The 56,337-nt window shown below is 51.0% G+C and carries 57 protein-coding genes and 1 tRNA gene (2 of these 58 running past the window's edge); 37 read left to right on the top strand and 21 right to left on the bottom strand.

The genetic code is table 11. The features are described from left to right. The 3 genes from AC07OI_RS12275 to AC07OI_RS12265 all read left to right on the top strand — a co-directional run. Window positions 1-347: the final stretch of a LysR family transcriptional regulator gene (locus tag AC07OI_RS12275; protein WP_492701838.1), read on the top strand. 547 nt of this gene lie to the left of the window's left edge; the window shows 347 of its 894 coding nt (coding positions 548-894); its start codon lies off the left edge, out of view; its stop codon occupies window positions 345-347. A gap of 114 nt (window positions 348-461) precedes the next feature. After that, window positions 462-869, top strand: a complete 408-nt coding sequence (locus AC07OI_RS12270; RefSeq protein WP_495257417.1) for a RidA family protein — start codon at window positions 462-464, stop codon at window positions 867-869. 73 nt (window positions 870-942) lie between these two features. Beyond that, window positions 943-1,016, top strand: a tRNA-Gly gene (locus tag AC07OI_RS12265). Between the two features lie 281 nt (window positions 1,017-1,297). On the opposite strand, the gene AC07OI_RS12260 is transcribed toward AC07OI_RS12265, so the two are convergent. Further along, window positions 1,298-1,744, bottom strand: coding sequence for a hypothetical protein (locus AC07OI_RS12260; RefSeq protein WP_492701841.1), 447 nt, complete (start codon window positions 1,742-1,744; stop codon window positions 1,298-1,300). 351 nt (window positions 1,745-2,095) lie between these two features. On the opposite strand from AC07OI_RS12260, the gene AC07OI_RS12255 reads away from it, so the two are divergent. Beyond that, on the top strand, window positions 2,096-3,112 hold the full coding sequence (locus AC07OI_RS12255) for a ribonuclease T2 family protein (protein ID WP_495257416.1): 1,017 nt from the start codon (window positions 2,096-2,098) through the stop codon (window positions 3,110-3,112). 142 nt (window positions 3,113-3,254) lie between these two features. Further along, a complete protein-coding gene (locus tag AC07OI_RS12250) occupies window positions 3,255-3,545 on the top strand; it encodes a YciI family protein (RefSeq protein WP_492701845.1) in 291 nt (96 codons plus the stop codon). 60 nt (window positions 3,546-3,605) lie between these two features. On the opposite strand, the gene AC07OI_RS12245 is transcribed toward AC07OI_RS12250, so the two are convergent. Then, the gene (locus AC07OI_RS12245; protein WP_492701847.1) at window positions 3,606-5,387 is read right to left on the bottom strand and encodes a S41 family peptidase; all 1,782 of its coding nucleotides are present in this window, start codon (window positions 5,385-5,387) and stop codon (window positions 3,606-3,608) included. 275 nt (window positions 5,388-5,662) lie between these two features. Here AC07OI_RS12245 and AC07OI_RS12240 point away from each other — a divergent pair, with 275 nt between their 5' ends. From AC07OI_RS12240 to AC07OI_RS12205, 8 genes are all read left to right on the top strand, one after another. Beyond that, a complete protein-coding gene (locus AC07OI_RS12240; protein WP_495257415.1) occupies window positions 5,663-8,077 on the top strand; it encodes a PAS domain-containing sensor histidine kinase in 2,415 nt (804 codons plus the stop codon). Continuing rightward, window positions 8,074-8,682 carry a response regulator transcription factor gene (locus AC07OI_RS12235; RefSeq protein ID WP_495257414.1) on the top strand — a complete coding sequence of 203 codons (609 nt, stop codon included), beginning with the start codon at window positions 8,074-8,076 and terminating at the stop codon, window positions 8,680-8,682. The genes AC07OI_RS12240 and AC07OI_RS12235 overlap by 4 nt, the downstream gene beginning before the upstream one ends. Window positions 8,683-8,801: 119 nt before the next feature. Next, entirely contained in the window at window positions 8,802-9,221 is a 420-nt protein-coding gene (locus tag AC07OI_RS12230; protein WP_492701850.1) for a response regulator transcription factor, read from the top strand. Between the two features lie 13 nt (window positions 9,222-9,234). Then, window positions 9,235-10,935: a methyl-accepting chemotaxis protein gene (locus AC07OI_RS12225; protein WP_495257413.1), complete on the top strand. Its 1,701-nt coding sequence runs from the start codon at window positions 9,235-9,237 to the stop codon at window positions 10,933-10,935. 211 nt (window positions 10,936-11,146) lie between these two features. Next, the gene (locus tag AC07OI_RS12220) at window positions 11,147-11,554 is read left to right on the top strand and encodes a response regulator transcription factor (protein WP_492701854.1); all 408 of its coding nucleotides are present in this window, start codon (window positions 11,147-11,149) and stop codon (window positions 11,552-11,554) included. Window positions 11,555-11,605: 51 nt separating this feature from the next. Continuing rightward, window positions 11,606-13,288, top strand: a complete 1,683-nt coding sequence (locus tag AC07OI_RS12215; RefSeq protein WP_495257412.1) for a methyl-accepting chemotaxis protein — start codon at window positions 11,606-11,608, stop codon at window positions 13,286-13,288. A gap of 146 nt (window positions 13,289-13,434) precedes the next feature. Beyond that, window positions 13,435-14,652: a DUF1444 domain-containing protein gene (locus AC07OI_RS12210; RefSeq protein WP_495257411.1), complete on the top strand. Its 1,218-nt coding sequence runs from the start codon at window positions 13,435-13,437 to the stop codon at window positions 14,650-14,652. Window positions 14,653-14,799: 147 nt separating this feature from the next. Beyond that, on the top strand, window positions 14,800-15,141 hold the full coding sequence (locus AC07OI_RS12205; protein WP_495257410.1) for an aminoacyl-tRNA hydrolase: 342 nt from the start codon (window positions 14,800-14,802) through the stop codon (window positions 15,139-15,141). Window positions 15,142-15,166: 25 nt separating this feature from the next. Here AC07OI_RS12205 and AC07OI_RS12200 read toward each other — a convergent pair whose 3' ends face one another. Further along, window positions 15,167-16,048: a substrate-binding periplasmic protein gene (locus AC07OI_RS12200; protein WP_495257409.1), complete on the bottom strand. Its 882-nt coding sequence runs from the start codon at window positions 16,046-16,048 to the stop codon at window positions 15,167-15,169. A gap of 360 nt (window positions 16,049-16,408) precedes the next feature. On the opposite strand from AC07OI_RS12200, the gene AC07OI_RS12195 reads away from it, so the two are divergent. Beyond that, the gene (locus AC07OI_RS12195; RefSeq protein ID WP_495257408.1) at window positions 16,409-17,302 is read left to right on the top strand and encodes a CPBP family intramembrane glutamic endopeptidase; all 894 of its coding nucleotides are present in this window, start codon (window positions 16,409-16,411) and stop codon (window positions 17,300-17,302) included. Window positions 17,303-17,375: 73 nt separating this feature from the next. On the opposite strand, the gene AC07OI_RS12190 is transcribed toward AC07OI_RS12195, so the two are convergent. Further along, on the bottom strand, window positions 17,376-18,296 hold the full coding sequence (locus AC07OI_RS12190; protein ID WP_495257407.1) for a LysR substrate-binding domain-containing protein: 921 nt from the start codon (window positions 18,294-18,296) through the stop codon (window positions 17,376-17,378). Window positions 18,297-18,395: 99 nt separating this feature from the next. Here AC07OI_RS12190 and AC07OI_RS12185 point away from each other — a divergent pair, with 99 nt between their 5' ends. From AC07OI_RS12185 to AC07OI_RS12165, 5 genes are all read left to right on the top strand, one after another. Beyond that, the gene (locus tag AC07OI_RS12185; RefSeq protein ID WP_495257406.1) at window positions 18,396-19,343 is read left to right on the top strand and encodes an NAD-dependent epimerase/dehydratase family protein; all 948 of its coding nucleotides are present in this window, start codon (window positions 18,396-18,398) and stop codon (window positions 19,341-19,343) included. Then, entirely contained in the window at window positions 19,336-19,980 is a 645-nt protein-coding gene (locus AC07OI_RS12180) for a LysE family translocator (protein WP_495257405.1), read from the top strand. Before AC07OI_RS12185 ends, AC07OI_RS12180 begins: the two co-directional genes overlap by 8 nt. Window positions 19,981-20,051: 71 nt before the next feature. After that, window positions 20,052-21,263 carry a basic secretory protein-like protein gene (locus tag AC07OI_RS12175; RefSeq protein ID WP_495257404.1) on the top strand — a complete coding sequence of 404 codons (1,212 nt, stop codon included), beginning with the start codon at window positions 20,052-20,054 and terminating at the stop codon, window positions 21,261-21,263. A gap of 52 nt (window positions 21,264-21,315) precedes the next feature. Next, a complete protein-coding gene (locus tag AC07OI_RS12170) occupies window positions 21,316-21,882 on the top strand; it encodes a DUF922 domain-containing Zn-dependent protease (RefSeq protein ID WP_495257403.1) in 567 nt (188 codons plus the stop codon). A 101-nt stretch (window positions 21,883-21,983) separates the two neighbouring features. Then, window positions 21,984-22,790, top strand: coding sequence for a hypothetical protein (locus AC07OI_RS12165; RefSeq protein WP_495257402.1), 807 nt, complete (start codon window positions 21,984-21,986; stop codon window positions 22,788-22,790). Window positions 22,791-22,808: 18 nt separating this feature from the next. On the opposite strand, the gene AC07OI_RS12160 is transcribed toward AC07OI_RS12165, so the two are convergent. Further along, complete coding sequence (locus AC07OI_RS12160) at window positions 22,809-23,363, bottom strand: carboxymuconolactone decarboxylase family protein (protein ID WP_492701876.1); 555 nt, start codon at window positions 23,361-23,363, stop codon at window positions 22,809-22,811. Window positions 23,364-23,499: 136 nt separating this feature from the next. Here AC07OI_RS12160 and AC07OI_RS12155 point away from each other — a divergent pair, with 136 nt between their 5' ends. The 3 genes from AC07OI_RS12155 to AC07OI_RS12145 are packed head-to-tail and all read left to right on the top strand — an operon-like array spanning window position 23,500 to window position 26,154. After that, window positions 23,500-23,850 carry a winged helix-turn-helix transcriptional regulator gene (locus tag AC07OI_RS12155; RefSeq protein ID WP_492701878.1) on the top strand — a complete coding sequence of 117 codons (351 nt, stop codon included), beginning with the start codon at window positions 23,500-23,502 and terminating at the stop codon, window positions 23,848-23,850. Between the two features lie 20 nt (window positions 23,851-23,870). Further along, window positions 23,871-24,950, top strand: coding sequence for a tetratricopeptide repeat protein (locus tag AC07OI_RS12150; RefSeq protein ID WP_492701880.1), 1,080 nt, complete (start codon window positions 23,871-23,873; stop codon window positions 24,948-24,950). 22 nt (window positions 24,951-24,972) lie between these two features. After that, window positions 24,973-26,154, top strand: coding sequence for a metallophosphoesterase (locus AC07OI_RS12145; protein ID WP_495257401.1), 1,182 nt, complete (start codon window positions 24,973-24,975; stop codon window positions 26,152-26,154). 151 nt (window positions 26,155-26,305) lie between these two features. On the opposite strand, the gene AC07OI_RS12140 is transcribed toward AC07OI_RS12145, so the two are convergent. From AC07OI_RS12140 to AC07OI_RS12130, 3 genes are all read right to left on the bottom strand, one after another. Further along, entirely contained in the window at window positions 26,306-27,430 is a 1,125-nt protein-coding gene (locus tag AC07OI_RS12140; RefSeq protein WP_495257400.1) for a DegT/DnrJ/EryC1/StrS family aminotransferase, read from the bottom strand. A 78-nt stretch (window positions 27,431-27,508) separates the two neighbouring features. Continuing rightward, window positions 27,509-28,687: an MFS transporter gene (locus tag AC07OI_RS12135; protein ID WP_495257399.1), complete on the bottom strand. Its 1,179-nt coding sequence runs from the start codon at window positions 28,685-28,687 to the stop codon at window positions 27,509-27,511. A gap of 114 nt (window positions 28,688-28,801) precedes the next feature. Continuing rightward, the gene (locus AC07OI_RS12130; protein ID WP_495257398.1) at window positions 28,802-29,590 is read right to left on the bottom strand and encodes a substrate-binding periplasmic protein; all 789 of its coding nucleotides are present in this window, start codon (window positions 29,588-29,590) and stop codon (window positions 28,802-28,804) included. Window positions 29,591-29,777: 187 nt separating this feature from the next. Between AC07OI_RS12130 and AC07OI_RS12125 the strand changes: the two genes are divergently transcribed. After that, entirely contained in the window at window positions 29,778-32,483 is a 2,706-nt protein-coding gene (locus tag AC07OI_RS12125; RefSeq protein WP_495257397.1) for a TonB-dependent receptor domain-containing protein, read from the top strand. Window positions 32,484-32,568: 85 nt separating this feature from the next. Here the strand turns inward: AC07OI_RS12125 and AC07OI_RS12120 are convergent, their stop codons facing one another. The 4 genes from AC07OI_RS12120 to AC07OI_RS12105 all read right to left on the bottom strand — a co-directional run bounded on the left by AC07OI_RS12120 (window position 32,569) and on the right by AC07OI_RS12105 (window position 34,555). Continuing rightward, a complete protein-coding gene (locus tag AC07OI_RS12120) occupies window positions 32,569-33,012 on the bottom strand; it encodes a thioesterase family protein (protein WP_492701892.1) in 444 nt (147 codons plus the stop codon). A gap of 98 nt (window positions 33,013-33,110) precedes the next feature. Then, a complete protein-coding gene (locus AC07OI_RS12115) occupies window positions 33,111-33,482 on the bottom strand; it encodes a nuclear transport factor 2 family protein (protein WP_492701894.1) in 372 nt (123 codons plus the stop codon). An 18-nt stretch (window positions 33,483-33,500) separates the two neighbouring features. Next, window positions 33,501-34,109: a transglutaminase-like domain-containing protein gene (locus AC07OI_RS12110; protein ID WP_495257396.1), complete on the bottom strand. Its 609-nt coding sequence runs from the start codon at window positions 34,107-34,109 to the stop codon at window positions 33,501-33,503. A gap of 32 nt (window positions 34,110-34,141) precedes the next feature. Further along, window positions 34,142-34,555, bottom strand: coding sequence for a GNAT family N-acetyltransferase (locus tag AC07OI_RS12105; RefSeq protein ID WP_492701898.1), 414 nt, complete (start codon window positions 34,553-34,555; stop codon window positions 34,142-34,144). A gap of 285 nt (window positions 34,556-34,840) precedes the next feature. Between AC07OI_RS12105 and AC07OI_RS12100 the strand changes: the two genes are divergently transcribed. From AC07OI_RS12100 to AC07OI_RS12085, 4 genes are all read left to right on the top strand, one after another. Beyond that, on the top strand, window positions 34,841-36,298 hold the full coding sequence (locus AC07OI_RS12100) for a serine hydrolase (protein WP_495257395.1): 1,458 nt from the start codon (window positions 34,841-34,843) through the stop codon (window positions 36,296-36,298). 235 nt (window positions 36,299-36,533) lie between these two features. After that, window positions 36,534-37,502, top strand: a complete 969-nt coding sequence (gene corA, locus AC07OI_RS12095; RefSeq protein WP_162043097.1) for a magnesium/cobalt transporter CorA — start codon at window positions 36,534-36,536, stop codon at window positions 37,500-37,502. 131 nt (window positions 37,503-37,633) lie between these two features. Further along, window positions 37,634-38,029 carry a VOC family protein gene (locus AC07OI_RS12090; protein ID WP_495257394.1) on the top strand — a complete coding sequence of 132 codons (396 nt, stop codon included), beginning with the start codon at window positions 37,634-37,636 and terminating at the stop codon, window positions 38,027-38,029. A gap of 104 nt (window positions 38,030-38,133) precedes the next feature. Next, window positions 38,134-38,544 carry a VOC family protein gene (locus AC07OI_RS12085; RefSeq protein ID WP_492701905.1) on the top strand — a complete coding sequence of 137 codons (411 nt, stop codon included), beginning with the start codon at window positions 38,134-38,136 and terminating at the stop codon, window positions 38,542-38,544. Between the two features lie 3 nt (window positions 38,545-38,547). Here the strand turns inward: AC07OI_RS12085 and AC07OI_RS12080 are convergent, their stop codons facing one another. Together AC07OI_RS12080 and AC07OI_RS12075 are read right to left on the bottom strand one after the other, a co-directional pair. Further along, on the bottom strand, window positions 38,548-39,711 hold the full coding sequence (locus AC07OI_RS12080; RefSeq protein ID WP_495257393.1) for a DUF4272 domain-containing protein: 1,164 nt from the start codon (window positions 39,709-39,711) through the stop codon (window positions 38,548-38,550). 253 nt (window positions 39,712-39,964) lie between these two features. Further along, on the bottom strand, window positions 39,965-41,110 hold the full coding sequence (locus AC07OI_RS12075; RefSeq protein WP_495257392.1) for a M23 family metallopeptidase: 1,146 nt from the start codon (window positions 41,108-41,110) through the stop codon (window positions 39,965-39,967). A 171-nt stretch (window positions 41,111-41,281) separates the two neighbouring features. On the opposite strand from AC07OI_RS12075, the gene AC07OI_RS12070 reads away from it, so the two are divergent. Beyond that, a complete protein-coding gene (locus tag AC07OI_RS12070; protein ID WP_495257391.1) occupies window positions 41,282-42,484 on the top strand; it encodes a metallopeptidase domain-containing protein in 1,203 nt (400 codons plus the stop codon). Window positions 42,485-42,558: 74 nt separating this feature from the next. On the opposite strand, the gene AC07OI_RS12065 is transcribed toward AC07OI_RS12070, so the two are convergent. Next, the gene (locus tag AC07OI_RS12065; protein ID WP_495257390.1) at window positions 42,559-43,068 is read right to left on the bottom strand and encodes a hypothetical protein; all 510 of its coding nucleotides are present in this window, start codon (window positions 43,066-43,068) and stop codon (window positions 42,559-42,561) included. 265 nt (window positions 43,069-43,333) lie between these two features. Between AC07OI_RS12065 and AC07OI_RS12060 the strand changes: the two genes are divergently transcribed. Together AC07OI_RS12060 and AC07OI_RS12055 are read left to right on the top strand one after the other, a co-directional pair. Continuing rightward, window positions 43,334-44,350 (top strand): SPFH domain-containing protein, encoded by a 1,017-nt coding sequence (locus AC07OI_RS12060; RefSeq protein ID WP_492701915.1) that lies wholly within the window; start codon window positions 43,334-43,336, stop codon window positions 44,348-44,350. A gap of 13 nt (window positions 44,351-44,363) precedes the next feature. Next, window positions 44,364-45,341 carry a diacylglycerol kinase catalytic domain-containing protein gene (locus AC07OI_RS12055; protein WP_495257389.1) on the top strand — a complete coding sequence of 326 codons (978 nt, stop codon included), beginning with the start codon at window positions 44,364-44,366 and terminating at the stop codon, window positions 45,339-45,341. Between the two features lie 25 nt (window positions 45,342-45,366). Here AC07OI_RS12055 and AC07OI_RS12050 read toward each other — a convergent pair whose 3' ends face one another. After that, complete coding sequence (locus AC07OI_RS12050; protein WP_492701919.1) at window positions 45,367-46,071, bottom strand: hypothetical protein; 705 nt, start codon at window positions 46,069-46,071, stop codon at window positions 45,367-45,369. A 193-nt stretch (window positions 46,072-46,264) separates the two neighbouring features. Here AC07OI_RS12050 and AC07OI_RS12045 point away from each other — a divergent pair, with 193 nt between their 5' ends. The 3 genes from AC07OI_RS12045 (at window position 46,265) to AC07OI_RS12035 (ending at window position 48,613) form a co-directional block, all read left to right on the top strand. Next, window positions 46,265-47,203, top strand: coding sequence for an ADP-ribosylglycohydrolase family protein (locus AC07OI_RS12045; protein ID WP_495257388.1), 939 nt, complete (start codon window positions 46,265-46,267; stop codon window positions 47,201-47,203). Next, window positions 47,200-47,658, top strand: a complete 459-nt coding sequence (locus AC07OI_RS12040; RefSeq protein WP_492701923.1) for a macro domain-containing protein — start codon at window positions 47,200-47,202, stop codon at window positions 47,656-47,658. The genes AC07OI_RS12045 and AC07OI_RS12040 overlap by 4 nt, the downstream gene beginning before the upstream one ends. 67 nt (window positions 47,659-47,725) lie before the next feature. Continuing rightward, window positions 47,726-48,613, top strand: coding sequence for an ADP-ribosylglycohydrolase family protein (locus AC07OI_RS12035; protein WP_495257387.1), 888 nt, complete (start codon window positions 47,726-47,728; stop codon window positions 48,611-48,613). A gap of 233 nt (window positions 48,614-48,846) precedes the next feature. Here AC07OI_RS12035 and AC07OI_RS12030 read toward each other — a convergent pair whose 3' ends face one another. The 3 genes from AC07OI_RS12030 to polA all read right to left on the bottom strand — a co-directional run bounded on the left by AC07OI_RS12030 (window position 48,847) and on the right by polA (window position 52,609). Then, window positions 48,847-49,254, bottom strand: coding sequence for a hypothetical protein (locus tag AC07OI_RS12030; protein ID WP_492701927.1), 408 nt, complete (start codon window positions 49,252-49,254; stop codon window positions 48,847-48,849). Window positions 49,255-49,426: 172 nt separating this feature from the next. Then, entirely contained in the window at window positions 49,427-49,702 is a 276-nt protein-coding gene (locus AC07OI_RS12025; protein WP_492701929.1) for a hypothetical protein, read from the bottom strand. 120 nt (window positions 49,703-49,822) lie between these two features. Continuing rightward, entirely contained in the window at window positions 49,823-52,609 is a 2,787-nt protein-coding gene (gene polA, locus AC07OI_RS12020; RefSeq protein WP_495257386.1) for a DNA polymerase I, read from the bottom strand. Here polA and AC07OI_RS12015 point away from each other — a divergent pair, their 5' ends adjacent. Further along, window positions 52,610-53,347, top strand: a complete 738-nt coding sequence (locus AC07OI_RS12015) for an LOG family protein (RefSeq protein ID WP_492701933.1) — start codon at window positions 52,610-52,612, stop codon at window positions 53,345-53,347. A 173-nt stretch (window positions 53,348-53,520) separates the two neighbouring features. Here AC07OI_RS12015 and AC07OI_RS12010 read toward each other — a convergent pair whose 3' ends face one another. After that, window positions 53,521-54,285 (bottom strand): hypothetical protein, encoded by a 765-nt coding sequence (locus AC07OI_RS12010; RefSeq protein ID WP_495257385.1) that lies wholly within the window; start codon window positions 54,283-54,285, stop codon window positions 53,521-53,523. A 246-nt stretch (window positions 54,286-54,531) separates the two neighbouring features. Here AC07OI_RS12010 and AC07OI_RS12005 point away from each other — a divergent pair, with 246 nt between their 5' ends. Both AC07OI_RS12005 and AC07OI_RS12000 read left to right on the top strand, forming a co-directional pair. After that, on the top strand, window positions 54,532-55,065 hold the full coding sequence (locus AC07OI_RS12005; RefSeq protein ID WP_492701937.1) for a GNAT family N-acetyltransferase: 534 nt from the start codon (window positions 54,532-54,534) through the stop codon (window positions 55,063-55,065). A gap of 8 nt (window positions 55,066-55,073) precedes the next feature. After that, window positions 55,074-55,832, top strand: coding sequence for a hypothetical protein (locus AC07OI_RS12000; protein ID WP_495257384.1), 759 nt, complete (start codon window positions 55,074-55,076; stop codon window positions 55,830-55,832). A gap of 7 nt (window positions 55,833-55,839) precedes the next feature. Here AC07OI_RS12000 and AC07OI_RS11995 read toward each other — a convergent pair whose 3' ends face one another. Next, window positions 55,840-56,172 carry a carboxymuconolactone decarboxylase family protein gene (locus AC07OI_RS11995; RefSeq protein ID WP_495257383.1) on the bottom strand — a complete coding sequence of 111 codons (333 nt, stop codon included), beginning with the start codon at window positions 56,170-56,172 and terminating at the stop codon, window positions 55,840-55,842. 141 nt (window positions 56,173-56,313) lie between these two features. Here AC07OI_RS11995 and AC07OI_RS11990 point away from each other — a divergent pair, with 141 nt between their 5' ends. Beyond that, window positions 56,314-56,337: the 5' portion of a hypothetical protein gene (locus tag AC07OI_RS11990; protein WP_495257382.1), read on the top strand. The gene runs 399 nt beyond the window's last position; only the first 24 of its 423 coding nucleotides appear in the window; its start codon is at window positions 56,314-56,316; its stop codon lies beyond the right edge, outside the window.

The raw sequence follows: 56,337 nt of genomic DNA, 5'->3' as shown, positions 1-56,337 counted from the left end.
ATTTACCATTGGAACGTCTTGTCGAATATGACTTCGTCGTGACATCACCCGGCATTGCCAGCTTTAAAGGATCAGCAGATAGCTGGTTTGAACAACAGGGTTTGCGGCGCAAGGTACATGTCTCGGTACCTTCGTTTTTTATGGCGCAGGAATATCTAAAACAATCCGATATGGTCGGCTTTCTCCCATCGCGGCTGATGCCATGTGCAGGCTTGTTTGAAATACCGCTTAAAAAGTATCCACCGGGATATGAAGTCGTTGCTGCGTATCACTCCAGCGCCAGGGACGATGCATTCATGATGTGGCTGCTCGACAAAATACAGCAAAAGTTTTCAACCACGGCATGACATCATAACCCCGCTTGTATCGGCTACAAGCCTAGCTTGATGGCTAAGCGCAGCATCCATCACTAAACTTTCTCTGTGCTTACACAATATTTCAGATTACACAGAAAGGTTTTCATGAGTATCAACAAGATCAATCCCGCTACGCTGTATGACGGCACACCATTTGGCTTGTCGCAGGCAGCGATAGATACAGAAAGCGGCCTGATTTTCATATCAGGTCAGGTAGACTGGGACAGCAGTTACCAGGTAAAAAACCAGGACATGGCAGCACAGACTGAGGGCGCAATCAAAAACCTGCTGACGGTACTGGAAGCAGCAAATTCATCTGTAGCAAACCTGCTGCAATTACGCGTCTATATCAGAGGCGAACTCGCTGACCATATGGAAAAGATCGTGCCCATATTACGTAACTACCTGGGCACATCCCGCCCGGCCCTGACAGGTATCGGTGTCGCTTCCCTGGCGACACCGGACACCTTGATAGAAATTGAAGCAGTGGCAAAGCTGAATCCTGTGCCGTAATCAGCAGACAGTCTGGAACTGCCGTATATTTGCATTTTCATCACCTGAAAAATGCGCGTAGAATATATGCCATGCGGGTGTAGTTTAATGGTAGAACGGCAGCTTCCCAAGCTTCATACGAGGGTTCGATTCCCTTCACCCGCTCCAGAGAAAACAGCTATCTTGCTTTAGCGCATTCAGCTAATGCACAGTTAATACGACATGATTTTAAATGCATTCTCATCGATCGAAGTAAGACGTTCATCGATTTAGTTGTGAATTGATCCGTCGTTCAAGTGACAAAGTCGAAAATTATTATTTTCTTTTGATTTTCAAGTTCCGAATTATAAAAGTAACGCGAAATCGATAAGTAATTAGCCCACTCATTCTGCGTATCACCGAAAATACATTTATAAAATATTTCGTCACCAAAGCGTCACAATTGTTATCTATGCATTTTCCATTTTCTTGGGTTCGGTAATAGAATGCGCCGCAAGATTTGCTCCAATAGCAGCAATACCAAAGGAAATGCAATCTTTCACATAAATGAGAGATTGCTTAAATATTAGAAAAAATGTCGAATATGACTCGGGGAAAAGAGCTTGCTTCTCGCTAACATTTTTCGCGAAATACTCGAAGCTGTTAAACATAAGCGAAGCTGCTACTACAAGTAATAAACCAAACGTGAACCTTACATGTCTTTCCGTCCCACCATGGGACACGTAGAGGTACCATAGTATTGCACAGCACTCTAGTAATAAAACTAAGGCTGACCAAAAAACGCCATTAAGAACCAAATCAAGCTTGGATGGCCACAAAATCGGAAGCACTGCAGTACCAATTACCACGATGTAACAAAATAATCCTTTTAGTGCATCAGTAAAAGTTTTGTTCATAAAATTCCAATTTTTTGAACATCATTTTTTTCAAAAAAATGATTTCTGTCTTCATGCAAAAATTACGAAGCGGGATAAAACAATCCTAAACATACTGGCTATCTATTCTATATTCTGGAATACAGATACCTCTGGAATGAAAAACTCCTCTTCTCCCATGTATATACGATGCAATTTTTATACATTACGCACAATATTGTAAGCAATGCTCAATAGTCTTATAGTTGCACAATCTATCTTAAAATTTATCACTTATATCGACATAATTTCAAACGTGAAATTATTATTGCATGCCAAAAATCAGCAAAGCAAGGAACTTATAATGGACTCTTCACATATATGAAACCATACATGCACTACGCTCGCATAATACTAATCATACTTATAGAAAGCAGTGTGGGTATTACTGCCCATGCAAGCGAACCCGTCAACGGTAGCTTCACCGCCAGCAAGTCTTGTGAACTGTACTCGTCTTTCAACAAGCAAAGTAATCCCGGTGCCGTGCATACGGCAGTAGGTAAGAGCTATGCGGTGAAAGAGATCAACAAGCCTGGGGACTATGGCTGGTTGCGGGTGGATGTGGATGGTGCCAATCCTAACTTGCGCTGGGTGGCGCGGGATTGTGGTACGGCGCAGCTGGACCAGGTGCCGCAGGAGAATGCACCGGCAGGCCGTGCCAAGGCGAACAGGGAAGCAGACCGCCAGACCATGTGCAGCACGCCGAATCAGGAAGACAGTTATGTGCTGGCTATCACCTGGCAACCCGGCTTTTGCGAACATTTTGCTTATCGCGGCAAGAAGCCGGAATGTGATGCCATCAACAGCGGTAAGCTGAAGATCAATAACCTGACCCTGCATGGTCTGTGGCCAAATAAAAAAGAATGCGGCATCAATTACGGCAACTGCTCGACCGAGCCTATGAAATTGTCATCTGACACGGTAAAGCGTATCGCCAAATGGATGCCGAATTTTCAGTTTGAAAGCAAGTTTGGTGAATACGAATGGAGCAAGCACGGTACTTGTCAGGCACGCGATGCTGATACTTATTTCAAGACTGCAGCGGCAGCGGTGGAAGAAGTGAATAATTCTGCAGTAGGCAAATTCATCCTGGAGCATGCGGGCAAGTCATTCTCAGTAAAAGACTTCTTTGAGATGGTCAAGAAACAGGAAGGTGAAAAAATTGCGCAGAACTTCATGCTCAGTTGTGCTGATGGTAAATACCTGCAAGAGATACGCCTGAAGCTGCCGACGAATTTTGAAACCGGCAAGGGCCTGGCTAAACTGGTCGGTGATGCGGAAGGATTTAATCGTCAGGTGGACAGGTGTGATAATGAAATTATTGTCGAGGCCAGTGGGCGCGGACGGTAAGTGGTTTGTAGGGTGCGCCGTGCGCACCGTTTCGCCGGCATGGATGTTCATTAATTGACATAGCAGCCGATCCGGCTTCGTTAATCACATACTGCGCCTTACTATCCTTCATCCAGACCATTACTCTCCAGATTTTCTTATCATGTTCATCGTCGAGCTCACCTATATCCAGCCTCTTTCTATCGTAGATAACTTTGTCAGCGAACACCGTGCATTTCTTGAGCGGCATTATGCGACAGGGCAGTTTTTGCTATCGGGACGCAAGGAACCGCGTACCGGTGGATTTATTCTGGCGAATGCGGCTGGCAAGGATGTATTGGAAGCGATATTACGGGAAGATCCGTTCCAGCGTGAAGGGATCGCGCAGTACAAGGTGACAGAATTTTTGCCATCCATGGCAGCACCAGACCTGGTGAGCATGCTGGTGAATTGAACCCATTGCGGACAAGCACAGGGGGTATATTTCTCCTGCGCTTTGCCGTATCAATACTTGCTATTTACTAAGCACAGCCACCGCCTTCTCCAGTACTACATCACGCCCTGCGCGTATGTCGGCAACTGTTGGTACGACTTCTATATCAGGTGCGATGCCCTTGCCGACGAATTCGCGGCCATCGGGAAAGCTGTCGTGCTTGACGCAGATACGGGCACTGCCGCCGCCGGGCAATTTAAAGGACATGGGCATGCCGGTGCTGCCAGCAGTGGCGCTGCCTATGATGGTGCCGCGTTGCAGAGTGACAAAAGACATCAGGAAGTCTTCTGCGGCAGAGAAAGTTTTTGCGCCAGCCAGCACGGCCACCGGGCCAGTGTAGACTTCCTTGCGTTCCTTGGTATAGGGTTTGGAAATGCCAGCCCTGAGAGTATCAAGCAGAATCAGGTCACTCTGAGTACGCATGACATGGCTCTCTTGCCTTTCTGTGCTATAGGCATACGGCACTGGCTTCTTGCTTAAAAAACTCAGGATGGCTGCGCCATGCAAAGTAGACCCACCACCGTTGGCGCGTATATCAAGTATCAGACCTTTGGCTTTCATGATACTGGGCATGACGGATTCAAGTTTTTTGACACCGGCATCACTTTCAAAATGATCGAGGGCAAGGTAGGCGATATCGCCGGGCAGCATTTTGAAATCAAAAGGTGGGTCACCTGCCGCGTCGCGGTCCTGCCCACGGCTGACGACCTCTACTCTTTCTTTGCCAGCGGCATCGCGCAAGCCCAAACGTATACTTTTGCTTTTATCACCGCTTAACAGCGCATAGCTGTACACACGCACGGCTTTGTCTTGCGGCGTACTGCTGCTGGCATAGGGAGCGATCTTGCTGCTTGCATATTCGTGCACAGGCTGGCCGTCTATGCTGATGATCTCATCGCCACGCTGGATTTTTTGCGCAAGTTGCTGGTTGAGTACCCTGGTCACCAGCACGCTCTTGCCGACCAGGGCAGTTGCCAGCGCTGGCCGGGAATAAAACACCTCTTGCAGTTCATCCGGCGCGTAGATATTGGTGTGTCCATCCTGCAGGTGCGGGGCCAGTTGCATCATGACCTGATAATACTCACGGGTACTCTTGGTTTGCGTGACTTTATCGAGATATTCGAGGTAGAGCTTGTCCCAATCCAGGTCAGGAACATTCTGGAAATTCACAAAGCTGCGTTTGACTTCTGACCAAAACATGGAGAGGCCAGCAATTTTTTCTGCATTGCTGATATTGTCTCTGTAAGGAGTGACGAGAGCAGATTCTTTCCCCATTTTGGCAGGTATATCTATCAGCTTGAGATAAGCTTTCAAACGCGGCTCATCTTTGACTGCATCGAAAGCTGGACTGGTCAGATATGCTTTTAACGAGGGCAATAAAACCCAGGTCTGACTGCTTTCCAATAAATTAAAAAACCCTTCTTTGTTGCCAAGGCGCAGCTCAAGCGAGGCCGCGTCCATGACGAAATTGAAACGTTGTCCTTTATAGTGCTGGGCCGCAAATGCCAGGCGTTCAAATTCACTACTCTCTATCACTGTCAATGCCAGTTTGATTTTAGCGAGTGCGGTTTGCAAATCTTCTTTACTGGCATCAGGTTTAGATAAACCATTGGCTTCATTCCTGAGTTGATGGATATTTTCCGTTGTGTTTGTTACGCTCTGCGATGATTCGCTGATCATGGTTTTGATAGCGGCATGTCTGGCGGAGAGGTCAGTAGCACTGGAGAGGCTGGCAGCCAACAACAAAGGAAATGCAAGTAACAGGCGCAAAGTCAAAGCAGAAGCAGTATTGGTATTTTTCACAAAGAGCGTCACTTTCACAGAGGTGATATCAAAAAAAACAGTATAGAAACGATCAAACCATTATAAATTGCCGCCAAGAAATTACAACTAAAACAACATAGTATTCTCTATGTAAACTGTACGATGTGTTTTCACACTGTTGTATAGCCCGCTCATCAGACACACTATTTATGCAGATATTTCTTACAATAAAGATACAATCATCCAGATTGATATAGCTCAATACGCTTGAATTTTTATTATGCAAAGTTGAAAAATTCACCATTTCCGGGCTTATGCAAGTAAATCCAAAGACAACACCGCAAGACCCGCTGACAACAACACAAAGTGACCAGCTTGCTATGCAACATTTGCTTGCGCGGGTGGAGCAGCTTGAACAAGAAAATTTAGTTCTTAAATTCGCTCAACAATCGCATCATGCTGAAAGCAGTATTTACGAAGATTTATTCCTGCATTCGACAAATCCCTATGTGATCATCGACGTGACTGGATTGGTGATACATACCAACCAATCAGCATTAAATTTACTGACTACAACCGCAGACAAGCTGGTGGGGCAACAGCTCCAGACATTTGTCTTTGAAGATCAGATGGTGCTTGACTCTCAGTTGATAGCGTTGAGTGCATCCGGTGGGAAGTCTACTTGCGAACTTAGGGCGATAAGAGCAGACCGTGAACTCATTTTCCTCAGGCTGGAAATGATGTTACTGAAAGCCGGCATGCAGCAAAACTGCGTGGGGATACAACTGACGGATATCACACGCCGGCAAGGCAAGATGATGACTCAGGCGGAAGGTCAATATTTTGCCAGCGTGGTCGCCGAAAATGTCCCCGGCATGGTGGCCTACTGGAATTCTGATTTGCGCTGCACTTATGCCAACTATCAATATCTGAGCTGGTTTGGCCGCACGCCTGAACAAATGCAAGGCATACTCATGCAGGATTTGCTTGGACAGGAACTGTTTTCCAAAAATATTGCCTATATCAAGGCTGTATTGAAAGGGGTTGATCAGAAATTCGAGCGCACCCTGGTCAAAGCTAATGGAGATGTTGCTCATACTTGGGCACAATATATCGCCCATACTATCGATGGTGTTGTGCAAGGGTTTTTTGTACTGGTGACAGACGTCACTTTACTAAAGCGGGCGCAAAAGGCACTGATGGAAAGTGAAGCCAGGAATCGCGCTCTGGTGCGTGCCATCCCCGACCTGATTTTAACTATCCACCGCAACGGCAGCCATCTTGATGTCCACGCTCCTGATCCTGGCATGCTATTGCAAAGCCGCGAACAACTCTTGCAGCTAAAAGTTGAGGACGTGTTACCACCAAAAGTGGCGAGCCAGTATTCAAACGCAATCGAACAGGCGCTGGGCAGCGGCAAATTGCAGGAATTTCGCCACGACTTACCTGTTGCTGGCAGAGGTGACATGCAATTCGAGGCCAGGGTGGTGCCATGTACCCAGGACACTGTCATAGCCATTATTCGCGACATCACAGAAACTGAGCGCGAGCGCCGCGCGCATGAACTGCAATTGTCCGAGCGCTTGCAAGTTCGGGAAAACGATGTACGGGCTATCCAGTTAAGCCTGACCATGGCAAGCGATATAACCAATATTGGCACCTGGATACGCGATCTGGGGACGGGTGAATTATGGGCTTCGCTGGAATGGCGCAGGCAATTCGGCTTCAGTCAGGACGAAGCGTTGACCATGGACATGGTCATTCAACGCATCCATCCGGCAGATCGTCGCCATATTCAAAATATCACGGGTAACTACAGGAATGATCAGCAACATCGGTATCAGGCTGAGTTCAGAGTAATGCTACAGGACGAGACAGAGCGATGGCTGGCGGTAGTCTGGCAGGTAGAGCTAGACGAAAAGCAAAATCCATTGCTGACCCGTGGCGTGACTGTAGATATCTCCGCGCGCAAGGAAGCTGAACTCGAACTGGGGCAAAAACGCATGGAAGTCATGCACCTGGCGCGCGTCGCTACCATGGGTGAATTGTCTGGCGCTCTTGCCCATGAATTGAACCAGCCTCTGACGGCCATACTCAGCAATGCCCAGGCGGCCCAGAGGTTCCTGGCGGGCCCAGAGGTAGATAGACAAGAGCTGGGTGAAATACTGCAAGACATTGTCGATGAAGACAAACGTGCCGGTGAAATCATACGGCGTTTGCGTCGCCTGTTTGACAAACGTAGTCATGAACAGCACAGTGTGGATATCAATAAACTGGTTCTCGAAGTGCTGCATATTTTACGCAATGATATGATCAATCAGGACATTACTTTGCTCAGTGAGCTGCAAGAAAATCTACCTACCGTCAGCGCTGACACTGTGCAATTACAGCAGGTTTTGATCAATCTGATCATGAATGCCAGTGAAGTTATTGCCGGGCTTGATGCCAGCCAGCGCATGATAGAAATCAACACGAGATTAAACGAAGAAAACCGGGTGGAAGTCAGTGTCAATGACCATGGCCCTGGCGTGTCTGAATCGCTGGGCGCCAAGGTATTTGAAGCCTTTTATACTACCAAGGCCAGCGGCATGGGACTGGGACTATCGATTTGCAAAAACATCATTGAAGCCAGTGGTGGTCAATTGTGGTATGAAAATCACGGCAATCATGCAGGCACGGGCGCAAGCTTCCGTTTTTATCTGCCCACTTCCAGCGAGCCAACAACATGACAGAAGCAAGCAGCGTTTTTCTTGTCGATGACCAGCCAGCTGTACTCAAGGCGATGTCACGTCTATTGCAATCTGCCGGGATAAATGCCGTCACTTTTGAATCGGCGCAAGCCTTCCTGGAGAGCGGCAGCGCGAGTAAAGCGGGCTGCCTGGTGCTCGACCTCGCCATGCCAGGCATGGACGGTATGGCTTTGCAACAAAAGCTAACCGAAATAGGCAGCGACTTACCCATCATCTTTTTGACGGGCCACGGCAGTATAGATACGGGGGTGCTCGCCATGAAGCTGGGCGCACAAGATTTTTTAACCAAACCCGTAGATGCAGACAGACTCTTGACGGCGGTACAGATGGCCTGTGAGCGCAACCAGCTCGCGCGACTTGCCAAAACGGAGAAACAGGCAATACAAGCCCGCTTGAACAGCCTCACACCTCGCGAACTGGAAGTACTGCACCTGGTGGTCGAAGGCAAACTCAACAAACAAGTTGCGGCAGAACTAGGGACAGTCGAAAAGACCATCAAGGTACACCGAGCCAAAGTAATGAGCAAGATGGATGTAACGTCAGTGGCAGCACTTATCCATTTGCTGGAAAAACTGAAAGTCTAAGCTCTGCTAGCGCCAGCTTGCTCTGCGCGCGCCCACTTCACCTTGATTCACAATTGCAGGCCTGATATTGGACCAAGGTCCAATAGCGTCATCATCTTTGTCCACATAAGATGATGCTCATGGGAAATACATCTACATGGATAGCAGTGATCGATGACGAAGAAGGAATACGTCGCGCTCTGCTGCGCTTACTACGCTCGGCTGGGCTGGAAGCACATGCCTTTGCGTCAGGTAAAGCATTTCTCGATAGCTTGCGCATAAGGCAGCCAGCATGTGTATTGCTTGACCTGCACATGCAGGATATGTCTGGCTTTGCTGTCATAAAAACACTGGCGCAAATAGCGCTGGAGCTGCCTGTGATCATCATGACAGGGCAAGATCTGAGTGAAAAACAGCGAGATGCCGACCTGGCACATGCCCTTACTGTATTGCAAAAACCAGTCAACGATCACGATTTGTTTGCCGCGATAGCAGCGGCTTTAATTAACCGGGACGAGCAAACACTTTTTCCAGACATCAATTTAGCAGTACACACTTAGCCGGAGACATGAAATGAAATTATCCAACCTGAAGATAGGCCAGCAACTCGGCATAGGGTATGGCCTGTTGCTATGCATCCTGACAATTGTTGCGCTGCTGGGCATTAATGGTATGCACAAGTCCAATGAAGCGCTACACCATGTTGTCGATGTCAATGTCAAAAAAATCAATCACCTGGAAGAGATGAGCAGTTCTGTTCATGTCGTATCGAGGGTGATCAGAACTATTGCATTGCTCCCGGTTGACAACATGGCACAAGAGCAACACAAGAAAATCGACGAAGCACGCACTCATTACAACAAGGCGTATTCGGAACTGGAAAAGATGCCCATGGATGATGCTGGCAAAAGCTTCATGCATAAAATCAAGGAAGATCAACAGGCGGCGCGGACGTTGAATGACAAATTTATAGAAATGGCAAAAACGGATAAGGATGTCGCTATCAAATTTCTCTTGAAAGACGTCATTCCAGCTAACACCAAATGGCAAGATGCACTGCATGAATTTGTCGTATTGCAAGAAGCAAAAAATACCCAGGACGAAGTGAATGCCAAGGAAACCTATCAGGCCTCGATGACTCTCATGATCATTGCGACGATCGCTGCCATTTTTATCGGCATAGGGATAGCCTGGAGCAGTACGCGCGCCATCACCACACCACTAAAAAAGGCAATACAAGTGGCACAAAGCGTGGCGGGAGGCGACCTCACCAGCAAGATTGAGGTGCATGCGGAAAATGAAGCAGGACAGTTGATGCTCGCATTGCAACAGATGAATGACAGCCTCGCTCACCTGGTTGGTCAGGTGCGCCAGGGTACAGAAACGATATCAACGGCTTCCTCCGAAATCGCCACTGGTAACATGGATTTGTCATCCCGTACTGAATCACAGGCTGGGGCATTACAGGAAACGGCTTCCTCGATGGAAGAACTGACTTCTACCGTCAAACAAAATGCTGACAACGCCCGTCAGGCAAACCAGTTGGCCATCGCCGCCAGTGCGGTCGCCGTTCAGGGTGGGGCCGTGGTTGCACAAGTTGTCAACACCATGGGGGACATCAATACCTCATCGAAAAAGATTGTCGATATTATCAGCGTCATAGATGGAATAGCCTTCCAGACCAATATTTTGGCACTGAATGCCGCAGTGGAAGCCGCACGTGCTGGTGAACAAGGTCGGGGTTTTGCAGTGGTCGCCAGTGAAGTGCGTAACCTGGCGCAGCGCAGCGCATCTGCTGCCAAAGAAATCAAATTGCTGATTGACGACTCGGTTGAAAAAGTTGGTCTGGGTAGCCGCCTGGTGGATGAGGCTGGTGCAACCATGGACAAAGTCGTCAGTAGTATCAGTAACGTGACCGACATCATGGGAGAGATCACCGCAGCCAGTGCAGAGCAAACTTCAGGCATAGAACAAATCAATATCGCTGTCACGCAGATGGATGAAGTGACTCAGCAAAATGCGGCTCTGGTGGAACAAGCCGCGGCGGCAGCCGGCTCATTACAAGAGCAGGCAGTCAGTCTCGCCGATCTGGTTCGTCAATTCAAAATCGAAGCGACAAATCAATTGCAAGTATCGCCTGTCAGGCAAACGCAGCCAAGTGCCATAAGCAAATCGACCTCTGCGGGGATAAAAAAAATCCAGCATGCGGTGGCAAAGGCCAGACCCATGCCCAAACTTGTACCAGCGATTAAAGGTGGTTGGGAAGAATTTTAAGCAGAATTGATATGTTGTGTCGGTTTAATTTTCTGAAAAAACATTAGTGCGAAACAGTAAATAGCGCAGATGTATCGCTTTTTTATAAAGGGTTGCAGAAAAATCTGTAGCCCTTTTTTTACATCGGTTTAACACAGCTTTACAAATTCCCGCTCCATATTGGACCAAAGTCCAATATCAATCGCTGAGCCAGCACCATAAGATGATGCCTATGGGAAATACATCTACATGGATAGCAGTCATTGATCACGACGCAGCCACGCGGGAGGCGACGGTGACTTTGTTGGACTCTATGGGGTGGCAGACATTGAGTTTTAGCTCTGGCTACCTGTTCATAGATAGCCTGCACTTCACACAACCTGATTGCATTGTGCTGGATTTGCACATGCCCTATATGTCCGGCTTTGCCATCATGTCCAAGCTTGAGCAACTAGCGAAGAAAATACCCGTGATTGTCTTGACCAGATACGAACTGACTGAAGATTTTAAAAAGGCCTGCTTGTCGAAAGCTGTCGCGGTTTTACAAAAACCCATCAGCGATCAGGCATTGGGCATAGCCGTTAAAAAAGCCCTCAATCCAGAAATGCCAGGCTTGCCCAGTTCGCGGCTCGCAATCTGAACGAAGTTCAAATCATTTAATAAAGAACCGATACTATGAAGGATTTTCATCATGCGTAATAATGTGCCCGTCACCAATCAGGAATACATCATGCAGGAAACGGAAACCATCGTTTCCAAGACTGACCTGCAAGGCAATATTACTTACGTCAATGATGACTTTGTTCGCATCAGTGGCTATAGCGAGCATGAATTGCTTGGTGCGCCGCAAAACATTGTGCGCCATCCGGATATGCCGGTCGAGGCCTTTGCCGATTTTTGGTGCACGATCAAGGATGGAAAATCCTGGACTGGTCTGGTCAAAAATCGCTGTAAAAACGGTGATCATTACTGGGTAGAGGCACATGCCGCACCGCTGCTCAAAGACGGCAAAATGGTGGGTTATACCTCGATACGCATCAAGCCCAGCCGTGAACAGGTCAGAGCTGCAGACGCAGTTTATCGCAGCATCAAGAACGGTGATAAATCACTGATCATCCGTGAAGGTATTGCTATAAAACGCAGTGCGTTTTCTTCCATGGATTTTTTTGCCAGACTGAACATGACGCAAAAATTAGTCAGTTTCAATGCCTTGACAATTCTGCTCATGGGCGCAATCACCTATTTAGTCAACATGGGAAATGCACAAACGGGTAACCAGAATATCTTGAATCTGCTGGCATTAGCCATGCTTGTTCTGACAGCCACATTTAGCTTGAACCTGTATCAAAAATTACTTACACCATTGCACAGCATGATGCGGGATATCCAGACCATGAGCTCTGGCGATTTATCGAATCACATCAAGACAACCGGAAGCCAGGAAGTCATCAATCTGGCGCAAGGTCTGCGCGTATTGCAGACAAACGTCAAATTGCTGGTCGGCCAGATACGCCAGACGACAGGCCATCTCACTAATGGCGCGAGTGAAATTGCAGCAGGCAATGCTGACTTGTCTGGTCGTACAGAATCACAGGCAAGTTCGCTGGAAGAAACCGCCTCATCCATGGAAGAATTGACTTCCACCGTGAAGCAAAATGCCGACAACTCACATGAAGCGACTCAATTAGTCGCTTCCACCGCAAAAATTGCGGAAAAAGGAGGCCATGCAGTAGCCAAAGTAGTTGAAACCATGGGGGCAATCAAGCATAGCTCGTCCAAGATTGCAGACATCATCGGCGTGATAGATGGTATAGCCTTCCAGACGAATATCCTGGCCTTGAATGCTGCAGTTGAAGCCGCCCGTGCAGGTGAACAAGGGCGTGGATTTGCCGTGGTCGCAAGCGAAGTACGTAATCTGGCACAGCGTAGTGCCGGGGCTGCCAAGGAAATCAAAACGCTGATCCATGACTCAGTTGATCAAGTGAATAGCGGCGACAAGCTCGCAGAGGAAGCAGGTAAAACCATGCAGGAGATCGTTTCCGGCGTTAAGCGTGCTGCAGAAATCATGCATGACATCACCGTTGCCAGTCAGGAACAAAGCGCGGGCATAGAACAAGTCAATCAGGCAATCACGCAAATGGACGACATTACTCAGCAAAATGCAGCCCTTGTTGAACAGGCGGCTGCCTCCGCCGAGAGCTTGAAAACCCAGGCAATCAGCCTCAGTGAACTGGTCGATGCATTTACACTGGTAAAGAGCAGTGAATCGTCAGCGATGGCAAGACCTGTCACCGCGGAGATAAGGGCTTACAAGACCGCGAAAAACAAATTATCCGGGCAAATAACGCAGACACTTATTACCAATCAAAACTGAATTTTACAATTACACGATTGAATCGGAAATAATGTACTGAACAAACACAAATCCCGTCGCTGACGTTATCATACGGAAAAATGCTCTGTACCGGAAATACAGAGCCCCCTGATGTTACGATAACCATACAGCCGCTCGGGAGATTCATGGGATTCTTCGATTTATTCAAATCCAGGCCATCGACGCACAAGTTTGCCCAGATCGTCATCAAGTACGCACGCAGTCAGGGCATTGCCCAGGCCATGCATTTTGATGAGGCTGAATTCCGCCTGGTAGTGGGTGAAAATGGTTCGCACATACTTAACCTGCACAATGCCTATCGTGACTATTGTGCTGCAGCCAAGAGCCAGCGTGACCATGTACTGTTGAAATACACGGCTGGCTTGCAGGTGAACGGCATTCCCGACGATTTTGCCAGTGCCAGCAAACACCTGATGCCCAGTCTAAAACCCCGTGGCCAGGGTGAATACCTGCGCCTGACTTCGCTGATGCAGGACAAACCCATGTCCTATCAACAGGCTGCCCTGCCCTTTGGTGAAGACGCCATGCTGATGCTGGCCTATGATACTGAGCATTCCATGGCGCTGGTCAACCAGAGCAACTATGAAACCTGGAATATCAGCCTTGAAAATGCCTTGAAAGTGGCATTGGACAATTTGCGTGACCGCACCGATGACAAGTTCGTGAATCTGGGGGATGGTGTCGTCGCCGGGGTATGGGAAGATGCCTATGATTCTTCACGTATCCTGCTGCCTGATCTTATTTATCGCGCTGGTTGCGGCAGTGACCCGGTGCTGATGGTGCCAACCCGTGGCCGGCTCTTGTTATGCACAGCCAATTCCAGCACCTCACAATTAAAGATGCTGGAACATGCGCAAGCCTGCATGGAGCAGGAAGGGCGTGTGGTTTCCGCCGGCATGTACAAGCTCAGGGATGGCAAGATCGTCAGCTACACTCCGGACAATGCTGATGTGCTTGACCGGCTGAGAAATCTGCAAACCACCCAGAGGGCGGAAGACTATAGTTCACAAAAGGAATTGCTGGAAGCCCTGCATGACAAAACCGGGGAAGATGTTTTTGTCGCCAGCTATACCGTACTCAAAAATAATGATACCGACAAGCTGACCTCACTTTCTACCTGGACCCAGGGCGTGGTATCGCTACTACCAAAAACCGACCTGGTCGCGATGGTCATTCCCGGTGTCCAGGAAGGCGAATACACCAGCAAAATCCTGAGCTGGGATGACCTGTGCAGCACTGCCAGCGAACTCATGCAGAGTGTGGAAGGCTATCCTGAACGTTACCTGGTAAAGGAATTCCCTGCGCAAGACAAGCTGGATGCGGCGGCGGAGTCGACTTTGTAAGACTGCATGCAAGTGTCGTATGGTTTGCGAGATTTATATGTGCCGTGCGCGGTTGATTTTCAGTATGGCGGCAATCGGTGCGCACGGCGCACCCTACCCTGCATATTTTTCCTGTCCTGCTATTTCTATTTTTCTTGAAGCTTCATTATGAAAATGTATATCCTCGTCAAAGACGATGTGCCACTTGGTTTTGCGATGGTGGCTGTGGCGCATGCTTCTTTAGCAGGCTATCTGCGCTTTCAGGAGACTCCTGAGGTTAAAGCCTGGCTAGCCGGGCCATTTTTCAAAGCTGTATGCCGTGTCAATGCAAAGGAATTTGAAAATGCCAAGCTAGTTGAAGATCATGTGGTGCTGACTGAGTCTGCACTTGATAACCGCGAAGTTGCCATCGTTTTTAAACCGCGTGAAGAATGGCCAAAGATGTTCAAGTTTTTGAAGTTGTATCGTGATGTGCCAGTGGAAAGCCTTATAAATCACGACAATTTGTAGGGTGCGCACGGCGCGCCCTACTACATCAAGGCTTGAACCACAATTCCGGCCGGTTCAAAGGCATTTTTTCGGGACTCAGCAAGGGATTGCGCAAGGTGATGATGGTGCGGGATTTGAGATTGGCGTTTTTGATGGAAGCTTGCTGATAGCGCTGGAATATCTTTTCAAAGCTGCCGTTTTTGATCATTTCTTCAAGGCCGTTTTGTATGTCCTCGGCCATTTTTGGTTCGCGAGGGCTAACAAAGAAATACAGGGCCGAGGGGTAATATAAGGCTATGTGTTTGTCAATCACCAATTGTTGACCGGGGCGGCCATCCAGTTCAACCTGCACTTCAAATACTGAACGCGGGAAATAATCAAAGCGCCCTGCTTTGAGCATATTGAACAGGGGTTCATACGACGCAGAGGTTTTTACCGGCAGGCCATTGCTTTTCAGTATGGCGACGTCCGGCCAGTCCAGCTCTTGCCCGGCGCTGAAGGCGGCCAGGTCTTTGAGATTCTTCACGTCCTTGAAGATATTTGCATTCGCTGCCGTCAGCAGGGCGATGCGCCAACCTATCAGGCCCTTGTCTATGGGGATGCGGATGGGAATGAGCTGAGCCTCCCTTTCATCGGTACTCATGGTCCAGAGAATATCAACATTTCCCTGTGCCGAGCTCAGTTCATAGATGCCGCGTGCCTGCTGCATGGGTGCTTCGCTGGCTTGTAGCTGGTATGGCTGGCCGCTGGTTTTGATCGCCAGTTTTAAAATTTCCAGAATATAGTCACTATGCGGATCAAGCTGCGTGGATAAGCGTGGATAGCGTATGAGCTTACCTGAGTTGTTGACTGTATTGACGGCATCACTGCCACGCGCCTGGTTCAGACAAGCAAAAGTTATCCATAACAGTATCAGTAGTCTAAGCAATTTCATCTGATCAGATTTTGTGTGGATTTCGTGGCTGGCAAACCTTCTTGTCAACACTGCTGGTACGCAGTTTTAGTGTAATGCGGGCGCGCATATCCGTGTCAAGAATCAGTAACTTATTCCTTTATATTGGTAAGAAGCAGACAGAATTTAAAAAATTGCAAACAGGCTCATCTTGCCGTTGGCCTGAAGGCTCGCTTTTTATCCGCTTATTGTGCCATTCATTACCTGCTTTTCACACTTTGTCAGATCGCAGATGTAATTTTTTATCATCTGTTTATAGTGCCATGCAGTCATCCACCCGTCCGCGGGTGTGGTCGACACCAACTATACTCACAACACAATCAACGGGGGAGATTTATGACCACGGCAGAAATCAAGGCCAGCTTCAGCAAGCCTGTCTGGCATCAAAAGCTGTTGCAATACACTATCGTCAAATTTTTGCTGGCCGTGCTTATCGTCGGCATTGTGCAATTTGTCTCGCGCAAGGCGATGTCACATTTTCTGGCCGGGCCAGACTGGATGGTGTTTCGTAATATGGCGGGCATGACGCTAGGCCTGCTGAGTTATGCATTGTATGTGCGTCTCATAGAAAAACGCGCCGTCACTGAACTGGCATTATTCTCGGCCTGGAAAGAATGGCTGCTTGGCCTGGTATTGGGTGCCATGTTGTTTGTCCTGGTGTTGGGCAGTTTGTCCTTGCTGGGAGTGTTTCATGTCGATGGCTACAATGACCCGCGCCTGATGCTCAAATATCTTCCGGTATTTGTGGTGGTGGCGGTAATGGAGGAATTATTTTTCCGCGCCATCATATTCCGCATGATGGAAGAATCGCTGGGCAGTATCGTCGCTATCCTGATATCAGCACTGGCCTTTGGCTTTGCCCATGCATCCAACCCTGGAGCAACTATCTTCAGTTCGATTGCCATTGCGCTGGAAGCGGGCATTGCCTTTGGTGCAGCCTATATGCTGACGCGCCGCCTTGCATTGTGCATTGCCATGCATTTTTCCTGGAATTTTACCCAGGGCGCAGTGTTTTCTGTCGCGGTGTCCGGCACGGACAGCAAGGGCTGGTTGCAAACCCATATGACGGGTTCTGACTGGCTCAGCGGTGGTGCTTTTGGTGCAGAAGCCTCGGTGCTGGCAGTCTTGCTGGCGACGCTGATGGGCGTGGTGTTCTTGCATCTGGCCTGGAAGAAGGGCGAGTTCAAATCAGGCTTTTGGAAAAAACCGCGCAATATCGTGCCGGCATAAGGTCCGCTATGTAGCGTGTATCGCGTGCACCTTTGCGTAATCGGTCTGTAAAAGACAGTGCGCGTAGCGCGCCCTACTGTTGCAGGTAGTTTTGCATCTGTGTCATTTCATCATGCAGCCAGTTAACAAAATGATCGACCCTGACTGCTCTGCTGCTGGCAGTGACGATGCGGTAGCAATAGCGTGAGCTGAGTTGTGCGGCCGGCAGCGTACGCAGGCGGCCTTGCTGCATGTCTTCACAGGCAATGGCAACTGGTAGCAAGGCCACGCCCTGGGCCGCGACAGCGGCCTGTACCAGCAAACCGGCATGGCTGTAATTTTGTGCAAAGTCATGTGGCTGCTTATTTTCTTGCTTCAGCAAATCATGGTTTTGCAACAGACGTATCCAGTTTTCCGGCGTGCCTTCATACAATAGCGGGTAACGCAACAAGCGCTTCAGGTCAGGCTCTTGACGTGCACGGTTATCTTTGTCGCTCAGCATGGCAGGGCTATACGCCAACAATAATTGTTCGCGCCACAGCAGGCTGGCTTCATCCCCTTCGACAAACAGCTGATGGCGTATGGCGATATCACATTGACCCTGGCCGGGGTCAACCACGGCATCATTGGAGTCGATACGGATATCAATATCAGGATGCAATTGTGTATAACGATGCAAGCGCGGCACCAGCCATTTCATGGCGAAGGAGTGGGTGCAAGAGATACGCAGGCTATCGTTTGCGCTGTCTTCACGCAGAGCGGCGACCTTGGTATGCAGGTCGCGCAGTAGCTGACTGACGGTGCCGGCAAATTCCATCCCTTTTTCTGTCATGCTCAGATGCCGCGCATGGCGGGCGAACAGGGCAAAGCCCAGTTGCTGTTCCAGCTGCTTGATATTCTGGCTGACAGCTGCCGGGGTCTTGTGGAGTTCATGCGCAGCCAGTTTGAAGCTGCACCAGCGCGCTGCGCATTCAAAGTCCACCAGCAAGGATAGATTACGTATGGGTTCTTGCATATTGAGATAGTTTTACTTAGTCATGACATCAATATTAATCGTTTGTCGCCATTCTTTGTTAAGCACATGATCTCCTTTTACATATGAAAGGCATATCCCATGCATAAGAATATCTTGATTATAGGCGGCACCCGCTTTTTTGGAAAACAATTGGTCAGACGCCTGCTGGCAAAAGGCCACAGCGTCACTATCGCCACCCGTGGCCAGACGCCAGATGACTTTGGCGACGTCGTGCAACGCCTGCAAGTAGACAGGCGTGACGAGGCTGCCATGCACACAGTGTTTGCCAAAGCCAGCTACGACCTGGTGTATGACCAGATGTGTTACAGCCCGCTGGATGCAGCAATTGCACTGGATGTATTCACCAGCAAGGTCGGGCGTTATGTGATGTCATCCACCATAGAAACCTATCGCCATTTGATCGGTAATATCAAACGGCCATTGCGTGAAGATGATCTGGACCTGAGCAAAGTCAGCATCAACTGGCAATATCCCTGGCGCGACCCGGCGCTGGCAGATACCAGCTATGCAGCAGGTAAATTGCAGGCAGAAGCTGTGTTAATGCAGGATGGTCGCTTGCCGGTTGTCAGCTTGCGCATCGCCCATGTGCTGGCAGCACAGGATGACTTTACCGGCAGGCTGGCCAACTATATACGCACCGTACAGCAAGGTCAGCCCTTACATCATCTGGCAGGCGCGGGGCGCACGTCATTCCTGAATGTAGAGGCGATCGTCCATGCCATGCTATGGGCCGGGGAGACAGATTTTCTGGGGCCGGTGAATCTGGCTTGTGAAGGCAGTTTATCGGCACCGCAATTACATGAGCGCATCGCGCATTTAATGGGCAAGCCCGCGCTACTGCACGTCGCCGACAATCAAGAAAAAGAAAACAGCCCCTTTGATTACGCCCATGACTATGTGATGGATACGACACGTGCGCGCAAACTGGGATATGAATTTTCTGCAGTAGATGACTGGCTGGATAAATTGATACTGGACTTGCATGTCCATCTGCAAACTGTAGAAGCAGAGGCGCAACATGCCTGATCAGACTTCATTACTGAGTTTCATCCTGGCAGCCAGCCTGGTCATCATCATACCTGGCCCGGCCACCTTGCTGGTGGCCGGATATGCGAAGCTATCTGCCAAACGTGCTGCAACCGCCGTGGCGGGCATCATCTGCGGCGATGTCTTGCTGATTGCACTGTCGGCAGCAGGTTTTGCTGTACTCATGCAAAGTCTGCCCTGGCTATTGCCCACAATGCGCCTGCTGGGGGCCACGTATTTGCTGTACCTGGGTTTTATGCTCTGGCGTGGCAGTACCAGACAAAACCAGAAGGAGTTGCAGGGAGAGCAGCAGGAAACTGCCATACCGCAGCAATCGGGCTTTGCACGCGGATTATTGATCACGCTCAGCAATCCCAAACCTGTGCTGTTTTTTTCCACTTTCTTCCCTTTGTTCATTCCAGGTGGGCACGGCAATACCGTGCAAAGTTTCGTCGCGCTGGGCGTGGTATTTGAAATGCTCAACCTGCTGTATTTTGTATTTTTGTGCAGCCTGCTGAAATGGACGACCAGGCTGCTGGCGCAGCACCGGTTTGCCTGCTTGCCCAATGGTAGCGTGCAAAAATTCTGTGCCTGTGGATTGATGTTGTGCAGTATGGGAATGCTCTGCTATCTATGAAGTAAAAGATAACGTAAAGGCGCTATCCTTATTTTTTCTTATAGAATGCTGGCATATTCAATAACTTCCTGATGGCATCCATGCGAACCTTCCTGATCTCCACAACAGTAGCAATAGGCTTCAGCCTGCTGTACAACTTGCCAGTCGCTGCGGCAGAAACAGGCAAGTTGCCTGCACAAATGCACCTGACCCGCGTTGCTGCAGACAAATGGCGCGCAGACTATAGCTTCAGCGAAGCGATATCCAGATTCACCATGCCTGCTGCGGGCGACTACCGCAGCACTGCCTGGAAGCCGCTGACAACCGGTGTACGCTATCAGGCAGAACAGTCTCCCCAGCCTGATCAGCAGATGGACAGCTATATCCTTGCGCAGCCCCTGCGCCAGCTCAGCTTTGAAATCACTGCCTACAATGGCTTTGCGCCAAAAAACTATGCCCCAAACAACCGCTTCAGCGATGGTGGCGCAGGTATCTATATGGGATTTTTTGATGGTGACGTGCAGGAAGGCGGCAAGACGCGAGGCATGAATTTGACCGTCAGCTACCGGGGGCTGCCTGGTGAGACCATCATTCCCACCCCTGCGTTTGCTGATGCAGAACGCAGCTTGCGTGCCTATGCTTATTTCGGGCCACAAAAACCCGTCTCCGCTGGCACGGCCAAACTGATTCTGGATCCGGCCACGCCTGAATGGCTTGCCAAACTTATCCTTGATACTACCAGCAGCATGTCGGCCTATTTTTCCAGTACCTACCAGAAAACTCTCTTGCGTGAACTGGTGTTGATGGTTTCTGTCACTGATACGAGCAGTCCGGGTTTCTCCATGAAAGGTGGTGCGACGAACGGGCAAATCACTTTCCGCCTCAGCGGCAAAGCCATGCTCAACGAACATCCTGCGATACGCCGCATGGTACAAAAATTGGTCGCCCATGAAATGGCACATATCTGGCAAGAAAATGTCAGCCAGGGTGGCGTAGGTGATGAGCCCGCCTGGATACATGAAGGCGGCGCGGAAGCGATGGCAATGGACGCACTGAAAAATACGGCAATCTGGACAGCAGAAGAAGCTGCCACTTATCAGGCAAACGCCAGCGCCACCTGCAAAAAAATCACCAGCCAGAGTGATCCCTACAATTATGCCTACGCATGCGGCCTGCAAAAATTCACGGACCTGAATGTAGACATCCCCGTGCTATGGCGTAACCTGATCAGCGAAACAGGGCAAAGCGGCCAGCCTTACAGTGAAGCAATGCTGAGCAGCGTCAGCCAGCGTTTGCGCAAATAATTGCGACGTTACCCGGCTTGGTCTTTACCCATGAATTATTAAAGGGCTTCATATGCTCATCAAAAAACTGTTTCTGCTGACCATGCTGCTTGGCAGTTCCCTAGTCAGGGCAGAAGTTGTAGAAACCCTCAACTACACCATGTATGCCGTCAAACCTGAGGCAGGTAGCTCACTGCTCAAGGCCATTAATGCCGCCACACCTATCCGCGAAGGAGATAAAAAGTATCATGGTTTCACCAGGTGGGATGTGCGCTGGAAATATAATTACGACACTTCAAGCTCAGGAATTTGCAAGGTCAAATCGGTCTCTGTCACTTTGACGACCATGATTACCTTGCCAGAATTAAGCAGCAATGATGAAACAGCCGTACGTCAATTCGCAAACTACTTGCCTGCCTTGAAAAAACACGAGCTTGGGCATTTGCAGATTGCGCAAGAAGCAGCCAGAAAAATTGAACAAAGCCTGTTGCGGCAACCCGGCTTGTCCAATTGCGAGCAATTAAAAACCGCACTGAATGAACGTGGCAATGCACTGGTTGCAGAAGCGAAAACCCAGGGTAAAGAATATGACGAACAGACACAGCATGGTAAAACCCAGGGAGCATATTTAAAAAACTGATAGCCTGGGCCTGCAAATTGTGAGCAAATGCAAGTCTGGTTTGTCGCATGCAATCCAGCTGTTATCGTGCGTGGCATGTCACACACTCCTGCAGAATAAACATGCCAACCATCACCCATCAGCAAGCCCTGGATAAACTGGCCGCGCACCAGCTGGTACAAGTCATCGAAGATGATGTCGCAAGCCTGACAGCGACGGCCATGAGTTATGCCAAGCATGACCAGCAGATAACCGTGGCAGGCCATGTATTGCCCCTGCTGCTGGGGCGCTGGAATTGTGTGCTCAATGCAAACGATGCTGAAGTCAGCCCGGGCTACAGGGACAAGACTGCACTGGCGCTTGCACTGCTCTTGCATAAGCATGGTATCGCTGAGTCTGTAATTACCCAGCGTGCCCTGCAGGCCGTTGATAATCTGAATGCAGCTGTCGCCCTCAGCGATGCATTTTTCAGGAACACAGATGCCATCAAGTCTTTATTGAGCAGCCCGGTGCAGCCACTGAAGAAGCGGCCATCTACCAGGGACAGCCTGACATTTCTGCGTGCCCAGGACGTCATCGTCATCCAGCTTGAGCAATACTATTACGCCGCCTATGTACACGAGATCACGGGTTTTAATGCCTACCCCATTGTCGAGTTTTACCATGCGCGTTTTGAACACAGGCCAGACATGGCAGCCTTGCAGGGATGTGCTGCGCAGGGCGAAACCTATAATGATGGCAAAACACGTATCTCACTGCATGCAGTCATTGGCATGCGTCATGTGCCTGATCCGGCTAACCAGTTCCACCTGATTGCCACGGGTATCACTGAAAAGCCAGACCAAAGCCAACTGGCAGCATCAGTTGGCTTGCATACGATCAGCGACTTGTTCCAACTACAAGGCATGATGCGCAAGACTGGCATCTGAATTTGTTTTTCAGCATCTTCACCTGTACTGCGCAAAGCGTGCTGCAAAACTTTCCAGCTCCACCTTTGTGGCATTGGTGATGAAGGATACAGTGTGATAGCTGCCGGTCAGGCTAATGATTTCCAGTATCTGTTCCTGGCTGAAATGCTGCTCCAGCTTTGCCCACAAGGCATCCGTCATCGTTGAGCTGGCATGCAATTCATCGACGGCTTTGAGCAGGAGTATTTCACTGCCTGATAAGGCCGTCAGTTCAGGCTCATCGCTGAGCGTGGCTGCAATATCTTCCTTGCTCAATCCTGCCTTGGCGGCAAACAGGGTGACATGTACCCCCCATTCATATTCCGAATCGCAGCGGGCACAAGTGCGCAAGATGACCAGCTCACGTTCACGCAAGGAGACAGTCCCCTTGTCCAGCAAGTTGCCAGCAAACATGCGTAGCAAAACCCGCTTGTTATGCGCCTGCGTGCGAAATAGTTTCAAGGGTGGCATGCCAGGAGGCATGATACGGCTGAAAGCCTGGTCTACTTCTGCATCGTAGGGTGGCTCCATTGGAGCAATTCTTGGCATGTCCATCGTCTTCTCCTGAAAAAGTACGCAACAAGGCAACAGGCAAATACCGGCCCGCATCGCTCAGTGCTAGAATTCATGATTCGCTACGTTATTAGTAGCAACAGCATAGCGCTACATTTAACGTAGCGCAAGGAAAAATATGACGACACCAAAACCAAGGCAGCCCGTCAGGGGATCACAAACTGGCCGCCCTATCATGGCCTTGCTGGACTTGCTGGGCCGCCGCTGGGCTTTGCGCATGATCTGGGAACTGCGTGGTGAGCCACTGAGTTTTCGCGAACTACGCGAGCGCTGCGATGCCATGTCCCCCACGGTACTCAACCAGCGCCTGCGCGAGCTGCGAGAAACCCGCATCATAGAAATGGGGACCGCAGGTGGTTATAGCCTTAGCCCTTCAGGGCAAACGCTGATGCAGGCAATGATGCCCTTGCTGGCCTGGTCGGAAGAATGGCAGCAGATGCTGGATATGACCGGGGAAGAGGAACGTTGATTTCACCCATGCCAAGTAAGATGAATTACACTAGCAATCTACCAGAAACCCGCGTCTGCATGACCATATCGCCATCCATGTTCAAATCAACACTCTTTGCTGCCCTGCTCTCCACCCAGATATTGACAGCAAGTGCAGCCACTGCGCCGGTCGCACCAGCCAAACCCGATGTGGCGGCAGCAGCCTTTAGAGAGGGCAATTTTGCACTGGCTTTTCAGGACTGGAGTACACGGGCAGAGAATGGTGAAGCTGCAGCCCAGCATAATCTGGGCACCCTGTATCTGAACGGCAAAGGCCCGGACAAGGATGAAGCCAAGGCCATGGAATGGTTCCAGAAAGCAGCCACAGCCGGTTATGCCAGATCACAATTCAATCTGGCAGAGGGTTACAGACTGGGCATAGGCATGGAAAAAGACATGGCGCAAGCCCTGATCTGGTATCAAAAAGCAGCCGCACAGGGCCTGGCCAGCGCCCAGGTAACGCTGGGTATTCTCCATGAATTGGGGCTGGGCATGCCCAAGGATATGGAACAAGCCACCAAATTGTACAGAGCCGCCGCTGACCAGCATGATGCCGAAGCCCAGTTCCGCCTGGCCCGCATATTTGCCCTGGGCCTGGGTACTGAAGTCGATCAGCGTGTTGCCAATATCTATGCGGCGGCTGCCGCCGACCAGGGGCATCCCCAGGCACAAACTTATCTGGCAACCCAATATCTGTCTGGTGCCAGCATGCCCCGCGATGTGAATCTGGCCATCCACTTGCTGGCGCAAGCTGCCCGCCAGGGTCATGCACGTGCCTTTGCCTGGCTGGGCAATATCTACAGCGAAGGCAATGGCATTGCTGCCGACCTGCCACGCGCCTACCTGTATTTCACGATCGCCGACAGACTCGATACCGAGAAAGAAATGCAGGACATGCCCAATAAACAAAAACTGGGCCTGGCCTTTCGCCTGAAAACAGAGGACATACAACAGGCTGTGACACTGGCTAGCGAATGGCAACTCGGCAACCTGCCACCCAAGCTGGTCTTGCCTGCACTGAAAACGAACAAAGCCAAGCCGGAGATTTATCAGGGCGAGGTTTATTATTTAAAGAACTAAGCGCCCCCCTTCCAGAATGATCATGTCCGTATTGTCGTCACCATCTCACCTTCGTTCAACAACATTGCGCAGTGCCGTCGCCGTTTTCAGCAGCCTGTTATTGTTGAGTACGGCATTCGCGCAAAATGCCGCACCGCCATCACCGCCAGTCACTGGCATCAATGATGGCCCTTACGCCTTTTACCAGTCTCCCAATCAAATCGACAAGGGTGGACTGGATGTGAACTGGATATGCAATGATCAATTGCAAAAACAAAGTTTCACCGCTTCTGCCAACATCAGCCTGCCTGCGCCTTGCGGCTATCCGCAGGCATTGACGATACGTCCGGCTGCAACTGCCTTCCCTGCCAGCATCAAATTCAATGCTGACAAAGTCGCCGCTATCAGCGACATCCACGGCCAGTTTGACCTCATGCTCAAGCTCTTGCAGGGTAATGGCATCATCAACCAGGACTGGCAATGGACATACGGCAAAGGCCATCTCGTCATCGCCGGTGACGTGCTGGACCGTGGGCCCAAGGTCACCGAAGCCCTGTGGCTGCTGTATGCACTCGAAGCCCAGGCCAGCGCCGCCGGTGGTGGCGTGCATCTGTTACTGGGCAACCATGAAGCCATTTCCATGGCTGGCGACGTACGCTACCTGAATAAAAAATATGCCGCCGTTGCTCAGCATCTGAATACCAGCTATCAGCAAATGTTTGACAACAGCAGCGTGCTGGGTCGCTGGTTGCGCAGCAAGCCCGTCATCATCCAGGTCAACGACATGCTGTTCATGCATGGCGGCCTGCATCCCGACCATCAAAACCTCAACATGAGCCTGCAACAAATCAATGAGAAATACCGCAGCACGCTGGGTTTGAGCAAGGCGCAAGTCAAGACCGATGATGTACTGAGCTGGTTATACGGCAGCATAGGGCCACTCTGGTATCGCGGCTATTTCACTGCACCAAAACTACCAGTGGACGACCTCAATAAAGTGCTGCAACAACTCAAGGTCGAACGCATCGTCGTCGGCCACACCACCATGGACGGCGTGTATTCGCACTACCAGGGCAAAGTCATCTCCATCGATTCAGGTATCAAGGGCGGCGTCAAAGGTGAAATGCTATTCTGGGATAAAGGCCAGCTCAGCAAGGCCGGCGTGGACGGGCAAAAAGTGGCGGTGCCGGATGCGCCGGAGAAACGTAAGGATGCGGGCGATTGAGTCAGTATCAAGACTACCCATACCAAAGCCATACTCTTGACGTAGGGCGCATTGCAATGCGCCGCATGTGATATCGAAATAGTGGCAATCTGTTTATCAAACAAACATGCGGCGCAGACCATAGCACCCTGCAAGACCTACGGTGTCGGTATCACCCCAGCAACACCCTCTTCACCACCCCACAAATCTCATCCACATCCCCCACCGTCAAACCCACATGCAGGGGCAGGGTAACTGTCTCGCGGGCAATGCGTTCTGCATTGGGGAACATGCCCTCGGCATAGCCAAAACTCTTGCCTACGGTAGTCAGGTGGCAGGCTTCATAGGAGACACCAGTGCCTATGCCAGCATCATGCAAGACGGCACGGAAACTGTTGCGGGTGTGGCCAAAATTTTCGTAAGGGATGAGGACGCAAAACATATTCCAGGTTTGCTCTGGCTGCCCCTGGGGTGGCAGCACGATGCCCGGGATGTGCGGGAAGCTAGCGAAGTAACGTTCTGCCAGCACCTGGCGCCGGGCCATGAAGTCGTCGAACTGTGCCAGTTGGTGCAAGCCTATCACGGCGGATACATCCGACATATTGAACTTGCCGCTTGCCTCTACCACATCGCGGGTCTGGTCTGGCAGTTTGGCGATGCCGTGGAAACGCAGTACATCTATCCGCTGTGCTTCTGCTTCATCGTTGACGACGATGGCACCACCTTCTATCGTCGTCATGTTTTTGTTGGGATGGAAGCTGAAGATGGCGATGTCACCAAATGAGCCCACAGGCTTGCCCTGCCACTTCGAACCTTGCACCAGCGCGGCATCTTCTATGACCCGCAGTTTGTATTTTTTTGCCAGCGCATACAGCGCATCCATATCGCCGAGCGCACCGGGAAAATGGGTAGGCATGATGGCTTTTGTTTTAGGCGTAATGGCAGCTTCGACCTGAGCCAGGTCGATGGTGCGTGTGACCAGATCACAATCTACAAATACTGGTTTGGCACCGCATTTGACGATCATGTTCATGGCGGAGAAAAAACTTTGCGCCGAAGTGATGACTTCATCGCCCTCACCTATATTGCATAGTGCCAGCGCCACCTCCATCGCACCCGTGGCCGAGGTTAACAACCTGGTGGGCCGATGTCCAAAAGTCTGCGACAGTGCCTGCTCAAGTTCGCTGACCTTGGGGCCAGTGGCGATCCAGTTGGAACGCAATACATCGGCCACGGCCTGTATGCTGGCTTCTGATAATTGTGGCTGGGCGAATTTATGATAGGCAGATGAAGTCATGGAAAAAGACCAATGCTAAAAAAATGAAGAGTTATTGTAGCTGAAGATTTTTAAGGGCTACTTTAGAGGTCAAACCAGTCAAGCTGACTGTTCCGCAAACAGCTTGAGTCTGGCACTGGCCGCAACCAGCAGCATGGCGATACCCAGACCGGCAAAAGCCATGTTCAGGCTGATTGCATGTGCGACAAAACCTATCAGGGCCGGGCCAGCCAGTACACCTGCGTAACCTATCGTGGTGATGGCACCGATGGCCAGGCTGGCAGGCATGGCATTTTGCTTGCCTGCGGCGCTAAACAAGATGGGTACGATATTTGATGCACCTATGCCAATCAAGATAAAACCCAGAATGGCAATAACAGGTGAGCTTGCCAGTACGGCTGCAAAAAAACCTGCCGCCGCACACACGCCCCCCGTCAGCATGACCAGCTTGCCACCCAGACGCTGTACCACGCGGTCGCCCGTCAGGCGGCCCAGGGTCATGGCGATGGAGAATGCGGCATAGCCTATGCCGCCCTGCCCAGCTTCCAGCCCACGGCCTGCAGTCAGCAATAAGGCGCCCCAGTCAAGCAAGGCACCTTCGGCCAGAAAGACTACAAAGCACAGGACACCGATGAAGATCACTGCGCCATGCGGGATCACGAATTGCGGGCCATCGCGATCAGAGGCATCTGGCTCGTGCAACAGGCTGGGGCTGGCAATCCCCAGCATCAGCGCCACCAGCAGGCCAAGGCAGATACTGGCGGCCAGTGTGTTCATGCCCAGCCATAACAACAAGGCCATGGTGCCCGCACCAAGAAAACCGCCAGCGCTGAACATGCCATGAAAGCCAGACATCAATGCTGCGCCACTGTTTCTTTCAACAATCACTGCCTGTATATTCATGGCCACATCCAGCGTGCCTACCGACGCACCAAACAGGAATAGTGTCAGACCAAACAGCAAGGGGCTGCTCACTATTGCCAGACAAGGCAGGATCACGCAGGTCAAAGCACCTGCAGTCAAAATCACCTGGCGGCAACCAAAGTGTGCTGACAGCATGCCTGTCATGGGCATGGCAGATAAAGAGCCACCGCCAAGGCAGAGCAAGAGCAAACCCAGCGTCGCCTCATCCAGCCCCAGCCTGTCTTTGGCATAGGGCACCAACGGTGCCCAGGCAGAAACAACCAGGCCAGCAGCCAGAAAAGCCAGACGGGTGGACAGGCGTTGTGCAGAATCTGTTTTATTGACGGGAATTACTTTGCTTCGAATTTCAGGCATGAGATTGCTTGGGTACTTACCGTTTTTATAAACGGCAAAGAAATTGTTTTATGATGAAAGCGTATCTTACCGCATGCCAGATGCAGGGTAAGCATGACGCACGCCATTCGACATTCAAGGCTCTGGTTTTGTCCATTTCTTTTCTATGGCCACATACACACCATTCGCCCTGATCTGGCGCAAACCCTGGTCAAGTGCATTGGCATAGCGAGTGGATTCCGGGCGGCGTTTTGAAAAACTGACATACAGATTGTCTTCAACCAAGATGCCAGCCTGTTGAATTTTTCCTTTGAATTCTTCTGCGTGGGTACTCGTCAGGTAATCGGCAATGCGGGTATAGATCAGGGAATAATCAGAGCGACCAAGCAAGAGTTTGCGCAGATTGGACAAATCATTGGGCGCAGGTTCTCGAACGATACGGGTATCACTTTCAAATACCGTGCCATAGGTATAGCCGTGGGTCACGCCTATGACATATTTATGCAGATCCTGAACGTTGAATTTGTTACCTCTGTTTTGCAGACTCTCAGTTCTGGCGTAGATGCCGACACTGGCCTTGAAGATGGCTTCTTTGTGGAAAAGAAAATCATGTTCCAGCTTGACGTCTTTAAGACTGTCAAAACAGCCCAGCTCCTGCCCGCTTTGTACCAGCATCAGGCAGCGTGAATAGGGAGTCGCAATGAATTTCACATCGATATTGACAGCAGCGTAGGCAGCCTTGATCACATCAACAGCAAAACCACGGTTTTGCCCATCCTTGACTGCCGAGTACGGGTACCAGCTATCTTCACCGACAAGCGTGATGGTCTCGGCATGGCTGTAAGCGCTGCCAAGAAAACTGCAGCAGCACAGCAAGGCGCTGATGAATCTGGACAGGATTTTTTTTGAAGAAGCTGCGCGCATACTGATTTGGATGATGACGAGACCACTTGCCAGAGTGTGCCATACATTCTCTATAGAGATGTTGATTTAAGTCGCACATCTGCCGTCAATACCAATCATGCTATGCATGTTGATATACGGATATATTCGTTTTCTTATAAATATATCCTTGATATTTTTCGGTCTTCGTTCATTTCTGAGAAGACCCATGCAACATAAAAACCACCTCCACAAACCTGCGTTGACACCCATGGCAGCGTGTCTTCTGGCGCTTTTTTACAGCCAGACTTATACCAGTGCCGCCTTTGCCCAGGCGGCAGAAAGCAAATCAGAATCTGTCGTCATCACCGGTTCACGCATACCGCGCGCCAGCCTCGAAGGGCCAGCGGCAGTGACCATCATCACTGCAGAAGAAATCACCAGGCAGGGCTACAAGAATGTCTATGACGCAATCAACAACTCGGTGCAAAACTCTGGCTTTACCCAGGGCGAAGACTTCGGCAATACCTTCACGCCTTCCGCCAACACCATCAGCCTGCGCGGTCTGGGGCCTAACCATACACTGATACTGCTGGACGGCAGACGCATGGCTGATTTCCCTATCGCTTACGAAGGTACGGTCAATTTCACCAACCTGGCGAATATCCCGTCTAATATTGTAGAGCGCATAGAGATCCTGAACGGTGGGGCATCTGCGATTTATGGCTCAGATGCGATTGCAGGTGTAGTCAACATCATTCTGAAAAAGCAAAGTCAGGGTTATAACCTGAATGTCAAACTGGGCGATACCGACCGTGGTGGTGGCAGCAACAAGCGCGTGCAATTCTCTGGCACAGCCAATGTCGATCAGTTGCGCAGTCTGTTCAGTCTGGAATACAGCGAGCGTGAACCGCTGCGTGCGACCCAGCGCGATTTCATGGCCACCCGCAGCACACCCAGCGCGACCTTGTACCGCAAGGATATCAAGTCTGGCAAATACCTGGATCTGGGTGATGCCTGTAGCCAGCTCGGTGATCTTTTTGAAGGCACGCAGATCAGCTATAAAACCAGCAAGGGCAGCTATTGCGCCAGTCCCCGCCTGAGCCCCATGCACTGGAGTGTGCAAACCAAAAATCAGAGTCTGAATTTTTTCTCCAGCAGTAACCTGGATTTGAACGCAGACACTACTCTGTTTGCCGATATTTTACTGGGCAAGAACAAGACAGAAAACGACACGCGTTCGCCAAGCTGGGTTTCGTCCTCGACCAACCAGAGTTATTTCTGGAACAAGAACAGCAATGCCTATGAAGCCTGGAGCAAGATATTTGCACCGGAGGAAATCAATGGCGTGAACCGGTTCAACCGCCTGTGGGATGACCAGTCTGCGGGTATCAATCTGGGTATCAAAGGCGTTATCCCTGGCACGCAATGGAACTATGAAGCAGCCTATAGCGCGTCAGCTTACCGCAGCGAAAACGTGGTACCACGCACGCTGGCAAACATAGACCAGTTTTTCCTGGGCCCCAAGCTGGGGCTGGACCAGGCCGGTATCGCCATCTATGCACCGGACCCTAAACGCCTGACGCAAAGACTGACACCAGCAGAATTTGAGCAGATCACAGGAGCATCACGCAGCTCTGACAGTTCGCGCACCCAGACCCTGAGCCTGGCAGTCAATACAGAGCTGTGGAAGTTGCCCGCAGGCGCGGTCAAGACTGCAGGCATAGCCGAGATAGGCCGCCAGAGCTTTGATAACCTGCCTGACCCCAGGGTCAATCAGGGTGTGTTCAATACTGTCACCAAATCAGATGATGTACGTGGCTCGCGTCAGCGTTACGCGCTGGGTGCCGAAGTCTATGTACCTCTGCTCAAAGAGCTTACCGCCAGCCTGGCTGGTCGCTACGATGATTATCACTTCGCTGGACGCAAGGATGGCAATCTGACCTATAACGGTGGCCTCGAAATTCGCCCGACCTCTGAGCTTTTATTGCGCGCCAATTACGCCACCAGCTTCCGCGCACCAGACATGAACTACATCTTCAAGGCACGTGGCACAGGTTATTATTCGAGCTCCACCGACTACTACCGCTGCAAGGCTGAAGGCCAGGAACTCAAGGATTGTGATTACGCGAATTATTCACCAGGTGCAAACTATGTACAGTTTGGCAGCCCTGACCTGAAGTCAGAAAAAGGCAAATCCTTTGGCCTTGGCGTGGTCTGGTCACCCAGCAACCAGTTTGATGTCTCGCTGGATTACTGGAACATCAAGATCAGCGATATGGTGGTCAACCTGAGTGCTGACCAGCTCTTGCGCGATGAAGCCGATTGCCGTACCGGCAAACGCGATATCGCTTCCAGCCTGTGTGCCGATACCATCAACCGCATCAAGCGTTATCCAAAAGATGCGCTGAGCCATGCGGGTGAGATACAAGAGATCTGGGTTAACCCCATCAATGCTGCTTACCAGGCTACCAGTGGTATCGACATCAGCGGCAAGTATCAGTTGAAAACCAGCGCTTATGGCAGCTTCAGCATCAAGGCCAATTACAGCAAGACCTTGAGCAAAAAATCCAAGCAGTTTGAAGGCGATGCCCTGTATGACGACCTGGCCGACCTTGGCAATAGCGACTGGCGCGACAAGCTCATTACCAGCATTAACTGGGCAAAAGGGGATTTTTCAAATACCCTGACGGTAACCCGGTATGGCAAGATACCAAATGGCTCTGGTCAGTATTACCTGTCACCTACCGGCATCGCCAACTGGAGCACTGTGTATCAGGCCAATAAAAACCTGACCGTATCTGTCATCGTCAACAATGTCTTTAACAAGATCAAGTATGACTATAGCGGCGGCTGGCCTAACTACCCGGTTGGATCTTTCAATCCGTTTGGCCGCCAGGGCTGGGTAGAGGTGAATTACAAGTTTGGTGCCTGATGATATGAATCTCCTCTCTCTTCAAGGGAGAGGTCGGATGAGGGATAGGTTGCGGTTGGCCAGGCAAGACACCAGCTATCCCTCATCAATCGAGAAAATTCACACGTGCAAACTTGGCCCTGAAATCTTCCGGCATTTCGACCACGCGCCCGGCACGGTAATCAAAAAATACAAAGCCTGATTTCGCCATGGCGATAGCAGTCTGGTCGGCAGGCCTGGTAATGCGGAAAGTAATGTCACCACCGTATTTATTAAAGTCCATGACACCCACTTCAAACAATAACTGGTCACGTGCATGGGCTTCGGCCCTGTAAGTGGTTGCCAGGTCAGTGACAATGATGCCGCTGCCACCAGCGGCAGTTTCGCGTATGCCAAAGTCGTACAGGAAACGCGCCCGCGCTTCAGAAATCATCGAGATCATGGAATCATTACCCAGATGGTTTGCACCATTGATGTCGGTCACGCGCACCGTCAACTGAGTAGAGAAATAGTATTGATCTTCTGGGAAATGCAGTTGCAGGCGAGCCATGATAGGGAGTAAGACTGGGAAAGCCTCATTTTACCGCGAAGACCGGTACATACCTGCAAATGCTGACTATAACTGGCAGCCGCGATATAAATCTGATATCAATCCAGTATCTTGGCCCCCAAAGCCACTGAAGCACTTTGTATCAAGCCATTTTTTATTTCATAGATGGCAATCATTTCCATACGGCCTGTGCCTTCCGGGAAAGTGCGTGTGACTTCTTCATGGTCGATGACGATGTGGCCTATCACCTCGCGGCGCATGAGCCTGGCATGCAGGTTGGGCTCGGCAAAGCGCGCCGCCATGCGCGGGCGGATTTCAGTATGGCCTGTCGCCAGCAACTTGCCCGGGAATTCAAACTGCTGTGCATCGACAGCATAGGTCTTGAGTATGGCGTCAACGTCGCGTGCATTATAGGCGTCGAGCTGGGCCTGGACTACGGCTTCAGGGGTAGAGTGAACAGTAGCTGTCATGGTTTGGGTCAATTCCTTTCAGAGCAAATGAGTCAGGTGGGCGGGTGCCGAGTCTGCACTCAAATCACCATCAGGTAAATTGTTAATCACGGCTTCTACTGTGGGCTGGTTCAGCAGGGATGCCAGCACGGCAGCATGCGGTTCTGCCCAGATACCGGCAAAGTCTTGCTCGCCAGCGGTTTTAATGGCAAAGGCCAGTTGTTCTTGTGGCGGACAAAATTCTGCATCCACACCAGGTTTATTGCCGCGCGGATCAAGCCTGTACCAGCCATGCTCAGGCAAATAGACTGCGTTCAGGCCATGCAGGCAAAACGGCGGTTCTGTGCCTATGGTCAGGCGTTGATAGCACAAACCAGCAGGGATACCGTTTGCCCTCAGCAAGGCGGCCAGCAAATGGCTTTTGGCATAACAATAACCGGTGCCATGTGCCAGCACATCGGATGCCTTGCAGGTTACCGGATTCTGGCGATAATCCCAGCTATGCTTGATCTGGTCACGCACGAAATGAAAACAGCGTCGCGCCACCTCGGCCTGGTCACCACCGGCGGCTGCCAGTTGCTGTGCCTTTGCCAGGACGGAGGGATGCTGCCAGTCTATATAGGTGGTACTTGCCAGGAATTCGTCCATGCGTGCTTCCGTCAATTGAGTGTCAAATTAAATCAGATTTTATAAGCCATGCCTACCGAGGCAGGGGCCGTATGTTTAAAACCGAATTGCGCATACAGGTCTTGCGCAGGACCATCGGCAATGAGGCTGACATACGCCGACTCTGGCGCATTTTGCCGCAGGTAGTGCGTGATCTCTCGCATGATCATCTTGCCCAGGCCCTTGCCCTGATGTTCTGGCAAAACCGCAATATCGACGACATGATATGAAGTACCACCGTCACCAACGACACGACCCATGCCTACCACTGTTTCACCCTGCATGATTTGCACGGCAAACAGGCTGGCTGGCAAGCCACGCGCTGCTGCTTCTGCCGTCTTGGTGCTTAAACCAGAGGCCTGGCGCAAATGACAGTAAGTAGCGACGTCGGGAATGGCGGCTACCGCCTGGTAGATATTTGTATTCATGCTGCTCTTCACATTAGTTTTTACACTGGCTTTTTACACTTCAGCGAGCACAGAAATTTATCACAGTTAGACAAGCGATGTGCAAGGCATGTGGATAACCCGGCAGCAAGCTGCTTTAGTCGCTCAAAAACTGTTTTCACTCCGCTCATTTGGGCTTTGGTCGTAATCGGGCTGCCTGTGTCTGTTAATTTTTTTATAGTGATCTCTGTCGCATCCGCATCAGCAATTCCATTACCGCCTGCACAAGCTGTGCTGTGCGTCGATCAACTTTATTTGAGAGCTCATATGTATCACTATCCTGCGCGCGCCCTGCTCATATTCACGCTCGGTTGCCTGGCCCAGACGGCGCATGCGGCACCACCATTGACGGACGCTGAAATTCTGGCCCTGATGAAGCAACGCATTGACATCGATAAAAAGGGGGTGGGCATGGTGGTGGGTGTGCTTGACAGCAAAGGCAGCAGAATCATCAGCCATGGCTATGCCAATCTGGCGCAACAGCGGCCAGTAGATGGCGACAGCCTGTTTGAGATTGGCTCCATCACCAAGGTATTTACCGGCCTGGCCCTGGTGGACATGGCAGACAAAGGTGAAGTCAGCCTGCAAGACCCCATCGCAAAATATTTACCGGAAAATGTGAACGTCCCCAGGCGCGGTGAGCGGCAAATCACGCTGGCAGATTTATCCGTGCATAGGTCGGGTTTGCCGAGAGTGCCGCCCGATATGGTGCGCAACGGGCAGGAAAGCCCATACGCTGCGTTCACCAGCGACAAGCTGTATCAATTTTTGTCCAGCTATCAATTGCCGCGTGACATAGGTTCAAAAAATGAATATTCCAATCTGGGTGTGGGCTTGCTAGGCCATGTACTCAGCCTGCGCGCAGGCAGCAGCTATGAAGAGCTGATCAAACAGCGCATCACTACACCTCTGGGCATGCGCAGTACAGGCATTACTCTTGATACGGAAATGAAAAAGCATCTGGCAACTGGCTATACCATCAAGACCCAGACAACACCTGTCGCCGTTCCCAACTGGGACCTGGGTTCTTTGGAAGGTGCCGGTGCACTGCGTTCGTCTGCGCGCGACATGTTGATGTTCCTGGCAGCAAACATGGGCAAGACGGATTTGCCCTTGCAACGCAGTATCGCGAAGATGCAAGAACCCTTTGAGGCGGGTAATCCCATCCTGCTGGCCTGGGGCAGGCACAATAAAAAATATGGCAGCATGATACTCACGCATGGTGGCAAGACCGCTGGCTACAATACGTATATTGGCTTCGACAAGCAGGCGGGCGTAGGGGTAGTCGTTTTATCGAATACCGACACCAGCGTGGCCGATATAGGCAACAAGATCATCAACAGCGATTATCCCCTGGTACTGCACGCGCCACCCGCCAGTCTGGTGCAAACCCTGGAGCAGCAGGGCTATGCGCAACTGCAATCTGAATACCAGAAACTGAATGCCACGGATACGACATTCAGTTTATCAGAAGAGGTGTTGAATGCCTGGGGCTATGCCCTGCTTGAAGCAAACCGCACACAGCCTGCCACAGAAGTATTCAAGCTGGCCGTGCAACTCTATCCTGACAGTGCCAACACCTATGACAGTCTGGCCGAGTCTTATGAAAAACTGGGTAAGGCTGATCTGGCAATACAAAATTACCAGTTGTCACTGAAACGTAATCCAAACAACCAGAACGCGGTCAAGCGTCTGGCAGCACTTGCAATAAATAGTAAGCAATAGCAGCCAGTAACAGCTAATGGCAGCAAATAGCGAAACAGCCATCGTATGGTGCAATATCATGCGCCATACGAAATACAAATCCCCTCTCTGCATCCAAAATTAAACAAAAGATAAGTAAAAGATAAGCAAATCACTGCAAAAACAGCAAATAAAGTCTCCCATCAATCCGCCCATAGACATAAAACAGGTTTACAATCCAGCCAAACCAAAGACTTTGCTTTTCCGGAATTTGCCTATGATTAATGTCTTCGTCTTGCACAATGGCCGCCTGAGCCAGATCAATGTGGAAAACCGCGCTGATCTCGAAAATACCCTGCCTATCTGGGTCGACCTGACTGACCCCAATGAAGAAGAGCGTGAATGGGTAAAGAGTATCTATGGCGTGACGCTGCCTGGGGAAGACGAGGTCAAGGATATTGAAGCATCAGCCCGTTATTACGAAGCCGATAATGGTGACCTGCACCTGCGCACCGATTTTCTGATCGACGATGATGATGAACCGGCACGTACGGTGACGGTGGCCTTTATTCTCGCGCGCGATATTTTATTCTCTGTCCATACCATCGATTTGCCGGTTTTCCGCCTGGTGCGCATGCGTGCCCGTTCTCGTCCCGGTTCGATTGCTGATTACAAGGATGTACTGCTGGACCTGTATGCGACAGATGCCGAATATTCAGCCGACGCACTCGAAGGTATTTATCAAAACCTGGAAGACGTCAGCCGCAGCGTGCTGCAAAAAAACTTCAGCGATCAGGATGCCGCCGCTGCGCTGAACTCGATCGCCGTAGAAGAAGATTTGAATGGCCGCATACGCCGCAACATGATGGACACCCGCCGCGCTGTTAGCTTTTTGATGCGTGGCCGTTTGCTCAATGCTGACCAGTTTGAAGAAGCGCGCCAGATTTTGCGTGATATAGAATCACTCGATGGCCATACTTCATTTTTGTTCGACAAGATCAACTTCCTGATGGATGCGACCGTCGGTTTCATTAACATCAACCAGAATAAGATCATCAAGATTTTCTCGGTCGCCAGCGTGGCCTTCTTGCCTCCTACCCTCATCGCCAGTATCTATGGCATGAACTTCAAGGGCTGGTTCCCTGAACTGGACTGGCAGCTGGGTTACCCGTTTGCACTGGCGCTGATGCTGGCATCGGCGATTACGCCGTTCTGGTACTTCCGCCGCCGCGGCTGGCTTAAGTAATCAACAAATAGAATAGGACTTACACAAAATTGTTCCAACAAGGCGTAGCGACGAAGACAGTACTTTAGTACGGCTAGGAGCTGCAACGCAGTTGGGGCGGTTTTGCGTAAGTCCTGTAGAAAGTAAAACATATGCCTGCCATAGCCCTTGGTCATTACAACCTGCGCGGTGATTGTGCCACACTGGAAAAGCTCAGGGATTTTTACATCCATTATGTGGGGCTGACAGAAGGCCCTCGCCCGCTGAAGAGCTTTGGCTTTTGGTTATATGCCGGTAGCCGTGATGTCTTGCACCTGTCTGAAAACCGCCCTGGTGAAACCCGCCAGACAGAATTAAAAACCGGCTTTGACCATGTCGCCTTTGCCTGTACGGATTTGCCGACCATGCTGGCAAGATTGCAGGCTGGTGGCATCGTTTATCGCCATGCTACAGTCGAAGCTTCAGCCGGTTTTGCGACCCAGCATCAGGTTTTTTTCAGTGATCCTGAAGGCAATGGCATAGAGCTTAATTTCTCTGAAGGTGCTTGAGTAATCTTCTGCGCTCGCCCGGGCAACGCACCCTACCTGGCACCAGCACAATCCCACAAAGAAGTTTAAGATAAGAAAATTATCACTTCCAAATCATCTACATCATGTTCAAGATACGCGAAATCGATCATCTGGTGCTCAGGGTAAAAGACCTGGACAGCATGCTGCATTTTTATTGTGATGTACTGGGTTGTCCTGTTGAACGCAGGCAGGAAGAAATTGGCTTGACACAGTTGCGGGCAGGCAGGTCGCTGATAGACCTGATCACGGTAACGGGCAAGCTGGGTCGCATGGGCGGTGCTGCGCCTGGCAAGGAAGGCCACAATCTTGACCACCTGTGCCTGCGCGTAGAGCCTTTCGATCTCGCCAGCATACAGGCCCATCTGCAAATCCATGGTGTGACCGTTGGTGAAGTCGGGCAGCGTTATGGGGCCGAGGGCGAAGGCTTATCAATCTACATCAGCGACCCGGAAGGCAACGTAGTGGAATTGAAGGGCCCGCCGGATAGTGCATAAAGATCAGGTCGGCGTATCGACCTCATCCCAGGCTGCATTCTCAAAATTCACCAGCCAGTTCAGGGCATAGTGTCTTTCGTAAATGACACCAGCATCCAGGTTCAGCGGTAGCGTGCCCTCTTTCATCCTGGTTTGGCGCACCAGCCAGTGCAGACGGTAATGCAGGTCGAGGGCATCCAGTATCTGGCTGGCAGTGCGTGTTTTTGCCTTGGCCATCTCACCTTCAAAATCCAGGTTCATCATGGTGCGCGCTGTCAGCGGCACATCGCAAATGGCATCTGCAAAGGGTAACTCATCCTGCAAGCCCAGCACCCATTCGAGCACGTACAGGGATTCATATCGCCAGGCGAATTGCGGCAGGATATCTTCTGCAGGTTCATCCGTCTCCAGGAATTCACGCTCGTTTGGTGTCAGCCATGCATGCACTTGCGGAAAACGTTCAGTCAATTCGTGAGCTGGAATGGGCTGGTGTGTCGCCACTGATTCTGCCCGCAAGGCAACGATGTATAAGGCCAGCGCCCGCCCCAGTATCTCGGTTGCGGGGCGCAATTGTAGTTCAGTCTCGCTGACCAGAGGCGGCAGGTGCGATGGCAGTTGTATGCCCATTTCTGCCAGCAAAGTATCCGTGCGCGCCTTTCTTTGCCATGCCTGGGCGGGATAAGGAATAGTTGCTCCGGTTTCGATACCGCCATCTGCAGCTGCCAGCAAGACATAGCCGTGAGGGTCACGGATATCACCATCGGGCATGAAGGCAATCGCATTCGCCGCCACTGCCCAGTCAGAAAACGCATCCAGCTGGCTTTCATCTATCCACAAACTGAGATGCTGCTGCACACGCTGGATATGCCGCATGACGTGATAACGCTGATGCGTCATCTGGCCGTCGCCGCGATTCAGTACATAGCCTATAAAACCTTGCAGATGCCCATGCAGTTCCGGATCAGTCAAATCACGTTGGTTATTGCGCTTATGTGGAAAATTCAGCGGTGGCAATTGCGCGCATGTGCAATAGGCATTGACCAGTATGCTGCTGGCATCGTTGGGATCAATTTCTGACGCTACAACTGAACTCGCCGCCGACGCCACTGCACTTGCCGTTACTGTTGCAGGTGTCCGGACATCTGTAGCAGGTTTTCCGGAAATCAAATTCTTTAAAATTTTCAGCATGGTGCAGTCAGAAATTGGGGGGGGTGGATTGCTGAATCAGGGATAGCGTTTGGTGATTTGGCACTACCATCACTCAGCATGAAAGGCGGTAGGATACGAGCAATGTAAAAGCTGCGGGGGTGCTTTTACATGTAGAAACAGAATTGGAAACAAGCAATAGTTAATTGGCCTGGCACCTTGAGCATTTCACGCGGCGCAATACATAGCACTTTACAAAATGCCCCGATACGCACCGCAGTAACTCCTGAATGCATCAAGGCATTTCCAGCATATCCCCGCTATCCACCGGCCCCGCTTCCACTACCAGACTGCGTGCGCCCTGATGTCTGAGATAATGGTGGAATACGGCAGGCAAGCCTTCGGCCTTCAAATCCTTACCGGTGCGCAGTTCATAATGCACATGGGGATTATTGGAGCTGCCGGAGTTACCGATTTTAGCCACGGCCTGCCCGCGTACCAGTTTGTCACCAGTTTTCACCAGCAGGCTGGCTTTTTGCAAATGGCCAAGCAGACTGTATTCACCATTGCCATGATCAATGACAAGGTAATTGCCGTAAAAATTCATGGGTGATTTTTTCACGCTCTCGGGTTTGAAATAATTTTCCCCGCCACGGATATTATCTGGCGTCAGGTCACTGGCATCCACTACGACACCGTCGCCTGTAGCATACAGGCTTTGCCCCCAGGCATACCAGTCTTCATTCCTGGTACCGTCGCCGCGGTAGGCATCAAAACCAGTATTGGTAGGATTGATATCAAGGCTATAGCGCATGAAATTTTGCGTAATGCCCAAATCCCTGGCGACTGGGTGTTCTGTGTTCAAGCGACGGTGATGGGCATAATAATCATGGCCGTCATGAATCAGCAAGCGGCCTTTTACAGGCAGGGCCAACTCTGTTTTACTGACATACAGCCTGGGCTCTACAGTGATGCTGGCCGTGGTTTCTGGTGCTTCTTGCGGGATGCTGAGACTGAATTTATAAGTCAGTTTATGCAAATCCAGATCAGGCCTAAAGTTGTGAAAAGGATTGAAAACCAAAATCTTCGCACCCGCAGCGACCACCCGCCCCGGAACGGTATCTATGCTGGGCGCAAAGCCATTGCTGTCGATAAAGCGGCGCAAGATGGGCTGGCCGTTGCTGTCAAAGGCAGTAATTTCTATGCTGTCTATACCCAACGGTGTACCACCCTGGTTTTCCACCAGGAAATCAAAATTCAGGCTTTGCGCGTGCTCGCCTGCTTCTATCCATAATTGCTGAGGCTGGGCCGTGATCCTGACCGGGCCTGCAGGTTTTGGATGACTGTGCTGCCAGCCAGTATAGGCAAAATAAGCAAGCGCTACGGCGGCGGCAGTGGCGATGACGGCAATAAGCAGGATGGCGGCTTTTCTTCTGGACATGATTTTCCCTTGCTGAATAAGCGCAAACTATAAACCTGGACTATGCACCTTTCCAGCTGCATGCGACAGATTGCACGATATGGGGAGCAGAATGCTTGCCGTACAAGAATTTCAGCATGGCTGATATGTGAGAAATTCTGCTGTTACGATACCAGCACTTGCTTATATCTGATGGCAGTCAGCATATTCTTGCGCTACCATCTCGACATGAAAAATTTGACTCTGCAATTCATTCTGCGATCCAGGCTGGTATTCGCCGCGACCATTCTGGCATGCTCATGCACGCTGGCAGCAACATCAAAAGACCCGCTCGCCCTTTGCCGTCTGCCTGAAATGGGCATCAGGAATGATGTAGGCCTGGGCTTTCCACGTATCGCACACCGCCTGCCTGCTTTGGGTGAAGTCAAGATCACCGTGCTGTTTGTTGATTTCAGCGATGTTCCGGCCACAACGACGCCGCAGCAAGTGATGTCCATCATCTCGCCGCAGGCAGAGAATTACTTTGCGGCCATGTCTTATGGCAAACTGCGCATGCATTTCCTGCCCAGTTATCAGTGGTTACGCATGAGTAAAAGCTCAGTTGATTATCACTTTGGGCGCGGCGCTTCATTTGAAACCCACCGCAGCTATATGCAAGAAGCTGTCACACGGGCGGGCAAGGCGATTGATTACAGCCATACAGATGCCGTACTGGTCATCGCCAACCCGGCAGTCAAAGCCATAGACTGGGGCCCGGCATTTACGGCAGCACCTGGTTTTGGCATACAGGCAGGTGGGCACGAAATACTGAATGGCGCGACGTCAGGTAGTGATCTGACTATATTGGGGTGGCCGTGGTTTGCGCATGAATTTGGCCATGCCATGTCCCTGGTTGATCTGGCCGGACCACTGCCTGGCACACAAGAATGGCATACCTATGTTGGCGACTTCAGCGTCATGGGCAATCCTGCTGGCAAGGCGCGAGAGTTGCTGGGCTGGGAAAGATGGCAACTGGGCTGGCTGGATGACAAGCAGGTCTTGTGCGCAGATGGCCGGCAACTACAAGCCAGGCTGACACCGATAGAACGCCGCAGCGCAGGTGACAGCAAAATCATCGTCATCCCGACCGGCAAGACCACCGCCACCATCATAGAAAGCCGCCGTGCCGAAGCTTATGACAGTGGCATACCCGAATCTGGCCCTCTGGTATACACCGTAGACACTCGTCTGAGTTCGCACCATGGTGCCATACGCATACAACCTGTCAATGACAAGGATGCCCGACACCTGCAAGCCCCCATGAAACCCGGCCAAACCATGCGCGTTGGCAAAACCAGCATCCAGTTCCTTGGCAGCGATGCGCATGGCGATCTTGTGCGGGTAGAGACGGAATAAAAAAATGGCCAGCTAATTGATCAATTAAGCTAAAGGCAGGAGAAGATATACAAAAGCGAGTGAGTAATCTTCTGCTATGTAATACTCTTCTCATTCATGTCATACAACAGCTCCTCAGCATGATCACAAAAATACTGAGTCAGGTATTCCAGCCTGTCCAGATCACCGGAAAGTGTATGTGCTTTTTGTTCTGTTGCAAGATATAAGGCATCGGCGTCATCTGGATCTTTTTTGTAGGCCGCCATTTGCATGCGCAACGATTCAGATTCGGCGCTCAAACCGACTTCATCAAAGCATTGCAGCAAGATTTCAAATTCTGCATCCCCAATGTTCGCAAATGCCCCCCATCCATCGAACTGACATGCGCTCTCCCAGTTGAACAAGCGACTCAGCACAACATAAGCATGGGGAACTTCATTTTCTGGAATCTCAGAAAGTTCAAGTAGTGATGACAGCGTACCAAAACCATCCAGTATGGTTGGTCCGTGATCTATAGTCCAAAAATCCAGGGGGGCTTTACACCCCAAATCTTGGACCACTTTTGCCAGTATGGGTTTTAAGACCGCCGGTATTTTATTTTCCATCACTAAGTCACCATCAAATAATCACCGTCAAATTAGCTGACTGGATTTTACCAGCTTCAGCATTGTGGACTATGTCCAAAAAAAATTGAAAACAGCAGGTTTCAACAATTGCCAAATCATCTTAGTTAAAATTTAAAACTAACTTAGTTGCAATTTATATTTAAGTAGACTATCCTATATTCAAGCAGAGAAAAAATTACGTCAAAATCAAAATAAACGAGCCAAAAACACCTCCGCGCACCTGAAAACAAGAAAAGGAAAAACCATGTTCAGCATCAAATTCATCAAATTCCAGCCAACTACCTACGTGCTGCAATTCAAGAACGGCCACGTCAGGCGCGAGGGTGCGGGGCTGGCTTTCTTTTACTATGCCCCTACTACCTCCATGCTGGCGATACCCATGGCGAGTACGGATACACCGTTTATCTTTGAAGAGAACACGGCTGATTTCCAGACTGTCACCGTACAGGGTCAAGTCACCTACCGCATCAGTGATCCGCAAAAAGTAGGTGCCTTGCTCAATTTCGCCATCAACCCAGTGACACAGCAATATATCTCTGATGACCCGCAAAAGCTCTCGCAGCGCATCGTCAATCTCGTTAAGGTGTTGACCCGCAAAGGCTTGCAAAGCCTGGCTTTGCGCGACGCCCTGAAAGCGGCTGATACACTGGGTTCTGCGGTGACCATGGCGGTACGCGACAGCAAGGAATTGCAGGCGCTGGGGGTAGAGTTGCTAGGCTTGAGTTTTCTAGCACTCAAACCCACGCCAGAAGCAGCCAAGGCTTTGGAAGCGCAGGCGCGCGAGCAAATCCTCAAATGCGCGGACGATGCTATCTATGAACGCCGCAATGCTGCCGTTGAACAAGAGCGCCGCATACGCGAGAATGAATTGAATACCGAAATCGCCGTTGAAAGCAAAAAACGCCAGATACGCGAAACCCAGATGGAAGCCGAAAAAAGCATACAACAGAAAGAAAACGAACTTAAACTCGCCCAGGTACAAGCCAGGATAGCGGAAGAAACCCAGCAAACCACACTCGTCAAGCTGTCCACAGAAAACGCCAGGGCAGAAGCCGACAGCCGCGCCTATGCTGCACAAACCCTGATGAATGCCTATAGCGGTGTAGACCCCAAAGTCTTGCAGGCGCTGTCCATGGGCAATATGCAATCCGGCCAGTTGATCGCCCTCGCCTTCCAGGAACTGGCAGAAAAAGCAGGCTCCATAGGCCAGCTGAATATCACGCCAGACTTGTTGCGTGAATTGATCAACCAGCCTGGGTAAGCCAGGAGATAATATGAGCAGCATCAACAGTGGAACAACGCGCCTGACAGAAAACAAGATCATCCTGGTCACCCGCAAGACCCGGCTGGAAGAACTGATCGTCAAGTACAACACCGTCGGCCAGGCGCGCTTTTATATAGAACATCTGGGCGGTGACTTTACCGCCTACCAGGCTGAGCATGACAATTACATGGCTCGCGTCAGCGCCGCAGAAAACAGCCTGTTGCGCCTGGCGCGTTTGCAAAAGATAGAACGCAGCTTCTTGCCGAACATGATCTTTGGCCGCGACGATATCATCATCGCCCTGGGGCAGGACGGCCTGGTCGTCAACACCATGAAGTACCTCGATGGTCAGCGCCTGATTGGCGTCAACCCTGACGTGCAACGCTGGGACGGCATGCTGCTACCCTTCCAGGTCATGGACTTGCCCAGTATCGTCCCCGAGGTGCTGCAACAGCGCCGCCCCGTGCGCGAAGTGACCATGGCCATGGCAAGGCTGAATAACGGCCAGACCATGCTGGGCGTGAATGACATCTTCATCGGCCCCAAATCCCATATCTCGGCCAGCTACACCATACAACTGCACAACCACCAGGAGCAACAATCATCGAGCGGCATCATCATCTCCACCGGGATGGGCTCCACAGGCTGGATGAAGAGCATACTGACAGGCGCAGCCGCCCTGCAAGAGCAGATTATTGATCCACGTCTGATGACATATAACATCGCTGCGGAACCACTGACATGCGCCACAGACTGGGATGCCCGCGAGCTGATGTTCGCCGTGCGTGAACCCTTCCCCAGCAAGACTTCATCTGCAACTTTAGTCCGCGGCCAGATCCAGGCAGACAGCAAGCTGCAAGTCACATCCCTGATGCCTGAGCATGGCGTCATCTTCAGTGATGGCATAGAAGCGGATTACCTGGAATTTAATGCGGGCCTGACGGCAGAGATAGGCATTGCAGACAGGCGTGGGTATCTGGTGGTGTAGAAGTGCAGGGTGTGCCGTGCGCACTTTACAAAATTTGTGCAGATTTCTGCAGCGCACTTAGCGCCAATTGATTCTTGGTCAGCTTCATTAATTCATCCGAAGGTTCTTCATCAGACATCATTTCAAACATGGCTTTCAGGTTACCGAACAAAGCGGCAATGGTAAAAATCGGCCCCCAAGGTATCCCCCACCAACCAATGAAAAAACTGACCAGCAAGCCACCACGGTTCTCTTTTCTGCCGCAAGGAACACAACAAAGGCGTGTTTTGGTCTCCTGGTTGCTCATGAATATGATGGAAGTTGCTATGTATGAATAACGCACCTCTACAGGAGTCGCCATACTGCTGCAGACCGGACAAGCGCCGGAACGAATTTTCCTCGCAGCCTGCAATATCGTTGCATCGGCAAGATCAACAGCAGCCTCGCTGATCCTTGCGTCCTGCAAGCATTGATGAGAGCAAAAACGCTGGCCCTGGTTGAGTAAAAAATTAATCTTTGCAGAGTCACCGCAAAAATCGCAGTTTGTCGTCCCTCTAGCTACCCTGTATTGGGCTTTTTGTATTTGCTTGCTGACCCTGTCTATTTCAGTCACAGAAATGCCTCGCGCCACAAGAATGTCCCTGACCGCTTCTTTAGCGTTATCGACCAGATCATCACCAGAAAGCTTGACCAGAAGCTCTTCAGATGCAAGCTCGGAAAACTGTTCTAAAAAAAATTCTTTTGGGTACATGGCGTCAGTAAATGTGAAATAGAAAGGCTGCAAGCGAAGCGAATAAATTTGCGTTTCAGGCCGCGATTATAACTTGCGACTCCTTTTATCCAAAATAAAACTAAGATAGTTGCAATTAAAAACTAACAAGTTTATTATCTATTGACCGCGCTATGCAACTCAAGCTTTGCGCGTGCAAACAATGGAATAAATCATGGACATCACATTAGAACAACGCTATCTCGGCGCACTGGCTGGCCTGGCCTGCGGTGATGCTGTCGGCACCACGGTAGAATTCTCGGCCCGTGGCAGCTTTATGCCAGTCACCGACATGACAGGCAAAGGCCCTTTTGGCTTGCTGCCTGGCGAATGGACAGACGACACCTCGATGGCACTATGCCTGGCAGAAAGCCTGCTGACGAAAGACGGCTTCGATGCCAAAGACCAGATGGGGCGTTACCTGAACTGGTGGAAATGGGGCTACCTGAGCTCCACCGGCATCTGCTTTGACATCGGCAATACCGTGCGTGCTGCCTTGTCACGCTATGCCGGTAGCGGTGAGCCCTACTGCGGCTTAGAAGACCCCAGCACGGCAGGCAACGGATCACTGATGCGGCTTGCCCCGGTCGTGATATTTGCTTACCCGGATATACCAGCGGCCATCCACTACGCCGGCGAAAGCTCACGCACCACCCATGCCGCACCAGAAGCTATACAAAGCTGCCAGTTGCTGGCGGCGATACTGTGCAAGCTGTTTACAGGCTGTGCCAAGTCTGACTTGTTTGCAGAGCTGCCATTCACACCGACCGAGCCAAAAATCATAGCTATCAGCAAGGCTGATTTCATCAATAAAGATAGTTCGCAAATACGCGGCAGCGGCTATTCAGTCGAGTCCCTTGAGGCATCGTTGTGGTGCTTCATGCACACCGACAGCTTTGAAAGCGCCATCCTCACCGCCACCAACCTGGGTGACGATGCCGACACCACTGCCGCCATCACCGGGCAAATTGCCGGAGCCTATTACGGCGTGGAAGGCATACCTGCAAAATGGCTGGAACGCCTCGCCATGCGTGAAGAGATATTGCGTATGGCACGGGAGTTGTATCAGCGGTTTGCTAGCAGGGAAATTTCGCAAGCGAAAGAGTCTGTATGAAAGAATGCACAGGAGATTTATTGGCACTCGCCTTGCAAGGCGAGTTTGATGTCATCGTTCATGGTTGCAATTGTTTTTGTAACATGGGTGCTGGCATCGCCAAGAGTATCAAAAAGCAATTCCCTGAAGCCTATGCAGCAGACCAGTCCACTCTGCCCGCCGACCATGCAAAGCTTGGAACGTATAGCCAGGCACATATACAAAGAGGAGACAAGCAATTTGTCCTCCTCAACGCCTATACTCAATTCGACTGGCGCGGCCAAGGTGTGAAGGCTGACTATGCAGCAATACGCAAAGCATTTGCCGCAATACGTAAAGAATTTGACGGCTTGCGCATAGCTTATCCATTGATAGGTGCTGGTCTCGCTGGCGGTGACTGGGGGAAAATTGCGGCCATTATTGATGAAGAACTGGATGGCATGGATCATACGCTGGTGCGGTTTGATGCTCTTTGAAACCCGGGTGCGGAGCAGGATGGCCATGTTGATGCGATGCGAGCTATAACGATTCGAAGGAGAGACTGTGCCCGCTTCAACATCTGATGCAATTGCAGGCTGCCTGATGGGCGGCGCAGTCGGCGATGCCATGGGCTTGCCGTTTGAAGGTTTGTCACCACGCAGGATAGCGCGTTTGCGTAAGGGGTCACTACAATATCGTTTCTTCTTTTCTCATGGCATGGTCAGTGACGATACTGATCATGCCATCTTTGTCACGCAGGCGCTGATCAAGAGCAAGGGAAATATCGGACTATTCAAAAAAATTCTGGCATGGCGTTTGCGCCTTTGGTTGATATGCCTGCCTGCGGGCGTGGGGTTTGCTACCCTGCGTAGCATTATCAAGTTGTGGCTGGGTTTTACAAATAGCGGAGTCTTTTCGGCTGGCAACGGCCCCAGCATGCGTAGTGCTATGATAGGGGCCATACTCTCAGATAATGCATCAGCACGCCATGCCCATGTACAAGCATCTACCCTGCTTACGCACACTGACCCCAAGGCTTTTATTGGTGCACTGGCAATTGCGGAAATCGCAGCACGATTAGCTAACCTTGAGTGGCAAACCAGGCCACCTCTGGATAAATTGATAAACATGCTCAGCAATTTGTCAGAAGACAGGGAATGGCAAGCAGCTGTTAAAGGCATACAAGAAGCCTGCCTTGCACCAGACCCTGCACTGGCTGCACAACAACATTTTGGAAGCAAGGATGGCATCTCAGGCTACACCATGCACACGGTGCCATTCGCCATCATCACCTGGTATCAAAATTTTGGTAACTATCACGATACGATAGACGCTGTAGTAAATGCGGGTGGAGATGTAGATAGTGTAGCCGCTATTGCCGGTGCGCTGGCAGGAGCCAGTGTCGGGCTATCTGGCATCCCGCAAGAGTGGCGCGATGGCTTGATGGACTAGCCACATAGTCGCCAATACTTACAGGCATTGGTTGAAAGAATGAATAATTCCGATACGAAGGCAGGCCTGGATTTCTCCGCGATGCTATTTCCACGCAATATTATTTTTACGGTGATCGTTTTAATGCACGGGTTACGCCGTTTGCTACCACCGTATTAAGCTACATCGTAGAGTCTTGCTTGAAATACGCAGCAACAGAAGCTCGCCTTTTTAAAAGGTATTTCCAACAGAAACTACCAAGTGAAAATAAACACCTTTACTTCATCATGCAGACAGGTGATATATGAAAGGCCTGCCCGTTCATAGTCATTCATGTCCACCGACTGTAGTCTTTCTGGCGGATAGGCTTTCTTTACATCTTTGGCAAAAATATAGCGGAGCTCTTTTTCGACTGCCTGACCAAACATGACTTGATTATAGGGGCCACTGGTCAACAGCAGTGTACCTGGTAATTGCTCAAGGATGCTTTTCGGGACAGGTGAAAAAGGCCAATACACTTTAGCGCCCGGATAGCTATGCCACTCCATATCTAAAAAAGGGGCTATGACTGCATTCAAATCAAGCTCAAATCCCTTGGTGCAGGTCAGCTCACCATCGTGATGTTCAAAATCTACCGGGACAAGGCAGAGATCAACTCCCATAAACTTCCTTTTCCAATGCATTAATAGTGCGGCTTGAGTTACTTAAATCAGGTAAATCCATCACAATCGCTGCCTACTTCCCAATTGATTTTCGGCATGCCTTGCACGATGAATATAGAAAATGAAGACAGCCTGGGTGCCTGGCTCTACCTATCGGCATCTAAAGGTCATTTTATTTCTTCGAAAATATCTTGCGGATACGTTGTAGCAGCCAAACAATTCCGCCAACAATAAGCACAAGGCCAAGAAGGCCCAGAAAAATAATTTCGCGTAACCACAATAAAAGAAAAGAACCAAGATTGGTAGTCTGTCCGCTAGGGCCAACAAAATTCCAGGACCAATACATTAAAAGTGCCAAAAACAAACAGGCCATCACAAGTTTGACAGCATTCCCAACCTCTTGTTCCTCTTTGCTAATTGGAATATCTTTTTTATCTGTGTCGACCATCTGATAGCTCGCTTGAATTTCTATACTGACTCAAGATTGCCGAGACCTTGCGAGTCGGCGCGCTGAGGTGCCTGTCTGACAAGGTTGTATTCGAGTAGGGATAGAGTGATATTTTGCCCCTCAATGCGCCTCTTCCCAATTCCCGCCCACGCCAACTTCAGCAAGTAAAGGCACATCCAGCTTCGCCACATTCGCCATCAACTCTGGCAATTTTTGTTTGACGAGTTCCAGCTCAGCCTCAGGCACTTCGAGTACCAGTTCATCGTGTACCTGCATGATCATTTTTGATTGCAGCTTGTCTGTCTCCAGCCAGTTTTGCACGGCGATCATGGCGAGTTTGATGAGGTCGGCTGCTGTGCCTTGCATGGGGGCGTTGATCGCTGCGCGTTCAGCGCCGGCGCGGCGCGGGCCATTCGGGGAATTGATTTCGGCCAGCCACAGGCGGCGGCCGAACACGGTTTCTACATAACCGTGGGCTTTGGCCTTGGTGCGGGTGTCGGCCATGTATTGGGCGACGCCTGGGTAGCGCTGGAAGTATTTGTCGATATAGCTTTGTGCTGCGCTACGTTCTATGCCGAGATTGCCTGCCAGGCCAAAGGCGCTCATACCATAGATGAGGCCAAAGTTGATGACCTTGGCGTAGCGGCGTTGTTCACTTGTTACTTCAGTCAGCGGCACGGCAAAAATCTCTGAGGCGGTAGCGCGGTGGATATCTTCGCCATTGGCAAAGGCAGCCAGCAGGCTGGCATCGCCGGAGATGTGGGCCATGATGCGCAATTCGATTTGTGAATAGTCGGCAGAGATGATGACATTGCCCGGCCCTGCGACAAAGGCTTCGCGTATGCGGCGGCCTTCTGCGGTGCGCACGGGGATGTTTTGCAGGTTGGGGTCATTCGATGCCAGGCGGCCAGTGACAGCCACGGCTTGCGCATAATTGGTGTGGACGCGGCCAGTCTCTGCGTTGACCATCTTGGGTAATTTATCGGTGTAAGTCGATTTGAGTTTGGCCAGACCCCGGTATTCAAGCAAGACCTTGGGCAGTGGATAATCCTCGGCCAGTTTTTGCAAGACTTCTTCATCCGTCGATGGTGCACCGGAAGGGGTTTTCTTGACGACGGGCAGACCCAGTTTGCCAAAGAAAATCTCGCCCAGTTGTTTGGGTGAATTCAAATTGAAAGGCTGCTCTGCCAGCTCGTAGGCCTTTTGCTCCAGTTCCAGCAAGCGTATGCCGATTTCATGCGACTGGGTTTCGAGCAGGTCTTTGTTGATGTGTACGCCATTGCGTTCGATCTTTTGCAGGACAACCGAGGTGGGCAGTTCTATGTCGTGATAGACGCGCAGCAGGTTCGCATCCGGCTCTATCTCTGGCCACATGGCGAGATGCAGTTGCAGGGTGATGTCGGCATCTTCTGCTGCATAGGCAGTAGCACGTTCCAAGTCGACCTGGTTGAAGCCTATCTGGCTGGCACCCTTGCCGCAGACTTCTTCAAAGCTGATGGTTTTCTTGCCGAGGTGGCGCATGGCCAGGCTGTCCATGTCATGCGATTTGTGCGATTCAAAAACATAGGATTCAAGCAGGGTGTCATGCGCAATGCCGCGCAGGCTCACACCCTGGTTGGCGAAGATGTGGCTGTCGTATTTGAGGTTCTGGCCAACCTTGGGCTTGCTGTCATCTTCCAGCCAGGCTTTCATCTTGCCCAGCACGACAGCCAGCGACAATTGCTCAGGCGCGCCGGGGTAATTGTGAGCAACGGGGATGTAAGCCGCATGGCCGACTTCGCAACAAAGCGAAATGCCGACCAGTTGCGCCGTCATCGGTTCCAGCGAGGTGGTTTCTGTATCGACGGATGTCAGCTTGGCGGCATTGATGCGGGCCAGCCATTCATCGAGTGCGGCTTCGGTCAGGATGGTTTCATAATTGTGCTGGACTGGTGCTGCCGGGTTGTCAGCGTCTGCCGCATCATCATTGAACAACCCTGCCTGTACAGAATTACCGCCACTGGTCGCGGCTTTGGCGGCAGGAAGCGGCGTGGCACCCGCGGTGGCGTCGCCAGTCAGTTCACGCAACCAGGTCTTGAAGCCCCAGCGGCTGGCAAAGCCGACCAGTTCTGTCTTGTCTTCTTCCTTGGCTACCAGGCTATCCTGTATCGATGTGTAATGCCCGGTCAGGTCACAGTCAGTTTTGACGGTGATCAGTACGCGGCCTTGTGGCAGCCAGTCCAGCGCATTGCGCAGGTTGTCACCCACTACGCCCTTGATCTTGTCAGCATTGGCGATGACGCCATCAAGACTGTCGTATTCTGTCAGCCATTTGACGGCAGTCTTGGGGCCGCATTTGGCAACGCCGGGCACGTTATCGACGGTATCGCCTATCAGGGTCAGGTAATCAATGATGCGGTCGGGCGGTACGCCAAATTTGGCCAGTACGCCGGGCTCGTCGAGCTTTTCATTGCTCATGGTATTGATCAGGGTGACATTGGCATTGACCAGTTGCGCCAGGTCCTTGTCACCGGTAGAAACAATGGTGTTCATGCCCAGCTTGGTGGCCTCTACTGCAAGTGTGCCGATAACGTCATCAGCCTCCACCCCTTCAACCATCAGGATAGGCCAGCCCATGGCCTTGACGGCAATGTGGATGGGTTCAATCTGCAGGCGCAGGTCGTCTGGCATGGAAGGTCGCTGAGCCTTGTACTCGGGATAGAGGTCGTCACGGAAAGTCTTGCCTTTGGCATCAAACACACAGGCAATGTATGCTGCCGGGTAATCAGTACGCAAACGGCGTAACATATTGATCATGCCGTGTATGGCGCCGGTTGGCTCGCCTTGTGCATTACGCAGGTCAGGCAGGGCATGGAAGGCGCGGTACAGATAGCTTGAGCCATCAACTAACAAGAGAGTATTTTGCATATGAACGGAAACAGAAAAGATGTAACGAGGTTGCGCCAGATTATCGATCAGGAAAAAGCAACTTCGCTGAAAGCGCGTGAATCATGGCATATGTTTACGATTATGGCAGAATTTATCGAGTCCACCGAGAGGCTTTCATCAATCCGCCCTGCAGTGACGATTTTTGGGTCTGCCCGTACCAAGGATGACCACCCTGATTATGCCAAATGCGTGGATTTATCGCGCCGTTTGTCGGACGAGGGCTTTGCTGTCATCTCTGGTGGTGGCCCAGGTATCATGGAGGCGGCCAACAAGGGCGCTTTCGAGGGGGCATCGCCCTCAGTCGGCCTGAATATAGAATTGCCACACGAGCAACGTAGTAACCCCTGGCAAAACATCAGTCTGTCCTTCCGTCACTTTTTTGCGCGCAAGGTGGCTTTTGTCAAATATGCCGATGCCTATGTGGTCTTCCCAGGCGGCTTTGGTACTCTGGATGAGGTCAGCGAGGTATTGACACTGATACAAACCGGCAAGACCCGCAACATCCCCGTCATTTTGGTAGGCACCAGTTTCTGGCAGGGTTTGCTGGACTGGATCAGGGTGCAAATGGCAGGCAATGGCATGATCAATCGGGACGACCTTTATCTCGTGCAACTGATTGACGAGCCAGCCAATATCGTCGATGCCATTTTTGCGTTTTATGAGGCCAGGGATATCAATCTGTCTGAGGATGAACGGCAGAAGATGCTGTATTTGTAGGATAAATAGGACTTACGCAAAACCGCCCCAACTACGTTGCAGCTCCTAGCCGTACTAAAGTACTGTCTTCGTCGCTATGCCTTGTTGGGACAATTTTGCGTAAATCCTAATAAATTGGCAGGGTGCGCACGACGCACCCTGCCAGGGTTTTACCGCCCCAAATCACCCAACTTCTATTTGGCTTTCACTGCCCCCTGCTCTGTCTGCGGAAAACTCTGTATCACTTCGCCTTTGTCATCGAGGAAGTTCAGCATGGCCTGGCCTTCTGGCGTCACCATCATCATGATGCGCGCCTTGCCCTTGGCATCTGCCATGATGATGGCTGATGATTTGCCGCGAGTCTTGCCGATGAACATGCGGTTGGTTTGCTGGCCGCCAGCGTCTTTCCACTTCTGCAGCAACGCATCTTTCTCTGGCCCGGCCGGGGCTTTTTCATAGGCCTGGTACAAACCGTCGTAGTCTTTTTGCAGGCCACGGTCATAGATCTTGAGACCAGATTCCATGGTGCCGCCGCTCTCGTAATGACCGAGCGAGAGTTGCTGGTCGCCGCCAAATCTGTCCATCGAGAAATGCATGCCCGCGACAGGCTTGCCCTTATCGTCAAGCTTGCCATCAAAGATAAAGCCGCCATTTTCATCACCCTGAGCATTATAGAAAATCATGCCTGGGCGTTGCGGGCCGCTGCGCTTGCTTTGCTTGCCGTCGGTGACAGGCTCAGGCAGACGCAGGTGATTGGCGATGACCATCTCATGTTTACCTTCAGGCGTGACGATGTTGATGCGCTCTACATCGATTTCTGAAAATTTGCCACGGTTTTCAGTATTGACTGCAGCAGTAAGCAACATGACGCCCAGCCCTGCCCCGGCGATGGTCAACACCTGTTTAAGCAAGCGGTTTTGGCATGTCAATTGTGTGATGAGTTCTTGTTGCTGGGTCATGCTGTCTCCTTTGGTATGTTGAATATTGATGCGACTGTCTTAGTGAATTGTTGCAGCGCCCGTGCATAGTAAAAGTCCTGGGCATAGCAAGACCAGTTAGCTGCGACTAGTGGAAAGATGCGGGTATTGAATGGCAGATAAGAACGATGAACGGGGCAGCAGACTTAAGTCTGTACAGGCGAATCTGGCTTGCAGGTACAATATCGCCATGCCAGTAACACAGACCACGCAGCACACATCAATATCATGCTCTTTCACCTGATCAGCATCCCATCTGAAGATTTGCGTGCTCTGGCTGCCTCTGCCCTGCCAGACATGCATGGCTATAGCTGTGCCGTGGATGCGCTGCCACCGCACTTTGTTGCCTCCCGGGCGCTGGAACAAATGGCAGCCGGTGTACCTGTCTACTGGTGCAGCACCTTTTATATAGTCGAGACGACAAACCGGCACATCGCCGGCAGTTGCGGTTTCAAGCATGCACCCAGGGATGGCATGGTGGAGATAGGTTATGGCATTTCACCCGAATGCAGAAAACGGGGCGCTGCCACAGCCGCCGTGCAGGCTTTACTGCAACTGGCCTTTGAGGGTGGTGCCACGCAAGTGATGGCTCAAGTCAATCCAGATAATCTGGCATCAACCACGGTCGTGCAAAAGCTGGGCTTCGTTAATACTGGCAGTTATGCTGACGAGGCGCAGGAGACGCTGGTGCGATGGTGTTTCAACCGGGATATGCGTGCTGAGGCATTGGCTAACTCTCATGAGCGGAGACACGGGCAATGATACGCGTAATGCTTTTATTCATCAGTGCATTGGGCAGCCTGTTATTCGGCGCGGCATTTGTGCTGTCTTATATCAATCCCGTGATGGTGGAAAACGCGGCACGCGAAGTCGTGCGCATGGAAGTGGAAAAGCGCGTTAATGAAAAACTGCATACCCTGCAAGACAGTAACATCATGGGACTGGCAAACCGTATTGCCAGCCGCCAGAATGCCGAGATAGAAGACATCAAACAACAACTCGCTGCAGGTCTGCCCGCAAAAATCGCTGGCATAGTGGCAGAGATGGGCAGGCTTGACTGCCCGTGCCGCCAGAAGATAGAGAAATCCATTACGACAGGACTGGAAGAGCGCAGCCTGAGACTGGCAAAACTGAATGACAAATTGAACGACCTGATACGCAGCAAGTACATGGAAGTGGCACAAGCCCTGACGAGAGAATTCCGTATCTTTAGCGCTGCCAATGCCATGGTATTTATCCTGCTTGCAGCCACTGTCAGCTTGCGGCCGCGCGCCAGCGTGCAATTATTGTTGCCCGCTTCAGTACTGCTCGGTGCTGCCGCTATCACTGCCTTTTTCTACCTGTTTAAACAGGATTGGTTGCACACCATTGTTTTCGCTGACTATGTGGGTCTGGCTTATTTTTCCTATCTGGCGTTGGCGATGGCCTGTCTGGCTGATGTCGCATTCAACAAGGCAAGGATATGCAGCGCAATAATCAACGGTGCAGCGCAAGTTGTGGGGGCGTCATTCCATGTATTGCCTTGTTGAATCAGGTTCAGGCAGTCTCATCAAATAAACGCAAGGCCAGCAAGCCATGTCCAACGGCAGCACCTGCACGCAGGGCAGCGGCGATGAAGGCGGTTTCGGCAATTTCTTCCCGCGTTGCCCCTGCTCTGACTGCATTCTTGCTGTGCGTGTCTATGCAATAGGCGCACTGGGTAGTCAGGGCAACAGCAATGGAAATCAGCTCGCGGTATTTTTCCGGGATGGCACCATCTGCTCTTTCTGCCGTGGTCTTGAGTGCCAGAAAGGCCTGAGCTTCTTTAGGGGCGAGGCTGATAAGGTCTTTGGCCTTGGCCAGGTCTTGCGGGTTTTGGTAAGTGCTCATATTGATTCCTTTCAGGGGGCTGGTTGATATCTGCTTGTATGACAAGAGTGCGCAGCGAGCTAAAAGGGTTCATTTAATTATGCATTTCCTGGAAAATATATCAGGAAGATATAATTTCCAGGCTGCGGGATAGAGGCAATCATGAGGGCCAGGTCTTACAATGTG

The sequence above is a fragment of the Undibacterium sp. GW821-FHT07F11 genome (assembly GCF_059418665.1).
This window is presented reverse-complemented; position numbering and strand designations above follow the sequence as displayed.

Excerpts from the sequence above, each read along its gene's own strand:
- AC07OI_RS12270 (WP_495257417.1), top strand. The coding sequence starts at position 462 with ATGAGTATCAACAAGATCAATCCCGCTACGCTGTATGACGGCACACCA.
- AC07OI_RS12260 (WP_492701841.1), bottom strand. The coding sequence starts at position 1,744 with ATGAACAAAACTTTTACTGATGCACTAAAAGGATTATTTTGTTACATC.
- AC07OI_RS12255 (WP_495257416.1), top strand. The coding sequence starts at position 2,096 with ATGCACTACGCTCGCATAATACTAATCATACTTATAGAAAGCAGTGTG.
- AC07OI_RS12250 (WP_492701845.1), top strand. The coding sequence starts at position 3,255 with ATGTTCATCGTCGAGCTCACCTATATCCAGCCTCTTTCTATCGTAGAT.
- AC07OI_RS12240 (WP_495257415.1), top strand. The coding sequence starts at position 5,663 with ATGCAAGTAAATCCAAAGACAACACCGCAAGACCCGCTGACAACAACA.
- AC07OI_RS12235 (WP_495257414.1), top strand. The coding sequence starts at position 8,074 with ATGACAGAAGCAAGCAGCGTTTTTCTTGTCGATGACCAGCCAGCTGTA.
- AC07OI_RS12230 (WP_492701850.1), top strand. The coding sequence starts at position 8,802 with ATGGGAAATACATCTACATGGATAGCAGTGATCGATGACGAAGAAGGA.
- AC07OI_RS12225 (WP_495257413.1), top strand. The coding sequence starts at position 9,235 with ATGAAATTATCCAACCTGAAGATAGGCCAGCAACTCGGCATAGGGTAT.
- AC07OI_RS12220 (WP_492701854.1), top strand. The coding sequence starts at position 11,147 with ATGGGAAATACATCTACATGGATAGCAGTCATTGATCACGACGCAGCC.
- AC07OI_RS12215 (WP_495257412.1), top strand. The coding sequence starts at position 11,606 with ATGCGTAATAATGTGCCCGTCACCAATCAGGAATACATCATGCAGGAA.
- AC07OI_RS12210 (WP_495257411.1), top strand. The coding sequence starts at position 13,435 with ATGGGATTCTTCGATTTATTCAAATCCAGGCCATCGACGCACAAGTTT.
- AC07OI_RS12205 (WP_495257410.1), top strand. The coding sequence starts at position 14,800 with ATGAAAATGTATATCCTCGTCAAAGACGATGTGCCACTTGGTTTTGCG.
- AC07OI_RS12195 (WP_495257408.1), top strand. The coding sequence starts at position 16,409 with ATGACCACGGCAGAAATCAAGGCCAGCTTCAGCAAGCCTGTCTGGCAT.
- AC07OI_RS12190 (WP_495257407.1), bottom strand. The coding sequence starts at position 18,296 with ATGCAAGAACCCATACGTAATCTATCCTTGCTGGTGGACTTTGAATGC.
- AC07OI_RS12185 (WP_495257406.1), top strand. The coding sequence starts at position 18,396 with ATGCATAAGAATATCTTGATTATAGGCGGCACCCGCTTTTTTGGAAAA.
- AC07OI_RS12180 (WP_495257405.1), top strand. The coding sequence starts at position 19,336 with ATGCCTGATCAGACTTCATTACTGAGTTTCATCCTGGCAGCCAGCCTG.
- AC07OI_RS12175 (WP_495257404.1), top strand. The coding sequence starts at position 20,052 with ATGGCATCCATGCGAACCTTCCTGATCTCCACAACAGTAGCAATAGGC.
- AC07OI_RS12170 (WP_495257403.1), top strand. The coding sequence starts at position 21,316 with ATGCTCATCAAAAAACTGTTTCTGCTGACCATGCTGCTTGGCAGTTCC.
- AC07OI_RS12165 (WP_495257402.1), top strand. The coding sequence starts at position 21,984 with ATGCCAACCATCACCCATCAGCAAGCCCTGGATAAACTGGCCGCGCAC.
- AC07OI_RS12160 (WP_492701876.1), bottom strand. The coding sequence starts at position 23,363 with ATGGACATGCCAAGAATTGCTCCAATGGAGCCACCCTACGATGCAGAA.
- AC07OI_RS12155 (WP_492701878.1), top strand. The coding sequence starts at position 23,500 with ATGACGACACCAAAACCAAGGCAGCCCGTCAGGGGATCACAAACTGGC.
- AC07OI_RS12150 (WP_492701880.1), top strand. The coding sequence starts at position 23,871 with ATGAATTACACTAGCAATCTACCAGAAACCCGCGTCTGCATGACCATA.
- AC07OI_RS12145 (WP_495257401.1), top strand. The coding sequence starts at position 24,973 with ATGTCCGTATTGTCGTCACCATCTCACCTTCGTTCAACAACATTGCGC.
- AC07OI_RS12140 (WP_495257400.1), bottom strand. The coding sequence starts at position 27,430 with ATGACTTCATCTGCCTATCATAAATTCGCCCAGCCACAATTATCAGAA.
- AC07OI_RS12135 (WP_495257399.1), bottom strand. The coding sequence starts at position 28,687 with ATGCCTGAAATTCGAAGCAAAGTAATTCCCGTCAATAAAACAGATTCT.
- AC07OI_RS12130 (WP_495257398.1), bottom strand. The coding sequence starts at position 29,590 with ATGCGCGCAGCTTCTTCAAAAAAAATCCTGTCCAGATTCATCAGCGCC.
- AC07OI_RS12125 (WP_495257397.1), top strand. The coding sequence starts at position 29,778 with ATGCAACATAAAAACCACCTCCACAAACCTGCGTTGACACCCATGGCA.
- AC07OI_RS12120 (WP_492701892.1), bottom strand. The coding sequence starts at position 33,012 with ATGGCTCGCCTGCAACTGCATTTCCCAGAAGATCAATACTATTTCTCT.
- AC07OI_RS12115 (WP_492701894.1), bottom strand. The coding sequence starts at position 33,482 with ATGACAGCTACTGTTCACTCTACCCCTGAAGCCGTAGTCCAGGCCCAG.
- AC07OI_RS12110 (WP_495257396.1), bottom strand. The coding sequence starts at position 34,109 with ATGGACGAATTCCTGGCAAGTACCACCTATATAGACTGGCAGCATCCC.
- AC07OI_RS12105 (WP_492701898.1), bottom strand. The coding sequence starts at position 34,555 with ATGAATACAAATATCTACCAGGCGGTAGCCGCCATTCCCGACGTCGCT.
- AC07OI_RS12100 (WP_495257395.1), top strand. The coding sequence starts at position 34,841 with ATGTATCACTATCCTGCGCGCGCCCTGCTCATATTCACGCTCGGTTGC.
- corA (WP_162043097.1), top strand. The coding sequence starts at position 36,534 with ATGATTAATGTCTTCGTCTTGCACAATGGCCGCCTGAGCCAGATCAAT.
- AC07OI_RS12090 (WP_495257394.1), top strand. The coding sequence starts at position 37,634 with ATGCCTGCCATAGCCCTTGGTCATTACAACCTGCGCGGTGATTGTGCC.
- AC07OI_RS12085 (WP_492701905.1), top strand. The coding sequence starts at position 38,134 with ATGTTCAAGATACGCGAAATCGATCATCTGGTGCTCAGGGTAAAAGAC.
- AC07OI_RS12080 (WP_495257393.1), bottom strand. The coding sequence starts at position 39,711 with ATGCTGAAAATTTTAAAGAATTTGATTTCCGGAAAACCTGCTACAGAT.
- AC07OI_RS12075 (WP_495257392.1), bottom strand. The coding sequence starts at position 41,110 with ATGTCCAGAAGAAAAGCCGCCATCCTGCTTATTGCCGTCATCGCCACT.
- AC07OI_RS12070 (WP_495257391.1), top strand. The coding sequence starts at position 41,282 with ATGGCAGTCAGCATATTCTTGCGCTACCATCTCGACATGAAAAATTTG.
- AC07OI_RS12065 (WP_495257390.1), bottom strand. The coding sequence starts at position 43,068 with ATGGAAAATAAAATACCGGCGGTCTTAAAACCCATACTGGCAAAAGTG.
- AC07OI_RS12060 (WP_492701915.1), top strand. The coding sequence starts at position 43,334 with ATGTTCAGCATCAAATTCATCAAATTCCAGCCAACTACCTACGTGCTG.
- AC07OI_RS12055 (WP_495257389.1), top strand. The coding sequence starts at position 44,364 with ATGAGCAGCATCAACAGTGGAACAACGCGCCTGACAGAAAACAAGATC.
- AC07OI_RS12050 (WP_492701919.1), bottom strand. The coding sequence starts at position 46,071 with ATGTACCCAAAAGAATTTTTTTTAGAACAGTTTTCCGAGCTTGCATCT.
- AC07OI_RS12045 (WP_495257388.1), top strand. The coding sequence starts at position 46,265 with ATGGACATCACATTAGAACAACGCTATCTCGGCGCACTGGCTGGCCTG.
- AC07OI_RS12040 (WP_492701923.1), top strand. The coding sequence starts at position 47,200 with ATGAAAGAATGCACAGGAGATTTATTGGCACTCGCCTTGCAAGGCGAG.
- AC07OI_RS12030 (WP_492701927.1), bottom strand. The coding sequence starts at position 49,254 with ATGGGAGTTGATCTCTGCCTTGTCCCGGTAGATTTTGAACATCACGAT.
- AC07OI_RS12025 (WP_492701929.1), bottom strand. The coding sequence starts at position 49,702 with ATGGTCGACACAGATAAAAAAGATATTCCAATTAGCAAAGAGGAACAA.
- polA (WP_495257386.1), bottom strand. The coding sequence starts at position 52,609 with ATGCAAAATACTCTCTTGTTAGTTGATGGCTCAAGCTATCTGTACCGC.
- AC07OI_RS12015 (WP_492701933.1), top strand. The coding sequence starts at position 52,610 with ATGAACGGAAACAGAAAAGATGTAACGAGGTTGCGCCAGATTATCGAT.
- AC07OI_RS12010 (WP_495257385.1), bottom strand. The coding sequence starts at position 54,285 with ATGACCCAGCAACAAGAACTCATCACACAATTGACATGCCAAAACCGC.
- AC07OI_RS12005 (WP_492701937.1), top strand. The coding sequence starts at position 54,532 with ATGCTCTTTCACCTGATCAGCATCCCATCTGAAGATTTGCGTGCTCTG.
- AC07OI_RS12000 (WP_495257384.1), top strand. The coding sequence starts at position 55,074 with ATGCTTTTATTCATCAGTGCATTGGGCAGCCTGTTATTCGGCGCGGCA.
- AC07OI_RS11995 (WP_495257383.1), bottom strand. The coding sequence starts at position 56,172 with ATGAGCACTTACCAAAACCCGCAAGACCTGGCCAAGGCCAAAGACCTT.